This window comes from Micromonospora sp. NPDC004704, assembly GCF_053601675.1.
Window position 1 is genome coordinate 343,681 of the sequence record NZ_JBSGCD010000001.1, and the last position, 57,550, is coordinate 401,230.

Sequence of the window (57,550 nt, forward strand, 5' to 3'; positions counted from 1 at the left end):
CGTGCGGACCTGCTCACCCATGCGTTCCCGGTCCTGCTCGGCGCGCTCCGCGGTCGCCCGGGCCTGCCCCGCCGCGGCGGCGTCGCGCTGGGCCTGCTCCCCGGCGAGCGTGGCGTCACGCGTCGCCTGCGTCGCCTGCGCCCGGGCCCGGTCGGCCAGGGACTGCGCCTGCTGCGCCGCCACCCGGAACTCGTCGGCCGCCCGCGTCGCGTCGGCAGCGGAAGCCTCGGCGCGGGCCGCGTCGGCGCGGGCGGTGTCCCGCTCACGGGTCAGATCGGTGATCGAGCGCCGGTCCGACTCCGCCTGCGTCCGCAGCGACCGCAGGTCGGCGCGGGCCGCGTCCCGGTCGGACTCCGCCTGCTCCCGCAGCGCCTGCGCGGCGCTCGCCACCCGTTGCGCCTCGTCGCGTTCGGTGGCCGCACCGGTCGCCCGCCGCCCGGCCGCCTCGGCCAACTCCTCGGCCTGCCGGGCCCGGTCGACCGCGGTGGCCCGGTCCGCGACCGCCGTCGCCGTCGCCTGTTGCGCGACCGTCAACGCCGCCGTGGCCGCCTCGGCTTCCCGACGGGCGTCGTCGCGTTCGGTCTGCGCCGCCGCGACCTCGGTCGCGGCGTCCGCGCGTGCCTGGGCCAACTGGCGTTCCACCCCGACCGGCGACAACTCGGCGTGCAGCGCCTCGGTCAGGGTCTCCACCACCTGGTCCAACCGGTCGACCGCCTCCCAGGTCCTGGCCACCTGACCGGCCAGCCCGGGCGCGTTACGGTGGCGCATCCTGCTGTTACGGGAGGCCCGCTGGCAGGCGCCGTCGTTGTCCCGGCAGTAGCGGAACGGTCGACCCGCGGCGGTGCGCTGGGGGACCGGCCGGCCACAGTGGGCACAGGGGCGGGTGTCGGCCAGGGCATCCCCGGCGGTCTCATGCTCGTTCATCGCCGGGCAAGTCTAGGCGGATCACCGCTCCCGGACGTCGGTCGTGGTCGGCGCAGCGAAAGCGGACCAGAACTGACGCGGGGCGAATCCGTCGCGACGCAGCCAGTGCTCGGTGTAGACGACTCGCCGCGCCTCGATCCGCAGCAGCGGACCTCGGGGCGCCTCCGACACCGAACGACCGCGCTCGACGGCGTCGGACTGCCACCGGTACACCGCCATCCCGTCGTCGAAACCGTCGTCGCCGGGCAGCAGCACCCGGGCGGTCCCGAACAGCTGCGCACCCCGCGAACTCGCCTGACCCACCAGCGGGGCGAACACCCCCACCGACACCCGCGGATCACCGGCGATGTTGCGCAGCTTCGGCGTACCGGCCTGGGCGGTCACGTACAACGTCAGCTCGTGGTGGTAGTAGCGGACCGGGGTCGCCAACGGGCCGTCCGGGCCAGTGGTGGCCAGCACACACATGTTCTGCGACGAGAGCAGGTTCAGGATTCGTTCCCGCAGCCGTTCGCGGGGCAGCTCGGCGGTCGGTGCCGGCCCGGCCAACCAGGAATCGGTGATCATGGCGGACCCTACCCCGGCAGCCGACAGCAACCCGCTGTGGGGATAGGGTCGGCGGATGCAAACCCAGCTCTACGGCTGACCCGACGCGAGGACGATGTCCTCGCCCGAGTGCGCGTCCCGCCAACGGCCCCGCCGTCGCGGCGACCCGGCGCACCGGCCTAGTCGTGTCCGTCTCCGTCGTAGACCTGAAACGAGGAAACCTCCATGTCCCGTCGCCGTGCCCACATCGCGATGGTCGGCATCCCCGCCGTCAGCCACACCCTGCCCAGCGTCGAGATCATCCGTGAGCTGGTCGACCGAGGCCACCGGGTCACGTACGCCAACGATCCCGCGGTCGCGGACCTGGTCACCGGCACCGGCGCCGAACTCGTCCGCTACACCTCCACCCTCCCGGTCGGCGACCACGACTGGCCCGACGACCCGATCGCCGCGATGGAAGTCTTCCTCGACGACTCCATCCAGGCGCTCCCGCAACTGCGCGCCCACTACGACCACGACCCGGCCGACCTGTACCTGTACGACATCGGCACCTTCGCCGCCCGCGCCATCGCCGAGGCACACCAGCGGCCCATCGTGCAGCTCTCACCGACGTACGTCGCCTGGGCCGGGTACGAGCAGGAGGTCGGCACGCACCTGTGGGCGCTGCCCGGCGCGGACGCGTACCGGGCGAAGTTCGCCGCCTGGCTCGCCGGCAACGGTGCCACCACCACCGACGTCGACACGTTCAGCGGCCGGCCGACGCGTGCCCTGGCACTGATCCCCCGGGCGATGCAGCCGTACGCCGACCGGGTCGACAGCGACGTCGTCACGTTCGTCGGCCCCTGCCTCGGTCAGCGCACCGACCAGGGCACCTGGACCCGACCGGCCGGCGCCGCGAGAATCCTGCTGATCTCGCTCGGTACGGCCTTCACCCGGCAGCCGGAGTTCTACCGCCGATGCCTGGCCGCGTACGGCAACCTGCCCGGGTGGCACGTGGTGCTCCAGGTCGGGAAACACACCGACCCGGCCGAACTCGGCGACATCCCCGACAACGTCGAGATCCACCCGTGGGTGCCACAACTGGCGATCCTCGAACGGGCCGACGCGTTCGTCACCCACGCCGGCATGGGCGGCAGCAGCGAGGGGCTGTTCACCGGCACTCCGATGGTCGCCGTACCGCAGGCGGTCGACCAGTTCACCAACGCCGACCGGCTGGTCGAACTCGGTGTGGCCCGGCGCATCGACACCGCCGACGCCACCGCCGAGTCCCTGCGAACCGCCCTGCTCGACCTGACCACCGATCCGGACGTCGCCCGGCGCAGCGCCGCGCTGCGCGCCGACGCCCGAGCCGAGGGCGGCACCAGCCGGGCCGCCGACATCATCGAGAGCCTGCTCCGCTGACGCACCGGTATCCGTGACCGGCGAACCCGTGCCGGGCGCCGGTCACGGATACCGGTCACGCCATGCCCGCGGAGACCTTCGGGTTCGGTACGGGGAAACGGCGCACACCCACTTGCCGTGGTAGCCGCTCTCCCCATCCTGGTGGCAAACTTCGATCATGACTTCGGAGGAGATCACCGCGGCGTCGGCGGGTACCTGGCAACTCGGTGACCTCACCGTCAACCGGATCGGTTTCGGTGCGATGCGCCTGACCCAGAACGGCGCGGCGCTCACCACCGACGCCGTCGCGAGCGACCGTGACCGGGCGGTACGCGTACTGCGACGCGCGGTCGAACTCGGCGTGAACCACATCGACACCGCCGCGTTCTACTTCTCGGCACTGCGTTCCGCCAACGAACTGATCAACCGCGCGCTGGCTCCGTACCCGGACGATCTGGTCATCACCACGAAGGTCGGACCGGGACGGGACCCGTCGGGGGAGTGGTTGCCGCTGGCGCGTCCGGATCAGCTGCGCGGGCAGGTGGAGGAGAACCTGCGTCAGCTCGGTCGGGACCATCTCGACGTGGTCAACCTGCGGGTTCATGGCACCGACTCGATCGCCGAACGGTTCGGTGCCCTGGCGCGGTTGCGCGACGAGGGCCTGATCCGCCACCTCGGCATCTCCAACGTCCGCCCCGAACACCTGACCGAGGCCGAGGCCATCGCACCGGTCGTCTGCGTGCAGAACCGGTACGGGATCGGCGCCCCGCCCGACGCCGACGAGTTCCTGCGTACCTGCGGTGAACGGGGCGTCGCGTTCGTGCCGTTCTTCGCGATCGCCGGTGCCGGCCGGGAAGCGGGCGCATCCCACACCGACCACGACGAGGTCCAGGCCGTGGCGGACGCGCACGGTGCGTCGGCGGCCCAGGTCCGGCTGGCGTGGACACTGCACCGGGGGCCGCACGTGCTGGCCATTCCGGGCACCGGCGACCCGGACCACCTGGTCGCCAACGTCGCCGCCGGCGCGCTGCGGCTCACCCCGGACGAACTGGCCCGCCTCGACGCCGTACACCGACGCGTCTGACCGGCGGCGCCACCGCCGCCCACCTCACCGTGACCGCCGGGGCACGGCGTCCGCCGACAGCCGGGCCTGCAGGTGTACGTCGGGATGCCGTAGGCGCAGGCACCGTCAGACCGTCGCGTACCGCACCCCGGCCAGCCGCTCGGAGACGTCCCAGAGCCGCGCCGCGTCGGCGACGTCGCGGGCGGGTTTGTAGACGGCCAACTCGGTCGGTCCACCGGTGAACTGGCCGAATCCGTCCGGCCCGTAGAAGCGGCCGCCGTGCGCCTGCGGGCTGGTCGCGGCGTACAGCGCGGGGAGCAGCCCGGCGTCCACGGTCTGCACCATGACACCCAGGCCCGCCAACCGCCTCATGATCCACTCGTAGGGTGAGGGACGTTTGCGGCCGAGGTTCGGGCCGGAGGCGTACAGGTTGGTCAGGGTGGTGCCCGGGTGCGCGACGTTGCTGACGACGCCCCACCCCGCCGCCCGGCTGCGCCGGTCCAACTCCAGCCCGAACATCAGGTTCGCGAGCTTCGACATCCCGTACGCGCGCAGCGCCGAATACCCCTGCTCGGCCTGCAGGTCCGCCCACTCGATCCTGCCCGAGCGAGCGGCGCTGCTCGACATCGTGGTGACCCGCGCCCGGCCGGCGCGCAGCAGCGGCAGCAGCCGCCCGGTGAGCGCGACGTGACCGATGTGGTTCGTACCGAACTGCAGCTCCAGCCCCTCGGCAGTGCTGTGCCGGACCGCCGGCATCATCAGCCCGGCGTTGTTGACCAGGATGTTGACCGGCCGGCCCTCGCGGTTCAGGGTCTCCGCGAGCGCCGTGACCGAGTCCAGCGAGGCCAGGTCGAGTTCTCGGGTGGAGACCGTTGCCCCCGGCACAGCCGCCTGGATCCGCTCGACCGCCGCCGCTCCCTTCGCCGGGTTCCGGACCGGCAGCACCACCTCGGCGCCCGCACCGGCCAGACGTACGGCCAGGCCGAGACCGATGCCGTCGCTGCCGCCGGTCACCACGGCAAGCTTTCCGCTCAGGTCGGGTACGGACACGTCTTTCACGACAACTCCCTGGTCAGTGATGCGTTCTCGGACTTGCGTCAACGGTCGCACCGACCACGGGGGAGATCCATGGCGCGCCTATCCAGGGATCGACAGTGCCTGGATAACCGGCGGCCGGTCACGGAGCGCGTGTCCCGTTCGTGCCCGGACATCCGGGCCAGGCTCGTGATCGCGCCGGCCACGAACACACCGCCCGGCCCGCTGCGGCACCGGGCAATGTCGGTGTCCGGCTATCGTGCCGGGGTGCGGCAGCTCGCGTTGTTCGACCTGGACGACACCCTCGTCGACCGGGCCTCGGCGTTCAACGCCTGGGCCGAGGAGTTTGTCGTCACCCACCGGCTCGACGACGAGGCGCTCACCTTCCTCCTCATGGCCGACGCGCACCACTCCGGGCCGATGGACAGCTTCTTTGTCACCGTCAATGAAACGTTCGACCTGGGCGAGGCGCCCGAGCGACTGTGGGCGCAGTACCGCCGACGCATGCCCGAGCTAGCGTCCTGCGGCGCGCGGGACGTCGACGCCCTGCGTCGCCTGCGTCGGGCCGGGTGGCGGATCGGGATCGTCACCAACGGCATGACCGACAACCAGCTCGGGAAGATCCGCAACACCGGGCTCGACGGCCTGGTCGACGGGTGGTGCATCTCTGACGAGATCGGCGTACGCAAGCCCGATCCCGCGATCTTCCGGCTCGCCGCGGACCCGTGCGGTACCAGCCTCGACCGGGGCGGATGGATGATCGGCGACAACCTGGTCCATGACGTGGCCGGCGGTCATGCGGCCGGGATGCGGACGATCTGGTTGCCGCCTCGACGTCGGCCCGGACAGTGGTCGTTCGTCGGCCCGGCACCCGACTTCATGGTCGACTCGGTTACCGAGGCTGTCGAGGTGCTCCTCCGATCGCGGTGACCCGGGATCGTCAGCTACCGACCGGCTTGGCCACGACCAAGTTCACCCACTCGCCCGGAATCGGAAGTTCTGTGACGTTCGGACCTGGTCGCGCGGGTCAGCCCGGGGGACCGGCCCTCGTGGGTATGATCCGGGTATGACGAAGCGCGTGACCGTGAGCCTCCCGGACGACGTCGCGGCGTACCTCGACCGTGAGGAGAACGCCTCCGCCGCCGTGGCGGACGCGCTCCGTGCACGGATGGACCGGGCGGCCGCGACCGTGGAGATGCTCCGGGCGGTCGGTATCGAGGTCACCGAGGAAGGCCGGAACCGGGTACGGGGTTCTCTGCCCCGGCTGACCGCCGGGCAGCGGGCCGAGAACAAACGACGACGCGACATGGTACGCGCGGGAACGTGGCCGGCAGACGACACCGCTTCCGCCTGATGCCGTACGACGACGAGATCGAGATCCGCGCCGTACTGGACACCTCCGCGATGCTGTCCTACGCCCGTGGACACGTCCACGTCGGCGAACTGCTCGTCGACATCGCCGACGAGGGCGCGTACGCGGGCCTGCCGGCGGTGGCGCTGCTGGACGCGTACACCCGGGTTGATGACGCACCCGCCCGAGCCCGCCTCGGCGTCCTGGCCGCCCTGCCGAGCGTCGCTGTCCTCCCCCTCGGATCCGGCGAGGCGGCCGACACGGCCGCCTTCGTCCGCCTGGTCAAGGGCGACCTCGCCCGCGCCCACGCGGTGTGGGCGGCCCTGCAACACGACGCCTACTACCTCACCAGCGAGCCCTACCTGACCCCGTCGGCCATCCCCGCCGACCAGGTGCACCACATCCCGGCCGACGACGTCTGACACCCCTCCCGGCTCAGTGCACGGCCGCCCCGAACCACTCCGGCAGCCGGCCGAGCAGATCCTGCTGATCGTCACCGACCCAGGCCACGTGGCCGTCCGGCCGCAGCAGCACCGCCGGTACGTCCAGTTCCTCGCTGACGTCCACGACGTGGTCTACCCGATCTGCCCAGCCCGCCACCGAGAGCCGGCCGGTCTGGTCGAGCAGCAGCCCACGGCCGCCGTGCATCAGGTCGTACAGGTGCCCCCGCTTCAGCTTCACATCCCGCAGCCGGCGGCCGAGCAGCTCATGCCCATCGCCGAAGTCGTAGCGGACCCCGATCGCGATGATCTTTTCGATCAGGTACCGGTTCACGTCCTCGAAGTCCATCAGCTCCGACAGCAGCCGACGCACCGCCTGGGGACCCGGATCGAGGGACATCAGCTCCGTCTGCGCCCGGGTGTTGTCCAACACCGCGGCGGCCACCGGGTGCCGCTCGGCCTGGTAACTGTCCAGCAGCCCGTTCGGCGCCCAGCCGTCGACCTCGGCGGCCAGCTTCCAGCCCAGGTTGAACGCGTCCTGGATGCCGAGGTTGAGCCCCTGCCCGCCCAGCGGCGGATGGACGTGCGCGGCGTCACCGGCCAGCAGCACCCGGCCGACCCGGTAGCGCTCGGCCAGCCGGGTGGCGTCGCTGAAGCGGGACAGCCAGCGCGGTGAGTGGACGCCGAAGTCGGTCCCGGCCGTCGCTCGCAACTGCTGCTTGAAGTCCTCCAGGGTCGGCGGGACCGTACGGCTCTCGGACACCCCGTCGGCAGGTACGACAACGCGGTACAGCCCGTCGCCGAGCGGTCCGACCCCGAACCGGAGCTGGATTTTGCGGACCTCGGTCATCACGGCGGCCACTTCTTCCGGCGGCGCGGTCAGCTCCATCTCGCCCAGCAGCGTGTCGACCCTGGCGGGCTCGCCGGGAAAGCCGACGCCCAGTAGCCGGCGCACCGTGCTGCGGCCACCGTCGCAGCCGACGAGGTAGCGCGAGCGCAGCTGCGTGCCGTCGGCGAGTTCGGCGGTCACCCCGTGGTCGTCCTGTCTCAGCCCGACCAGTTCACGACCACGCCGGATCTCGACGCCGACCTCGATGGCGTGCTCGGTCAGCAGCCGGTCGGTGACGGGCTGCGGGATGCCGAGGACATACCCGTGTGCGGTATCCAACCGGTCGGGCCACGGCTTGGTGATGCCGGCGAAGTAACCGCCGATCTTGTATTGCTTGCCCAGCTCGAGGAATCGTTCCAACAGGCCGCGCTGGTCCAGCACTTCGATACTGCGGGCGTGCAGGCCGAGGGAGCGGACAACCCTGGTCGGTTCCGTATCCCGCTCCAGCACGACCACGTGTACGCCGTGCAGGCGCAACTCGCAGGCCAGCATCAGGCCGGTCGGCCCGCCCCCGGCAACAATCACATCGATCATGAGACTCCCCGTTCGAAACAAGGTGAACTTTCGGCCAGTGGCCCGGCGCGAACCGCATCTGCCCGCCGAGTGCCCCGCAACCGCACCTCGACCCCACCGGTAGAGCAACCTTCCGCGTGCCCCTCGCCCCGAGGCGAGCACAGGTGATTCGCGAAGCCCTGGTTTCCGCAGGTCCTGGCCCCGGCTGGAGATTGTGGGGCACGACCCGGGTCTTGCCGCAAGCCCCCCGGTGCGGTATACGTTAAGAGTGGCGAGGGAGTAATCGTTTCCCTTGCCAATATTTTTGTCGTCCGCCGCGGACGGACAGACTCCTCTCGCGACGGCGACGCGCCGAACACACCTGAGACCTCATCCAATGCCGGGATCGCTTGGCAGATGAGGCAAGGTCTGCGCGCAGGCAGCCCGTACGTTCGTCGGGCCGTGGTGTCCGTCCTCGGCCGGCCGTCTCGGCCCGTTCCGCGACCGCGTACCCGCTGGCGGCGCCCGACAGGTCGAGGCACTGCTGCGGGGCGCCGTCACCGACCCGACGCCCCACGTACGCGCCAACGCCGTGAGCGCACCCGGGGCCTGGGCGCGTTCGGAGGACGTACCACTGTCGACGCGCCCGTCTGGTCCGCTCGAGGAGCACACCATAACTGTCATTATGGTGTAGCGCGTTTCGTCCCGTTTTGTCGAGGGGTTCCTCTTGGGTCAATTATTGGATTGCATTAGCAGGTAATTCGATAATTCGGGAGGTGGGCGCTGGTCCGCCCGTACGTCTCGGGTCCTCGTTGTCGCTTCGCGGCCGAGGCGGGTGGCGCGTACCCGTGCGTCGGCCTGGACCGCTGGGCCGGCGCCGTCGGAGGCTCATGGTCCTGACCGGCAAGGGTTCACATGCGTGGCGGTGGATACAGGCGGATACGGTGGCTTGGTGGCGGACGACAAGTGGGCGCAGTGGTTGCTGACCAGACGAGATGGCAACAGTGCGGCCCTGCGGGCCCGCAGCGACCGGGACCTCGCGGTGGTCCGCGACGGCGTCCTTGACGGAGCAGGACTGCTGCCCGAGGACGTCGTCCTTGATGTTGGCTGTGGAACCGGACTGATCGCCTTCGGCGCACTCGACCGGCTCGGCCCCCAGGGACACGTCATCTTCAGCGACGTCTCACGGGATCTTCTCGACGAGTGTCGGCGGACTGCCGGCGGCGATGAACGGTGCAGCTTCGTTCTCGCGGCGGCCGAGGACCTGACCGGCATCCCGGATGCGTCCGTGGATGTCGTCACCACCCGGTCGGTCCTCATCTACTCCGCTCGCAAGGCGGCCGCGTTCGTGGAGTTCTTCCGGGTACTGAGGCCGGGCGGGCGGGTGTCCCTCTTCGAGCCCATCAATCGCTTCGCGCGTCAGCGCCGTCCCGACGACCTGTTCGGCCTGGGCGCCTCATCGGTGGACGACCTGCTCGCCAAGGTTCGCGACGTCTACCGGAGCGTCACGGCGGAAGGCGAGCGGCCGATGATCGACTTCGACGAGCGTGACCTCGTGGAGTGGGCGGTAGCGGCGGGCTTCGAGGCGGTGGAGCTGGACTATCGCGCCCAGGTAGATGTGCCTGGCGAGCCGATTGTCGACTGGGAAGCGCTCAAGCAGGTGGCACCCAACCCCTTGGTCCCCACGTACGGCGAAGCGATTGCCACGGCACTGACCGGTGCGGAACGCGAGCGTCTCGACGCGCACATGACCGCCCAGGCAGCGCTCGGCACGCCCACCCGACGCACGGTGGCCATCGCGTTTTTGCGTGCGCTGCGTCCCTGAGCTGCGCAGGACGCCGGCCCCGGCCTGTTGAGGGCGACCCGATGCGACAGCGGCGCGGCCCAGTGGGCGGGGACCTCGACGGAGAGGCGCCGGCCACCAGGTGCTGGCGCAGCGCGGACCACCACCCACCGGCAGCCGGGGACGACCCGACTCCCGTGAGAGCGTGACCCGTACGTCTGATCAGCCTGTCCAATGCACGACCCCGGATGTGTCATTTCCCGACGGATATGGGCATCGGCGCACATCCGGGTGGCCTGAGTGGACGAATGGCGCTACCTTCGGGTCGCGAGACACGGCGCATGAGCTTTCATGCGACCCAAGGGGAGGCTCCCCTGGGCGGGGGGCGTTACAGAGGAGCGGGGTGAATCCACCTTGACGGATACTCCAGGCGTTGGCCAAGTGCACGCTACGCAGGACCAACTCAACGCGATGGCGCAGCGGTGCCAGGACACCGGGGAGCGGCTTGCCACGGGAATGGCGCAGTTGCTCGACCGCATCACGTCGCTGAGTGGTACCGGCATGGCCGGTTCGGCCAACAACGCACTGCAACTGGTCTCGGGTGACCTCAACGAAGGCCTGACGAAGATCCTGAACGCGCTGGACGGCCTGTCCGGCAAGATCAGCGACGCCTCGACGCAGTTCGGGGTTCAGGACGAGGATGCGGCGACGGAGATCCGGGCCGCCGCCGAGGGGACCGGAAACAGCGCCGTCATCAGCGCGCTGCGCGGCTGACCTCGGCGACTGAGGTCCCTACTGGTGGTCGAGAACAGTCGAAAGGTGACACACCAATGAGTATTACCTACAACTTCGGCGCGATCGGCGATGTGGCGACCGCGATCGGCACCTACCAAGGCAACCTGGACGTCGAGCTGGGGGAGCTATACAACGCCTTCCAGCAACTCTTCGCCAACGACTGGTCGGGCTCCGCCGGCCAGGCGTGCGACCAGGCGCAGGCACAGTGGAACCAGGGCGCCACCGAAATCAAAGAGGCGTTGGCCCGCCTCGGCATGAAGCTCGGCGCGTCCGCCGAGCGCATGCAGGAGGTGGACAGCAGGATCTCGGCCAACTTCTGAGGCGCCCGCTGACCGGACGACTCATGAGAGATGTCCCGGCGAGGTGGTACGCCTCCTCGCCGGGATCGTCGGCTGCGGCGGCTGGCCGACGGGTAATACGCTGTTCCGTGCCCCCGCAGTCGTGACGCAGGGCGGTCGGGCACATCGCGGTTCTCGGGGGAGGCACGATGGGGGTTCCAAGGGAAGACCAGGTCGGTGGGACGCCTTCGGACTACAGGTCGTTCGGTGACAAGGTCAACGTCGAGGTCACCGATCTGGTCAGCTACTTCGAGGAGCTGAGTTCGCTCTCCGGGCAGGCCAGCGGGGCGGCCGCTACGGCGATGTCCCAGATGAACATGCTGATCATGACCGGGTTGGCGACCTCGGACGACGGGGAGGCGTTCCCCGAGGGACTGCAGGCCGCCCGTTTCATGAACCACCGGCTCAGCGACTTCCAACACTTCAGCGCCGACGTGACCGAGGGAGTCCGCAACATCGGCTCCGCGGCGGCCGTCGTGGCCGAACTGTACGAGAACTCCGACAGCGAGAACGCGGCCAACGTCGCCGATATCGGCTTTGTCTTCTCCGAACCGGGAGCGAACCCGCCGCGCGGCTTCCGCAAGGTCGAGAGCTGGTCGGAGTACGAGCAGCGGCTGGCCGACGAAGCCGGCCCGGTGCCGATGGCGTCGATGGGCGACGGTGTTCCCGTCAGCTTCACGCAGACCGTCGCCGCCGGCCTCACCTATTACTACTACTCGGACGGCTCCTACCGGGTCGTGCAGTATCGGACCGAACCCGGTACCTCGGCCTGGACGAGCGAGTCGCAGGTGTTGACGACCACCGTCTACGGGGCCGACCGGCAGGTCATCTCGACCGTCACCGAGCAGAGCTACGCCGTACGCGGCACCCCGGTGAACAGCGTCACCACCAGCCGCGGGAACGACCAGAACGGCAGCACGTCGACCACGACGACGACCAACAACCCCGACGGCAGCATCACGGTGACCAACGAGAGCAGCAGCACGGTCGAGGGCCAGCGGCGCGAATCGGAACCCACCACGACGACTGTCGAACGGGACCAGCACCGCGAGGGCGGCACGCAGGGACCGGTGGAGAACGTCTCCGAGCAGCTCGATTCCCACGGCATGGACCACACCGTCCGCGAGTACGGCGCCGGGTACTGAGGAGGAACCGTGGCGGGCGAAGAGGAGTACTTCGGCTACACGTCGGCGCAGAACGAGCAGCTGCAGCTCAACCGGCAGATGGCCCGCCGGATGGGCGAGGACATCCGGCACTACCCGCCCCCGCCCAGTGGCGAGTACATCGAGCCCACACGCAACTGGGACACCGAGGAGGGCAGGGTCCTCTCCTCGAACGAGGAGAAGCAGGCCTTCTACGCGGACAGCATCGAGAAGATCCGCAAACGGATCATGGCGCAGGACGCCACGGTGGTACGTCAGCTGGCGGACCAGTGGTACGAGGTCAGCCGGGTCCTCGACGACCTGCGAACCCGGGTGCTCGACGCCTCCACGAAGCTCAAGGACGGCACCAACGGCAGGAACGGCTGGACCGGCCAGGGCGCCGACGCCTTCCTGGCCCGCGGGCCGGGTGCGACCCTGATGTCCCTCGACGCGTGGGAGGACGCCGCCATCACCAACTGGCTCGGCACGCTCTCCCTCGCCGGTGTGATCGTCAGCCGCCAGGCGGAGATGACCCAGCTCTGGCAGCGGTACGAGCAGGGCATGGAGGACATGAGCTCACGGTGGCTGCAGTCCAAGGGGTACGACTCGGTGGACGACCTCATCCCGGGCACGCCGTACGCGGACCAGTACGTCACCTTCATGCGCGACAACCAGCTCCGCTGGAACTGGGAGGCGCAACGGGTCCAGTACGGGATGGCCCGGGACTACTGGTCGGTGATGAACGAGGACCTGGCCGGCGGCAGGGCCACCGTCTACGAGGGACCCACGGACGCCGTTCGGTTCAACCCGGACTTCATCGCCCGCCACAAGCTGGGCGAGTTGGGCCTGCCGAACATCAATCCGCCGCGCGTGAATCCGAACATCACCGGCCCGAACATCACCGAGACGAGGGTCGTCCGTCCGGACGTGACGCCGCCGGCGGTGACGCCACCGAAGCTGACCGACCCGAACATCACGGCCCCGAACGTCGTCCCGGACCTCACCGCTCCGAACGTGACCCGCCCCGACCTCACCGCCCCGAACATCACGGCGCCGGTGGCTGCTCTGCCCGTACCACCGCCAGTGGTGGCGCCCGTGCCGCCCGTCGTTCCGAGGACGCTGCCGTCGGGCCCCACAGCCGCTGGTGCACCGGCGTTGCGGCCGGGCGGTCTGCCGTCGGCCCTCGGTCGGGGCCTGCTGAGCAACCTGCCCGGCGGCGGAGTGTCGAGTGTGCTGCGCGGATCCGGCGGCCCGACACCCGTTTCCGGGGAGGGCCTGCCGCCGTCGATGCCGCAGTCACGCGCCGGCCAGCCTCCGCCGCCACAGGTCAGGGGGCGTGGGCCAGCCGAGGGCAGCCCGGCCTCGCCGGCCAACCCGCAAGGGAACAAGCGAGGTCCTGAGGCGCCGACCCCGGCCGTTCCGGGCGGCCCGAACCCCACGAACCAGTTCGGTGCCCCTCCGGCAGCGCCGTCCTCCCCGGTGCTGCGCAACCCGCGTGCCACACCGCCACCGCCCGGCGTACGGGCCGGCGGTCCCCGTCGCGGCGGTCCCGCCGTACCGGGGATGCCACCGACTCCGCAGGTTCCCGGCGCCGCCGCGCGTCGGTCTGATGCGGCACCACCGGTGTTGGCCCGGTCCCGGCCGAACCGCCCGCAGGGAGCCGAGCCCGTCCTTCCCCCGGTTCCCTCCGCCGGGTCGGACGCCCCCGCCAATCCCCTGGCCCCGCCACCGCCGCGCACGACCCCGGTCGTCGGTCGAGCCACCCGTCCCACCCCGGGCCAGCGGCAGCCGTCCGACCCGACCTCGGGTGTGGTGCGCGGCCAACGGCGGGCCGCGTTCACCGGCCAGCCCGGTGAGATAACGTCGCGCAAGATGGCAACCGAGCAGCCGCCGGTCGGCCCCGTGGAACGCGAAATCGACAAGATTCGCAAGATCCTTGACCAGGAGGGCGTGTGGACCGTCGAAACCCCGGGCGGTGGCGTCCTGGACGGCGTCCGGCCGACCACCCCGTCGGTGGAACCCAAACCGACCCTCGGCACGTGACCGCTCGGAGAGTCCGCCCGTGGACGACCGTGCTCGCGCTGGCGGCGGCGGTACTGGTCGCGGCCGGCGGTTGCGGGGACGCGGATCCGTCGACGGGCAGCGGGCCCGACGGGGTGCTGACCCTGCCGCCGCTGCCGTCGCAGACGACGGCAGCGCGTACCTCCTCGGCCGATCAGGGGCCGGTCTACGTACCGAGCGGCGAACTTTGCGAACGGGCCGATCTGGCACCGATCGCGGAGCTGTTCCCCAAGGCAGACACCCCGCTCGCCAACACCGCGCGGCTCTGCGACACCTCCCGGTCATCGGACGCCATGGTCGTGACCCTCTCGGTCGACGCGGAACTGCTCAAGGACGGGCGGTGGGCGAAGGAGTACTTCGACACCGCGCGTCGGCGGGCGAAGACCACACCCACGGACGTACCCGCGGCGGGCGCGGGCGCGTTCTGGACCGGCGACGAGCGCACCGTCGAGCTGTTCAGCTATCACGGCAATCTGGTGTTGCAGATCCGCCTGCACGCCCTGCGCGACCAGGACCGGCTACCGGCGGACACCGCCGACCGGCTCGCCCGCGTCGCCGCCGGCACCTTCGCCCGCCTGGCTCCATGACTGTCCCCGATCCGGGCGACCAGCCGCCGGGCGCCCGGTTCGCGATGAGTGTCATCCACCCCGGGTCACCGGTCCTACGAGTCCGTTACCGGCAGGGTGTACTGGTCACGCCGCACGGCTACCCGGACTGGGCGCTCTGCGCCCGGGCGGTGGTGGAGCTGCCGCCCCCCGTGCCCGGACTGACTCGCGACGAGGTACGGGTGGTCGACGTGCTCGCGGCCAATGCGGCGATGGCCCGCACCGCGGCCGGACCCGACGGCGACCCGCTCTGGGTGACGTCACGTGAGCCGACGGGCCGGGCCGTGGCGACCCCGGTCGGCTGGTGCTGGGCACATGTGGCACTGACCCGGCAGCTCGCGCTCGTCCCGATCGAACTGCACGGCTCGTTCCGGCACGGGGGCGGGCTGAGCACGTTACCGGTCGCCGGGCGCGGGCTACGACTCGACGAGCGGCCGGTGCCCGTGGCCGCCGGTGCGTCCGAGAACGTTCCCGAGGAGATGGTCGCCCTGTTGGAAACGGCGTTGGGTTGGCCGCTGCCGGAGGCGTACCGGCGGTTCCTGGCCGCGACCAACGGCGCCGGACCGGCGGGCCCCGGGGTGCTGCCCGGCCATGGTTTCGTCGCCGACCAGCCGCTGTTCGGCATCGCCCGCGAGGACCGGCATCAGGACCTGTCCTACCTGGTGCAGTGGATTCGTGACCGGTTGACCGTCGACTTCCTACCCGTCGGGTACGTGCAGGGCGGACTGCTCGCGGTCCGGGTGTCCGGCGGCGACCTCGACTCGGTCTGGTACCTGGACGACGACGACCCGCGCGACCGTGACGGCTACGACGCGGAATACATCTGCGCGAACCTCCTGCGGCGGTGCGCCGACAGCATCGACGACTTCTGGGCGCGGCTCGTCCAGCCGGCCCGGGCCCTGCTCGCGATAGCCGAGTCCTGGGTTGACGCCGATCAGGTGATCGAGGTCCGCTCCGACCCGGTCGGAGCGGGGTTACCGTCGCGGATGAAGGCGCCGTGGCAGCCGCCGGTGGAAACGGGGCGGGACACGTTGGTTGCGCTGTTCGAGGCCCGATGACCACGGAAAGTCGATGACGATGGGAACTGGGTGACAGTGGAGCCCGGCATGGACCGGCCGACGGCCCCCTGGGCGCCGGCGAACGAGGTGGAACGCCGGTTACGCGATGCCGCCGACGCGGGCGACATACCCGAGCTGATGGGCATCCTCGCCGGTGCGCCGCTGTACCTGCCCGGGTTTCGCGACGACGCTGGGCCGGCGGACGGGGCGCGGCAGCGCCTGCTGACCCGGGACCGCGACGGGGTTCCCTACCTGCCGGTCTTCACCTCACCCGAGGCACTGCACCGTACGGTCACCGCCGACGGGTGGCGCCCGACCAGCCTCTCGGAACTGGCCCGGACCATGCCGTCGGGTTGGGGGCTGGCGGTCAACCCGGTCAGCCCGATCGGCGTCCTGGTCGCGCCGGAGGACGTACCGACGCTGGTGCCGGACGCGGCGGCGCTGGCCGCCTTCGTCCCCGCCACGGAACTGGAAGGGTTGCTGCGCGACGCGCTCGCCGCCCTCGACGGTGAGGTACTGCTCGATCTGCTGGTCACCGCGCGGGTGACCGTGCCGACCCAGGCCGTGGACGTGGACGGCGTACCGACGATTCCGGTGTTCACCAGCTCGGAGCGGTATCACGATTTCTTCGCCGGACACGGCTTGGACCTACCGACGGTCGACCTCGACCTGGTGGCGGTGGTGCGGCAGTGGCCCGAAGGGGACTTCCGGCTCGCCGTCAACCCGGGCTCGCCGATCGCCTTCTCACTGGGCGGCGACCGGGTCCGGGGACTGCTGACGTACGCGGCCGAGCTGGCCCACCGTCGTACCAACAACCCGCCACCGGCACCGCCGGCCACCGGGACCGGGGCGCCCGAGCCCGAGCCGCCGATTCCTCAGCAGCGGGTCGGTGGTGTCGCCGACCTGCTGCGAGGCGGGGACGGCTGAGCACCGGATCGGGCGGACGTCATCTATTGTCGAAACAGGTCGTCGTCGGTGGAGGGAATCGGTGCGACCGATACGGGGAGGTGCGCGCGTGGAACGAGAACGTCCGCAGTGGTCGGCGATACGCGGCGTCATCGATGGTCTTCAGCGCACACTCGAAGACGCGACGCAGACCCGCCAGCAGGTCATGGAGATCACGGGAACCGCATGGTCCGACGATCGCATGATCAAGGCCGTGGTCGGCCCGCGTGGCCAGCTCATCGAGCTCGAGATCGATCCCCGGATCTACCGCACCCCCAATTCCAAGGCACTGTCCGCGTCGATCCTCTCCACCGTCCGCGCAGCCGTCGAGGATGCCAATCGGAAGACCCGCGAGGTCATGGACCGGGTGATGCCGAAAACCGACGGGTTTCTCCCCAAGACGGACTTCGACGTGATGCTGGACAACCACGACGCCGACCTGCCAAAGGCGATGCGCAAGCGGGAGGAGGAGGGGCATGGGTACGTTTCTTAACGTCGACGGGGATCCCAACGAGGTGGCCGGCACCGGCGCGGTGCTCAGGTCGATCGCCGAGTCCTTCAAGACCGAGACCCAGGCGATACTCGGCGACATCAACGCCGTGCACGCCGAGCGCCCGTGGGGTTCGGACGAATACGGTAACGCCTTCGAGACGACCTACTACGCCGTCCCGGCGGGCGCCGAGGAGCCGTTGCCGGACATGGTGCAGACCGGCCTGTCCCGAGCGGGAGAGGGCCTGTCCCGCGTCGGGGACGGCACGATCCTCGCCATGACGGAATACCAGGGCACCGACACCGACAACGCCACCCGGATCAACGAGACGAACGTGTAGTGGGCTGCTGATGGGCGACACCGTCGAGATCTACCTGAGCTATTCGGGTCCCGGGCAGCGCCTGGCTCACCGGGTGGCCGAGACCCTGGACCTGACCGGTTACTTCCACTCCGGCGAGGGCTATGTGTTCCCGGTCGACGCCCGGCCGCTGATCGGGGTCGACGGTTGGGGGCAGTTGACCCTCGATGCGGTTGACCGGGACCCGGATGCCGGGTTCGGTGACGGCGCCGGGCCCGACGAGGAAGTGACGGCGTACGCGCCCTACGGCTTCGAGTTGTCGCTCGACTTCCGGGGGCCGCAGGAGCAGCTCGGCCGGGCGATCTTCGATCGGCTGACCGGCCTGGATCTGTCGATGGCCTACGGCGACTACCTGCGGATCTTCGCCGACTTCCGGCCGGGGCGGGGTACCAGGGAGTTCCCACCCGACACCCCGGCCGACGGGACGGGCCAACGGGTCTGGTCGGACCTGACGCCAGCCGCCGCGCCGAGCGGCGATCCGCTGGTGTCCGGCGGCCCCACGACCGGTGGCCGGGTCGCCGTCTTCGACACCGGCACGCTGCTCCAGATTGTCCCGATGGCTGACGACGGGCGGTGGCGTTGGTCCGGGCCGGTCGCCTCGGTCCTCCGTACGCTCGGGGACGACGGTCTCGGTGTCGTCCTGGACGCCGCGCTACATCCGCGGGTCGTCTCGGGGCACGTGGGGCGGATGGTCATCGAGTCGGCCGCGTTGACCAGCCGACTGTCCGTCGAGGACCTGCTCCGGGGCCGGGGATCGATCGAAGTCCGGGTCGAGTCCGGGGAATGGGTCGCGGTCGCGTGCGGGCCGAGTCCGGTTGTCGGCGACGCGCCCGGCCCGGTGATCGACGGCTTGGTCGGAGGTCACTCCGCCGACGCACCGCCGGAGGCGCTCGGCGGCCTGGTGCGTGACCTGCTCGACCAGCTGGCTGCCCGGCTCGGTGCGACGGGCCGATCCTAGGACCCGGTCCGCCGGCGAATCGTCGGTGAACGCGTGTGACGATGAGCGCCATTGTCAGGTGGCTGCAGTGACAGGGAGGTGTCTGGTGGATGGGGACCGGCTGACCGCTGCCGTGGAGCGCTACATCCTGACCCCGCACGAGAATGTCGTCAACCGGCGGGACTGGCCGGACAGCGTGGCCATCAAGACCAACCGGGGCTGGTACGACGCCCAGCCCGCCGACTGGCTCATTGCCCGGGAGCCCTGGGTCGACCAGGCATTCCGTCTGGTCCTGGACGATGCCGTCGAGGACGCCGCGTCGCGTACCTTCGGTCTGATCCTGCAGCGCGACGGCGGGGTGCTGCACGTCAACGACCAGGCCACCATGCGCGGGTTGGGGAGCCGGTTGGGCGACGACCTGGACCCGCTCGCCTACGCGGAACTGCTGGCCGAGTTCTACTCCGGCCCCGACATCGACCGCCCCGTGGTCGCCGCCCAGGCCGCGAGCGCGTTCACGAAGGCCGGTTGGTTGGTCCACAGCGTCGACCAGATCCTGGCGGAGTTTCCGTTCCTGGACCCGGAGCTGTTGAGCCCGCCGAGCGTGCGCCAGGTCGCAGGACGGGTCGAAATCACCTTCCACTCCTGTCATTACCACCTGGACGTCAAGGGCGAGGTTGACGTCCTGCGCTGGAACGTGGCCGGTGGACCCGGCCATGAAGTCGGTTGGCTGCGGGAGTACGTCGCGAGAGACGTCAGCCGTCCGTAAGTGACAGCAGGGCGGTCACGCACTGGGGGACCCGGGACATCGAGGGGAGGTTCACTTGGGCGACAACGTCGCGGAGGACGGAGCAGACGCCGCCCTGGAGGCCGTACGCCAGTGCATGATCCAGATCAACGAGTGGATCCCCGTACTCGGTGACTTCCTCGACATGATCACGCAGTGGCCGGAGGCGCGGCACAGCCGCCTGTTCGACCTCGCCGACTCCTACCTGCAGGCCGCTGAGCTCTACGGCGCCCACCTTGAGGAGTTGCAGGACTACCTGGGCGACTTCGACGCGTGGCAGGGCGACGGGGCGGCCCAGGTCGCCCGCGAGCAGTTCCAGGCGTACTTCGCCGAGACCGCAGGCATGGCCGAGTTGCTCGGCGCGGTGCAGCAGACGGTGCACGCCAAGGCGCTCGAGATCGAGACCATGAAGTGGATGGCCGTCGTCACGCTGGTGATGATGGCGGTTGCGCTGATCCAGGCCATCCTCACGATCTGGACGGGCATCGGCGGCGTGGCCGGGTTGGTCGCGATCGTCACCGCCAGGCAGTCCATCGTGCAACTGGCCCGTCAGTTGGTCACGAAGCTCTGGCAGGAGACGGTGAAGGCCGGCGTACGGCAGTTCACCCAGAATCTCGCGAGGAACGCCGGGCGGGCCGCGCTGCGTGGCGGGATCATGTACGCCGGTGTGATGGGCGGGATCAAGGGCGGGATCCTGCTCATACAGGCCGCCGAGGGCCACGATCCGTTCACCGAGGGCTGGGCGACCAGGTTCGGCGTCGAGCTGGTCGACAGCTTCATCGCCGGCGCGATCGGGGGTCCGCTGACCCTCGGGATCCACAGCCGGGTCATGGAGGCTGTCGCGTTCGGCCTCGGCCAGACCGTCGACAACGTCCTGCAGTACGGCCGGGACCGCATCCTGGACGCGGCCGGCCTGGCCGACTGGGCGCAGCGCAACCACCTCTACAGTGGGATGACGCTGGACAACCTGCTCAGCGCCGTCACCCCGGCGGCGCTGATCGGTGAGATCGTCAGTGAGGGCCGGCGCCCCGGTGCTCGGCCGGATATCACCCCCACGGTCGGGCAGGGCGCCCGGAACCTGTTCGGCAACACGAACGCGCCCACGCCGGCGCCGAGCAATCTCGCTCCGCCTGCGGTTCTGCCCACTCAAGCGGTCCTGCCCACTCCGGCGGGCATCCCGTCGGGACCGGCGACGAACACACCCGCCTCGGCAGCGACGGGCGTCTCCAACACCGGCGCGGGCGCGGCGACTGCCACGACCGGGGCACGGACGACGCCCGCCGTACCCGCCGGAGCACCCGTGTCGACTGGAGCACCCGCCCCCGCGGGTAGCACCACAACGACATCGTCCGGTTCGAGCACTTCGACAACCTCGACGACCAGCGGATCGACCTCGACCGGCCGCGACTCCACGGTCAACTCCACAGCCACACCCACCCCGTCGGCTACCGGCACCGATCCCGGGCAGGCGAGTCCACCGCCTGGCGAACGATCCGTCGTGACGCCGACCCCGGCCACGCCGACCCCCAGCGCGCCTACCACGCCGACGCCGGACGCCAACCCCCCGGTCTCACCCGAGGCGGGCAGCCGGCCGGACCTGACCGTCGCAGGCCCGACCACCGGCACCGGCGACCCTATCCAGACGCCCGCCGGCACCGACGCACCCGCGACCCCTGACTCGACCACGTCCCCGACAGTGGACCACACGGTCGCGGACGGCGACCGCACCCGCGACCCGGACGTGCCGGCGCAGACCGGCCCGGTGACGACAGCCGATGGCCCGCCATCCCAATCGGATTCCACCACCGACGGCGTCATGTCCACTTCGGAGAGGTCGGCCGGGTCACCGCCACCGGACTCGGTGGATGGCGGCCACCGCACGGATGGATCTGACCAGCGCAGCGTCGACGGGCAACCACCCGGTTCGACCACACCGTCGGCCCCCGACGGCGCCCGAACCGACTCGGCCCGCAGCGAGCCGCCGGCCTCGACGTCCCAAGCCAATGGAGACGGGGGTACGGGACGCGCTGAATCGCGTTGGCAGGAGTGGAAACAGCGGATCGAAACGCGGATCGAAACGCAGTACGCGCACGGCGTCGCCGAGCACTTCGGCCGGTCGCCCGACGGCGCGGACCCGACGACCGGGTCGGCGCCACCGCTGACACCCGACCTGGTACAGCAGGCACTGAACACCCGCCCGGAAAACCTCAACCGGTACGGCGAACGCCTGCGTGGCTTCATCGAGCAGAACTTCACCCGAGTCGACGAAACCGGCACCCGTCGCCCGCTCAACGCGACCGAGATCGACGCCCGGCTCGAACAGATGCGCGGCGAGGGACACAGTCCCAACCCTCCGGCTACCCCCACCGACACACCTGAGCCCGACAGCACCACCCGGACCGATCCTGCGGAGGGTGTCGACCGGACGGATCCTTCCGAGGGCGCGGCTCGGCCCGATCGCGAGACCGCAGGCCAGCAACCGAACGGTACGCCCCGACCCGAGGTCGAGGCCGGCCCCGTTCCCGAGGGTGGAAGCAGGTCCGAGCCAGCGCCTCAACCGGACGGAGCGGCGCGGCCCGAAGCTGAGACGGGACCGCGGCCCGAATCCGATGCCCGGCCGGACGGAGCGGCCCGGCCCGAAGCCGAGACGGCATCGCGGCCCGAAGCCGATGCCCGGCCCGACGAAGCAGCTCGGCCCGAGGCCGAGACGGGACCGCGACCCGACGCGACGCACGCAACCGAATCCGAGCTGCGTCCGACCGACAACCTCGGCCCCAACTTCCCGTCGCCGGACGGACGGACCGGCGCGGACCTGCCCCGGCAGGTCCGCGACCTGGTCGACCAGGCCCGGCAGCGGTTGCTCGACAACTATCCGGAGCATGCGGTCGCCGGCCGTCTCCGCGACCTCGACGACATCGCGAGGGTCGCCGATCGCCTGCAGGACAGCGCCGCCCGGGCCCGGGTCACCGGCGACACCCGCGACCTGGTTCGTCAGGTGCGCGAACTCAGTTCTTCGGTCAACCAGTACTCCGACCGATACCGGAACTGGCACCACCCCACCCGACCGGACCTGCCGGCTGATCCGGGTTGGCGGGACCTCGACGGCGTCGACCCCCTCAACTCGGTGGAGATGGCCAACCGGTCCGCGTCCATCGACCCCGAGACCCACCGGTTCCACGTTATCGACCAGGCCATCGCGATCGCGAAGATCGGTGATGTGCTGGGTCCGGAGTTCGAGGTCCACGCCAGGCGTACTTTCGAGCGGACCGTACCGATGGACATGCGTCACGCCGCGGAGGTCCTGTCCCCCGCAGACGCGTCGCATCTCGCGGAGAGCATCAACGGCAACAGTCGCGGTTTCTACGACTCACGCCTCGGCATCACCTTCGTCAACCCGACGGGTGCGGCAAGACATCCGGTGACCGGTGAGTCGATCACCGTACCTCGGCCGATCAGCGCCATCGCTGCGACTGTCGTGCACGAGGGTATGCATGCGATGCAGCCCAACATGGCCCTGGTCTCCGACCTGGTCAGGGACAGTATGTCGGGCGCCGAGGCACGTCGGCTGGTGCAGCAGCTCAGGTTGGAGCGGGAGTTCCAGGCGTTCTCGGTGCAGCAACGGTTCATGCACGGGCTGACCGGTTTCCGGTCTTCGGATCCGCAGGTCGATCCCCGTATCCCGAGTACGGACGGGTACCGGGACACGGCCGCTCTCACCCCTCGGCAACTGGTGGACGACCTCATTGTCCGCTACCGGATCGACCCGAGCGCGGTGCCGGAGAGTCTGGTCTCGCAGCTGCGGGAACTCACTCCGGAACAGGTGACCGAGCAGGCCCGTACGGCCATCGCCGAATCCACCCACCCCCAGCCCGACCAGCGCCGGCAGGGAGGTCTGCACGGCCCGATCACCGCCCACGTCTTCGACTCGCAGGGTTGGGACCTGGAGCGGGTCCAGAGCAGCCAGGGGGGGATGGCATTCGCGCCGCTCGCCGACGGAACCACCGGAGTCGGCAGCCAAGATCCCACCCAGTCGCCCACCGGGGACAACGGCCCTGGCGGGGAGCACCGATCCGGCGGTGACAACCGGCCCGACCAGGAGAACCCGGTCGGTGGCGACGGCAGGGTCGAGGGCGAGAACGGCCCGGAAACCTCACGGCGTCTGCATCTCGCACCCGAACGGTTCGGACCACTGGACCCGCAGCAGCCCGGACCCATGGGCGAGTCTTACACCCCGGGGGTTCACGACCGACACGACGGCACTGCGCAGGGCTTCGATGCCCGCGAACGCGAGACGGCCGCGCTCCGGGCCGAAGAGGGCAGGCTCGTCACCAGGCTGCCCGTACACTCGCTCAACCACGCCGGGTACCGATCGCTGGAGGCGTTGGAGCGAACCGGACCCGACGACCCGGGCCGGGGGGTGGAGTACAAGGACGTCGGCCGGGACACCAGGTCCGCCGTCGACGACCAGGTCCGGCGCGGGTTGGACAAGTTCAAACCGCAGCCCGACGGCACCCGTCTCGCCGGTGACATCGTCGTTGACGGACGCGCAGCCGGCCTCGGCCGGGACAACGCGGTGAACTCTCTCCGTTCCCGACTGGGCCGGATGCTCGCCGACGGCGACCAACGGCTCGGGCAGGTCGGTCGGATCGACGTCTACCTCGGTGACGGCAGCCGCGTCAGCCACGCCGACGGTCGGATCACCCACCACACCGACGGCGGTGAGCGGGTGATCGGCGAGTGGGACGCCGACGCCCGGAGATTCGTGGAACCGCCGGGACGGATGCCGGAGGGCGGCAACGACCCGGACCCGGCAATCGAACGCGAGGACTCCGGAGTCCCCGGGGACGGGACCACCGAGCAAGGCGGAGGTCCGACGGATCGGGTACCGGACCACGCCGCACCGCCACCGGACCCGACCACGGACCCTCCTTCAGATCCCACGGCGCCCGTCGACCCCGGCCACCGTCCGGGCAATTCCCCGCTCGGGGGCGGCAGGCCACCGTTGGCATCGACCCGGACGGTCGGTCCGGCGAATCTCGGGCCGATCGAGGACGTTCAGCACCAGCGGGACGTGGCCGACAGCCTTCGGACCGACAACGGCTACACCGTGCTCGCGAACCCGTCGAACCATCCGTACGGGCAGCTGGTCAACGACGGGGGACCGGAGGTGCCCGGCCGGAGCAACAACTGTCTCGACTGCTCGCTGTCGGCGCTGTCCAGCTTCTACGGACATCCCGAGGTCTCCGCGCCCCGCTGGCCCGACCGACTCGCGGACGGTTCGATCGACCGGATCACCGGCGAGGCGGACGGGCCCAGACGTGCTGTCGACTGGCTGGGGGCGAACTGGACCGGCCCGGACAGCACCATGCCCGTCGACCCCGCCGGCCGAGCCGTCGCCATCGCCGACCAGTACCGGGTCCTGCACCAACAGGTCGCCGACGCCGGTCCGGGAGCGTCGGCCGTGGTCGTCATGGACTGGTTGCACGTCGACTCCTCCACCGGCCAACCCGCCACGGACGCAAACGGGGCCGTGCAGAGTCGGGGCGGGCACGCCATGGTGCTGGTCTACCCGGACGGCGCGGACGGCCCGGTCTGGTGGGACCCGCAGAACGGCCGCACGTGGACCGAGCCGCCGCCCAGTTACGTCGCCGCCACCCACACCCTGTGGTCGATCCGCGGCGATGGCCTGGGCAGCAGTTCACTGCCCGATACGTCAGGCGTGGTCGGGCAACCCGACGGCGGTGTCAACAACAGCGAGGGAACAGATCATGGATCAGCGTCCGGAGATAACCGAGGATCAGGCGAGGGAGTTGATGACCCGACTGGTCGGGGCCGGCACGCAGATAGCGCTTCACCCGTTCGAGTTCGGTTGGCTGGCACAGGAGATCCTGTCGGAACAGGAGCGTGGCCGGGGGATGCACATCGGCCAGGGGAACTACATCATCGACCGGACGGGCGTGATCACAGTCCATCCGAGTCTGCCGATACCGGTGGTGATCGAGCAGTACGTCGAGGCCCGGAGGCGAGGGCAGCCGACTGGCCAGCAGATCTGGCCAGAGACGGATGGGACACCTCCGCACCGGTAACCGCATCCGACGGCACCCGGACGGCGTACTCCGGACCCGAAGGGTGGCCGGACCAGACGCCCGACGCGACTCCGGAGTCGTCGAGGGACGCCACCCGGGGCTGGCAGGATGACCGTGGCGCGACCGCCTGGGACAGCTGGCGCCACGACCCCGATCCGGTCCGGGCCGACCAGCGTGTCGCACCGGACCCGGTCGCACGGGCCGAGCAGCCGGGCGTGCTGCGGCGGATGCTCGACGGTCTCCGCCAGCTCTTCGGATTCGGCGACCCGCCGGCCCGCATCGCCGTACCGGACACAGCCGCGAATCCGTGGTCGGCGCCCCGCCCGGAGCCGTACGCGACGGACTCGGGCGTGCTCCGGCACGATCAGGGATGGCCCGACAGTACGTCGACCAACGTGCTCTGGCCGGAACAGCCTGCGCCCGACCTGGCCCCCGTACCGGATGCGAGCCAGCCCACCGCGGAGCCGGCGCCCCCGCCGGAAAGCTCCCACGACGAGATCTGGAATGACCCGCCGTGGCACCGGGAGGGGCGTCCGCCGTCACTGGATGAACTCATCCCGTCCACCGACGCCGAGATCGCCCGGTGGGGGGACGCGATCCGGGAGGAGTTCGCACGCCACCTCGGCGGCCTGGAGTTCGCCGGCATGCGGCTCCGGCTCGACCTGAGCGAACCGCACACCTTCAGCGTCTACCGCAACAGCGTGATCGTTCGTGCCGAGATCATCGACCCGGAACGCGGCAATGTCGGCCGGGCGGTCCGCGAGTTCCGCCGTGACCATGACGGAAAGCTGATCGCCGAGCACGCCTCGTTGAAGGTCTCCTCGACGGTTCACGGCAAGGGAGTCGCCGAAGAGTTCAACCGGGCGATGCGGGACTGGTACAGCTATTCCGGAGTTGACCACATCAGCCTCCGCGCCGCATCCACGGTCGGCGGCTACGCCTGGGCGAGGGCCGGATTCGACTGGCAGCCGGAGACCGGACACCACGCGCGGAATGTCATGCAGCGCCTCGGGATGCAGGTCCGCAGCGCGAACACGGACGCGACCGCGGTGGCCCGGTGGGCGGCCGGTGACACCACGGTCGACATCGACGCCCTGCGCGCCCTCTACCGTGCGACCGACCCGGACGCGATCGTGGCGGAGATCCGCCGACAGCAGGCAGGCGCCCGGGACATACTCGACCGGGCCGCCCGGCACGCGTTCGGCACCCCCGGCTACCCCAGCCCGTACGAGGTCAGCAGGGCTGGCTGGAACGGGGAGCGTGGGCCGGAGGCGAGCTGGCTCGGCAAGCGGGCGCTGCTCGGTGCCGACTGGCGGGCGTACCAGCGGGTCAGCGACGGCGGACCCTTCCACCCGCGCAGTGCCCACAGCGCACCCGCGCCGACACCGCCCGCCGCCACCGACCGGCACCAGACGGACCGCGGCGTCGGTGAACCTGCTCCCGAGTCGCGCGCCCCGGCCGCACCGGGGAGGACGGTGGACACCGCCCACCCCACGCGCGACGAGCCGACCGATGCACAGCCCGCCCCGGACGAGTCGACCGGGGCGCGAGTCAGGCCACGAGACGACACCCGGGCGATGGAGTGGGCAGCAGAGGCCTACGACCGGTTCCGCGCCGACAACTCCGACGTCCCCGACATCGCCCGTCACCTGGCCGACGTTCAACGGTCGGACGGCCAGGTCGGGTTCACCCGCGCGGAGATCGACCAGATCAAGCAACATCTGATGGTCGAGGAACACCTCCTGGACGACTACGAGGGCGGGCATGTCAGCCAGCGGTTCGCGCCGGACGAGGACATCGCCGAGGCATGGATCCGGTTGCGCGAGGGACGGCACGTGGACGCCGATCTCGTGTTGCTGGAGCACGAACTCGCCGAGTCCAACTACCTACAGGCCCATCCGGGGGCCACGTACCGTGAGGCGCATACTCACGCCAACCGGTCGCATGACTGGGCGAACGTGGCGCCGGGACGGGCCGGCGAGGATCTAGACAGGTCGTGGGGGGAAGGACGTCCGGATGGCGATTCTCGTGGACTTCCAGAAGGTCGGGGAGGACAGTCAGGAGGTCGAATACGCCTTTGGCTTTCCGGAGATGGATCGCCTGATGGTGATCGAGAAGGAAACGCAGCTGGGCAGACCGCTGGACGGAGTGGAGAACCTCCTCTACCGGAAGGCGTACCAGAAGATCGTGCGGACCCGGCTGGCCGACGGGACCTGGCCGACGAAGGGCGGGTACGCGGCGTAACGGAGGAGGCCGGGGGGACACCGACCGCGCCTCTGCCGGAGCAGCGCGACGGATTGACCGATACCGCGAGTGATCAGGCGGTCCGGGTTCCCTTCGACTTCGAGCGGTTCTTCAACGATCCCCGCTGGGCGGATGAGGCGGCCCGCTTCGAGCATCGGGTGGGGGAGTACTACTTCAACGACCCCGCCACCCTCGACATCGCTCGCGAGGCGGTCGGGAGGTTGCGGGACGTACTTCTGGAACTCACCCCGCGGCGGGCCGACGAGAGCGCGTCCGCGCATGCGCAGCGGGTGGAGGGTGCGTTCTTCCGCGATGACGATGAGGGAAGCGCCGGCCAGGTCGGCACCGGTGTCACCCTTGACGAGCTGCTCGCGGAAGGCAACGTCCGGGAGACCGTGACGGCGTTCTACAACGCCGCCTATTACAACCGGGCTTCGCCCACGCTGGCGAGCGCCGTGCTCCACGTGATCGACAACGGGCGGTGGAGCGTCGCTCGGGAGCTGGGACTGGACGTCGACCAGCTCGCCACCATGAGGCGGCAACTTGACGAGCGACTGCACCGGGCGATCCTGGGCCGGATTGAGGCGCGGTTCGACCCCCACAATTTCCGGTTTGCCCGTGACCCGTTCGGCACCGGCAACGTCGTCATGGTCTCCGAGCGCGGCGTGTGGGATCTCGCAGAGTTGTTCCAGAGCCAGTGGACGCGGGACAACCGCAAAGATACGGATCTGGAACGGCTTGGCCTCATCAGGACCCCCGACTCCTACGACGCCGTGGGCGCGCCGCTCGGCCGGTTCGAGCGGGCGTACGTGGAATCGGTGGTGGATGGGCCGCTGACCCCGGACACCCCGCTGCCGTGGCGGGAGGGGGTGACCGCGCACGATACGACCGGGAGCCGGTGGGCCAGACAGGTCGCCGGTGACGGGTTTCCTGTGATCGACGGCATCTCCGCCTCCACCACCCGCATGCTGACTGCGGCGAAATTCCTCGGTCTCGACCCGGCGAAGCTGCAGGGGTTCCTCGGCGCACTGATGGGCTGGATGCTGCCCTGCCGTGACCATTCGCTGTTTGAGATCGCCAGAGGTGCCCAGATCGCCGGCGTCGGACGCCAGGCGCTCGAGCCGAGCGCCCGTACCAACGCAGTGAACTTCTACCGGAACCTGACCGGTCTCGACCTGCACACGCTGCGGACCCGGATCCTGCCGGACGGTCTGTTCCCGCACGAATCCCTCTACCTCCAACATGCCACCGACCCGGACGGGTTCACCGAGACCCAGCACCCCAAGGTGCGGGACACGGCCGCCCGGCTCTGGCCGCAACTACGTGACGGTCACGTCACCGATCCGGACCTCGCCGACTGGCTGAGCCGTAACGGAATCGACCCGGGCGACGTGGCGGCGGTCCGCTCGTTGGGTGAACGACTCTCGGAACCGCACGTGATGGCGCTGACCGTGTACACCCGGCACAGCCACTACCTGATCAACAACGTCATCCGGACCCAACTCTGGACCGCCGGCGTATCCGAGCCGATAGTCCGGGGGAGGATGAAGGACAAGGTCCTCGAACTCGTCTCGAACTACCTGAAGAATCTGCGGGCGGGCCAGAAGGCACTGCCCTTGCCGATGGCGCTCCGCCCGGTCCTGCACCTTGGCGAAGGACACCTGGACTCCCGCTCGCCACTGAGCCCGCTCGCTCAAGACTGGGCGGATGCCGCCCGCCGATTCGACATTGCAGATCAACTCTTGATCGAGCATCGAACCGCCGGCCGTACGGCAGAGGCAGACCGTGCCCGAGCCGATCGTGCGCAGGCGAAACTGGATCGGAGCATCGCGTGGCAACAGATCCGGGCGTCTCTCATTGCGCCGACCGCCCGCCTCTTCGACGAGATGCGCTGGCACTCTGACATGGTGCACGACGCCGCGTCGCGCCTACCTAGGCTCGGTTCGGCGGCTGCCCCAGTGCTCGCTTACCGTGGCGACTGGATGACGCCGGTGCATTCGCCTATTTATGGGTCGCGGATCTGGTCGACTGGTACAGCACGTGAGTTTCTGAGCGTCAGCAGTCGGCTAGACGTTGCTGTTCGATTCATGGCAGAGAACCCGGCAAGTGGCCGCAAGATACTCGTCGTCTACCGTCTTACCGGCGGGCAGGCCCGGGACATATCAGTCTTCTCGTCCTTCGCGGAGGACCAAGAGGCGGTTCTTCCGCCTTGGTCGCGGGCTCGCCGGGTGGATGTGCCGGAACTCGTCGAACGGATCCGTACCGAACTCGACGGAACCGTGAGCGAGATGGTTGCTGGCGGTGTGATCCCGGAGGCCCCGCAGGACTACGACGTCATCATCATGGAAGAGGAATAACGTGTCTGATTGGTCGGAGTTGGACGATGCGGGTCGGCGGGTCTACGGGGGTCTGCATCGGTTGTTGTTTCGGTTTGCTGGTCGGGTGCCTGATGAGTGGTTGACTCATACCCGCCGCATGCTGGGCAGTGGTGATTTGAATTATTTGCCGGATACGGTTTCGGGTTCGATGTTGGAGCTTGGTTTGCCGTTGCGGGCCGCCGAGGCAGAGTTGCTGCGCTACACGCTGGTGGCGCTGGGAATCGAGGGGGACCCTCCGGCAGGGCTGCATCTGGTGCGGATCTCGGAGGAACCCACACCCCCGACCGACCACCGCTTCTATCCGGCCCCGCCGAAGGTGCTGCTCTCAGCAGGAGACCGTATCCCACCGAGTCTGGACCTGACCGGAGGGGATCCGCTTGCTCTTGCTGAGCTGCCGGCTGACCTGGCCCACCTGGACGACCTCGCTCGTGACCTGACGGACCTGAAAGACGACGGGGTCGTGGCCGTCAGCATCGCTGGCGAGGACGAGACGATTGCCCTCTGGAGGTCTTGGCGGTTTGGACCCGACGGTCCGCCCGTCGACGGGCAACGGGTCTACCTCGTAGAGGTAGACCCTGACACCCACTCATCACGTATTACCCATGAGTTGCAGGACGGACTCTTGGAGGATGGGGAGAAGAATCCGCAGGTGGAGGTGTTCTGGACCGGGGACGAGTTGACGCCGTACCACCGGGCTGCGTTGGCGGGTGCGGCACGACTCTGGGTCAGACCCGACTCGGTGGTCTAGCGTGCGTCGTTGGTCGGAGTCTCCCGACGTGGTTCGGACGGTCTTCGGAGGGTTGCATCGGTTGCTGTTCCGGTTTGCTGGTCGGGTCCCCGACGAGTGGCTGACCCACACCCGCGACATGCTGGGCGGCGGCGACGTGAACTATCTCCCGGATACGATTTCGGGTTCGATGTTGGAGCTTGGTTTGCCGTTGCGGGCTGCCGAGGCGGAGTTGCTGCGTCACACGATGGTGGCGCTCGGAATCGACGAGGAGGAGCCGGCGGGGCTGCATCTGGTGCGGATTACGGAGGAACTCACACCCCCCACCGATCACCGCTTTTATCCGGCTCCACCCGAGGTACTGGTCTCAGCGGGGGAGCGTATACCGGCGAGCCTGGATCTGACCGGCGGAGATCCGGAAGACCTCGTCGCCTTGCCGGCTGACCTGGCGCACCTGGACGACCTTGCTGACGACCTTACAGATTCCAGGGACGACAGGGTGGTAGGGAATATCTCGCGGCACGTCGGCGCCGTGTCTGTCTGGCGTGCCTGGCGATTCGGGGCCGAGGGCCCGCCGGGGGCCGGTCAGCGGGTTTACCTCGCCGAGGTTGCTCCTGGCGTGAGTGCGTGGGAACTCGCCCACGAGGCGCAGCGTGAGCTCAAATGGAAAGGGGAGGAGACGCCGCAGGTGGAGGTGTTCTGGACCGGGGACGAGTTGACGCCGTACCACCGGGCTGCTTTGGCGGGTGCGGCACGACTCTGGGTCAGACCTGAGCCGGTGAACGGAACCCAGGTCCCAGCATGAGTGAATGGTCCGAGTTGGACGATGCGACTCGACGCGTCTTCGGTGGTTTGCATCGGTTGTTGTTTCGGTTTGCTGGTCGGGTGCCTGATGAGTGGTTGACTCATACCCGCCGCATGCTGGGTGGTGGTGATTTGAATTATTTGCCGGATACGGTTTCGGGTTCGATGTTGGAGCTTGGTTTGCCGTTGCGGGCTGCCGAGGCGGAGTTGCTTCGGTACACGCTGGTGGCGCTGGGAATCGAGGGGGACCCTCCGGCAGGGCTGCATCTGGTATGGATCTCGGAGGATCCCACGCCCCCGACCGACCACCGCTTCTATCCGGCTCCGCCGGAAGTGCTGGTCTCAGCGGGGGAGCGTATCCCGCCCAGTCTGGACCTTACCGGTGGAGATCCACTCGCCCTCTCCGACCTGCCGGCTGACCTGGCCCACCTGGACGACCTCGCTCTCGACCTGACGGATCGGCAGGACGACGTAGCTCTCGGCAACGTCTATGGAAGACAAGACGTCATCGCCCTATGGCGGGCTTGGCGATTCGGGCCCGATGGTCCGCCCGTCGGCGGGCATCGAATCTATTTCCTAGAGGTCGATCCGGACACACGTTCGTCACGTATCACCCACGAGTTACAGCGCGCACTCATCCGGCGCGGAGAGACGAATCCGCAGGTGGAGACGTTCTGGACCGGGGACGAGTTGACGCCGTATCACCGGGCTGCGTTGGCGGGTGCGGCACGACTCTGGGTCAGGCCCGAGCCGGGGAACGGAACCTAGGCCCGGCGTACCGCTGCAACGCGGCGATGACCTGCTCCGGCGTTTCCACCAGCTCACCCAGCTCGACCACGACGTACCCCTTTCGACCGCCACTGGGAAAGCGCGGCCGGCGTCGCATCGCCACCCGGTCGGGTACCCAGAGCACGAGCTGGTTCAGGGTCCCGTTGGGCAGCACGACCGCTTCGATGCTGATCGCGTCCACCTGGTCCCACGAACCTTCGAAGTCACATCCACCCGCGTGGACGACCAGTCCGGACTCGGTCAGGACAATCTGGAACCGGCGCAGCGGGGCGAGGAGTAGCACCATGCCCGCCAGGAAAATGAACGCGCCCGATGCCCAGACGAGCACCGAGATGAAGCCGGGCCGCCCGCCGACCAAGGCGAAGAGCCCGCCGACGAGCAGGGCGACCATCGCGTATCCCATGGCGATCAGCGCCAGCTTGCGACTACCACGATCGTCGCGGTGGAGTTCCATGCCACCTCTCGCCTTCGCTGGTTGGTCACAGTGAGCCGGGCAGCACCAATCGCCAACAGCGTGCTGTCCGGCGTGGACGCCGTACCTCTTGGATCGGACGGCGCTGCTACATTGTCGAACGGACATCGGTCGGGCCGACGGGGAGGTACGCATGGCGTTGCCGGTCGCCCGTAGCGAGGACGAAGCGCAGCTGTACCTCGACCTGCACCCGTGCGAGCGTTGCCAGGTCGCCGACGTCGACTGGCGGACCGCGCCCGGCCAGGACGAAGGGGCTCCCTCGCGTCGGTACTACGGCGTCTGCCGGCGGTGCCAAGCGAGCCGCGAGTTCGCCTTCCGGCTGCCGGCGCGGCCGACGCCGCCCGGTCCCGACGATCTTGTCTTCTTCGGTGGCCCGGAGCCCTCACAACTCTTCGACGCCGGTGAGTGGCGACTGATCTCCGACGCCGGCATCCACGAAGGTGGAGCGCCGCCGGACACCGGTTCGTACGCGGAGCGCAAGCACGCCTTCGCACTGGGCGTGGCCGCCTTGGCCGAGGTTCTCAAGTTCATCCCGGACGGCGCCGACGCCGTGCCGGAGACCGCGTTCTGGACGTCGCACGGCCGTGCGGCGTACGACCAGAAACCCGACCGGTTCACCCGTGAATACCTGGAACGGTGGCTGGACGGCTTCCAGGAGGAGTTGGAAGCACGTTTCCGCGACTGAGCGGTGCGGGGGAGGGAGTCACACATGCGCCGGCCCGTCCGTACGGTGACCATGGCCGTGGCCTGTCTGGGTGCGCTGCTGGCCGGTGTGGTGGGTCCGGGTGCGACGGGGCACGCCGCCGTCCGGTCCGCCCAGGAATGCGCGGACCCCGGCCAGCCGATCAACCCGATGCCGTGGCCGCAGCAGATGCTCGGCCCGGAGCGCGCCTGGTCTTTCAGCCAGGGTGGTGGCGTGACGGTCGCGGTCCTGGACTCCGGCGTCGACGGCAGCCACCCGCAGCTCGCGGGGCGGGTCGCCGCAGGGTTCGACGCGGTGGCCGGCGGCGGCTCCGCCAACGATGACTGTGTGGGCACCGGCACCCAGGTCGCGGGCGTGATTGCCGCGGGGCAGGCGCCGTCGGTCGGGTTCGTCGGGCTGGCGCCCGGGGTACGGATTCTGCCCATCCGCGTCCTCGATGACCGCGGTGGCGGCCGTGGAATCGCCGAACCCGACGTACTCGCGCGGGGTATCGACGCGGCGGCGAACCGGGAGGCCGACGTGTTGGCGGTCTCCGCGGTCAGTTACACCGACAGCCCGTCGCTGCGGGGCGCGGTGGCCCGCGCCGTGGCGCGAGGGATCGTCGTCGTGGCGGCGGTCGGCGACCGGGGCGACGAGGACGGGGCGAGCGTCATCCCGTACCCCGCGGCCTACCCGGGGGTGGTCGGGGTGGGCGCGATCGACCAGGCCGGTGAACGCTGGCGAGGCTCGCAGCAGGGTACTTTCGTCGACCTGGTCGCACCGGGTGGTGCCGTCCCGACACTGCAACGTGGCGCCGGGATGATCCAGGTGGACGGAACGGGGGTGGCCTGTGCCTTCGTCGCCGCTTCGGTCGCGCTCGTGCACGCCCGACGCGGGAACCCCACGGTGGATGAGGTGGTGGGGCAGTTGCTGGCGACCACGATTCCGGCGGCCGGCGGCGCCGCCTACGGCCACGGCATCGTGAATCCGTACGGCGCGGTAACCGACCGCGTGGCCGGGGCCGGCCCGGTCCCGTTGCCCGCTATGGTCCGGCCGCCGACGGAGACGTCCCCTGCCTTGGCACGCAGCCGGAACCTGGCGATTGCCGGCAGCGTCGTGGCGTTGCTGGTGGTGCTGACGGTGTTGGTGACCGCGGTCGCGCTGCCGCGCGGGAGGCGGCGACTCTGGCGTTCCGCTTCGGCGGCCGCTCCGGTCGGCCGGGCCGAGCCGGAGGAACCGGGGCCGCCGGTGCCGCTCTTCCCTGCTGGGTGACCCACCACCGCTTCGTCCCGGCCGACGCCCGGTTCCCGGTGCTCCGGGCGGGCTGACCGACGCGGGCGGCAGGGTGGCCGAGCGACTAACTGCCGTTGACGGCTGCTGGTTGAAGCGCGGCGGCCGGGTCGAGAGTCGGGCCGGTCGGGATCCGGCTCACCAGGCTCGCCGGCACGTCGACGGCCTGGGCCGGCTGGTAACCGAGCATCGGCAGGACCGCCGCCTGCGGCACGGGGTACTTGATGCCCAGGTCGGTGATGACGTAGTACGGCCCGGCCTGGGCGGTCGGTGAGCCCAGCACCCGTACGGTGGTGACCCGGCCGGCTGGCACGAGCACCAGGTCGGCGAACGGTACGCCGTCGGCCGAGACCGCGGAGGTGGGCACCGCGGCTTCGATCCCGGGCAGGTTGCCGCCCACCCGAAGGGTCGGCGGGGTGGCAGCGTCCGTGGTGACAGCGCAGAGGGAGTCACTACCGCCGGGCCGGGTCAGCGTCGGCGTCGCCGCAGGTGGCTGCACCTCGCCGGCCGGCGCCTGCAGTTGGCCGCTGCGGGGCGCCGCGTTGGCCTCGGCGACGCTCACCGGGATCGCCTCGGCCGACGACGCGGCGCGCAGGATGTCCCGCTGCAGGGCGGTGATCGGAGCCAGCCCGTCGCCGAAGACGAGGTGGTACTGCTTTCCCGAACCGGTCTCCGTGCTCAGGACGTCGCCGATCGAACGACCCGGCATCGCCGGTGACGGCTCGCCCCGGCCGCCGACATTGATGGGTTGGATGTCGCCGCCGGCCGGCAGGGCATTGAGCCAAGCGGTACCGACGGGCACCTGGGTGGCCGCACCGAACAGTGCGGGCACCAGGGCTTCCGGAGCGTGCACCTGGTGGCGACGGCCGTGCCAGATCAGGAACTGGGAGCCCAGTCGGGCGTCCCGGACCAGGACCGCGTCGTCGGCCAGCGTCTGGCCGCCTTGCGGCGCGGTGGCGATCGCCACCGCAACCCCGCTGACGCCCTTCCCTGCCTCGTTCGTGCCGGGAATGGCGCACATCGTCCAGGGCAGACCGACGTGCCGTTTGACGGAGGGAAGCGAGTTGGGGGCGCCGGCAATGCCGACCGTGGTGCCACGCGGCGCCGCGCTCAGCGAGTTGGCCGCCACCCGGAACACGGGTGGGTTGGGCCGACCGGCGGCAAGCACCGCCGACGCGTAGTTCAGCGTCGGGTGCAGGGTGCCCGCGAAGTAGACGAAGCTGGCCCCGGTCTCCTTCTCGATGACGACCGCGCCGTCGGCCTGCCAACGATCGGCGCCGACCTTGGTGATCAGGCCGTAGATGCCGAACCCGGCCGCCACCAGGATTGCGACCATCAGCCCACCGAACAGCGCGCCGATACCCCGTCGCAGCGGTGACTGCTGCGGGTCGGTCTCGCGCATGACGAAGGCGGAGATGACCCGCTGGGTCATGAACTGGTACGAGTGCAGTTGGTCCCGTCGGGTCGCCATCAGATCCTCACCCGCCGATCGACGCGAAGAGCCCCTGGATCGCGCCGAAGACACCCAGTACCGCGCAGGCCAGCGGGATCAACGCCATGATGGCGAGGACGTCGAGGATGTCGGCGGTGCGGCCGATGTACGGCGACGGGCTCCGCCGGCTGTAGACCAGCCCTGCGGCGAGCACCACGCCGGCCACCACGACGAACAGGATCAGCAACAGCAGTCGGCCGCCCTGGTCGGCGCCGAACACGTACCCGAACAGCAGTAGCGCGAGACTGGCGACCCCGCTTGTCAGCAGGGGAACCCGCTGCTGGGGCATGGCGAACAGCCGCGCCCGCAGCAGCAGCGCCGCTGCTGCGGCCAACGAGAGCAGCTCACCGGCGAGCGTGCCGTCGACGAAGATCAGGAACGCGATGGCGATGGCTCCGGTCACCGCGGCGGCGAGCAGCATGCCGGAGAGCAGTTCCGTGGCGCGCGCCACGGCCGCGAAGACATCGGACCGCCGGGGCACCGGACGGTCCTCCAGGATGTCCTCCGGCCGGTCCGGTAGTTCCGGCACCGGCAGCCGGCCGAGGGAACTCGCGATCAGCGGATAGCCGGGCAGTAGGCCGATGACGGTGGTCAGGGCCACCGCCGCGGCACCGACCGGTGTGGCACCGGCGAGGCAGAGCAGCGCGGCGAGCAGACCGGTCAGGCTCGCGGCGAGACCGGCCATGAAGAGTCGCTGGACGGCGGCGACGCCCGTGTACCCGATGACGCTGAACACCAGCAGCAGCGCGGATCCGAGCAACAGACTGGACGCACCGAGGTCGGTCAGCGCCACGTCACCGGGCGCGGCGAGCAGGGCACCGCCGACAAAGGCGTACGGCAGGCCGGAGGCGGCGACCACGGCGCCCACCGACGCGTCCCCGAACGCCCGGGACAGCAGGACGCCGAGCACCGCCAGCACGGCGGCCAGGCCGAGCGCGGCGGCGGTGGGCAGCGGCCACGCTGGTCCGGCGGAGAGCAGCACGATCAGGCCCAGACCGAGTACGGCGGCGGTGACCACCAGTCCACAGCGGCGGGTCGCCTCGTTGCCCCAGGACCGGCCGGCCCGTCGGGCACCGCCGGCGATCACCTCGACCACGTCGTCGTAGGCCAACTCCGGCCAGTCGTCGCGGCGTGGCGCGAGGTGCAGCAGTTCGCCGTCACGAACGCCCTGCACCGATAGGTTGCGATTCGGCTCGAGCACCGCACCGGTGGCGCGGCGCAGCACCCACCCACCGTGTCGCTCGCCGGTGTCTCCGAGATCGTCGCCAGCGTGCCGCAGCAGGTGCGGAAGCAGTTCGGCGACGATGAGATTGTCGGGCAACGCGACATCCATCCGTCGCTTCGGCGCCGCGACCGTGACCCTGGCCAGACTCAGGCTCCCGGGGACCGCCATGCTGGTCACCTCCCCGCCCCCATGCGATAGCAGCGCCCAACCTAGCATGTCGGTTCCGGCCCGTTCGCATCTCGTTGCGCTCCACGGGGCGATCCGCGACGAAGCTCCACTGTCTATAGGATTGGCCCGCCGGGTCCGGTCGAACGGGGAGGTCGAACGGTGACGTCGGTCATTGTCAAACGCCTACCGCGCCGGGTCGCGCCGGCGCTGCCGTCGGGCGAGGTCGTACTCGACCCGCCGCCGGAGGTGCCGCCACCGGCGGGCAAGGGCTGGACCCGCATGCTGACGATCCTGCCGATGGTGGCGGGCGGGGCGGCGATGGGCCTGATGATGGCCGGTCAGCGGGGCGGTGGCGGGCCACTGACCTATGTGGCCGGCGGAATGTTCGGCATCTCCATCCTCGGCATGATGGGGATGATGATGATGAATCAGTCCGGGCCGGGCAAAAAGGAAATGATCGAGGCCCGCCGGCAGTACATGCGTCGGCTGGCACAACTGCGGTCCCAACTGCGGGTCACCATTCGCCAGCAGCGCGAGGCGATCCACTATCGGCACCCCGAGCCGGCGGCGTTGTGGTCCACCGCGACCGGGGGCCGGCTCTGGGAGCGCCGACGTGCCGACGCCGACTTCAGCGTCGTACGGATCGGGCTCGGTTCGCAGGAGGTCGCCACCCCGCTGATCCCGCCGCAGACCCGGCCGGTCGACGAACTGGAACCACTCTGTGCCGTGGCGCTGCGGAAGTTCGTCGCCACCTACGCGGTGGTGCCCGACCTCCCGGTGGCCATCGCGTTGCGGGATTTCTCGCACGTGTACCTGCGTGGCCCGCAGGGGCCCACCCGCGACCTGGCGCGCGCACTGCTGGCCCAGGTGGCCACCTTCCACGCCCCCGACGACCTGCTGATCGGCCTGTGCGTCGCGAACGACCAGCGGTCGCAATGGGAGTGGGCGAAGTGGCTGCCGCACGCGCAGCACCCGGCCAAGCTCGACGCCGTCGGTCCGATCCGGCTGTTCGCACCGTCGGTGGCCGCACTGGAGGCGATGCTAGACGACGTGCTGGCCAACCGGCCCCGGTTCGATCCGACCGTCGCGCAGACCGTCGGGGGGCCGCACGTCGTGGCCGTCATCGACGGGGGGTCGACGGCCGGTTCCGACCACCTGATGACCGACGGCGGGGTGGCCGGGGTGACCATCCTCGACCTGTCCAATCCACCGCCCCGGCTGCTCGACGACACCTCCGTCATACTCGACCTCGCCGACGACGGCAGGATCTCCGGCACGACCATGGACGGCGCCACCGAGGTCGGAGTCGCGGACGCCCTGGCCCCGGCCGAGGCCGAGGTGCTGGCCCGCGAGCTGGCGCCGCTGCGGCTCTCCGCCACCTCGTACGCGGACCAGTCGTCTCCGGTGACCATTGACCTCGGCCTCGCCGAGCTGCTCGAACTCGGCCCGCCGCACGACCTCGACCTGACCCGCGCCTGGGCCGGCCGACCCAACCGTGACCGGCTGCGGGTGCCGATCGGGGTGGGCCAGGACGGGCGACCCATCGAGCTCGATCTGAAAGAGTCCGCGCAGGACGGCATGGGCCCGCACGGGCTACTGGTCGGCGCGACCGGCTCCGGCAAGAGCGAACTGCTGCGCACACTCGTCCTGGCGCTCGCCGTCACGCACAGTTCCGAGATCCTCAACTTCGTGCTCGTCGACTTCAAGGGTGGCGCGACGTTCACGGCGCTGGACCGGCTTCCGCACACCAGCGCGGTGATCACCAACCTGGCCAACGAACTCTCCCTGGTCGACCGGATGCTCGGCGCGATGCAGGGTGAGCTGGTCCGCCGCCAGGAACTGCTACGGCAGGCCGGCAACTACGCGTCCCAGCGTGACTACGAGCGGGCTCGGGCCGCCGGCGTACCGCTGGCGCCGCTGCCGAGCCTGCTGGTCATCGTCGACGAGTTCAGCGAGCTGCTGACCGCGCGGCCCGACTTCATCGACATGTTCGTCCAGATCGGCCGGCTCGGCCGGTCACTCGGCATCCACCTGCTCCTCGCCTCCCAGCGGTTGGAGGAGGGCCGGCTGCGCGGGCTCGAGACCCACCTGTCGTACCGGGTCGGGTTGCGGACCTTTTCCTCGATGGACAGCCGGGCGGTGCTCGGTGTCTCGGACGCCTACGAGCTGCCGCGCGCACCCGGTCACGGTTACCTGCGCACCGGCACCGAGGGGCTGATCCGGTTCAAGGCCGCCTACGTGTCCGGCATGGTCCGTCAGGACGGCTACCGGGCGACGGTTGACGGTCGGCCGGTCGATGCCGTTCGCGACTTCACCACCTACTACGTGGCGCCGCCGCGCGCGGACCAGCCCGGCGAGCCGGCAGCGAGCCCCGAGGAGCCCGAAGACACCGCGGTCGGCGACACGCTGCTCGACGTGCTGGTCCAGCGGATGGAGGGGCAGGGTCCACCAGCCCACCCGGTCTGGCTGGACCCGCTGGACGCACCGCCGACCCTCGGCCAGATGCTCGCGCCGGTCGTACACTCGCCGGAGCGCGGGCTGACCACCCAGTCGCTGGACCCGGAGCGCGCGGTGCACGGCCTGGTCGGGATCATCGACAAACCGTTCGAGCAGCTCCGCGAGCCGATGTGGCTCGACATGTCCGGCAGTGCCGGCAACGTGATCGTGGTCGGCGGGCCCCAGACCGGCAAGAGCACCTTCCTGCGTACGCTGATCGGCAGCCTGGTCCTGCGGCACACGCCACGGGAGGTCCAGTTCTACGGTCTCGACTTCGGCGGCGGCGGGCTGACCGCGATGGCGGGTCTGCCTCATGTCGGCGGCGTGGCCAACCGGCGCGACGTGGACAAGGTCCGCCGGACGATCGCCGAGATGTACGGCCTCATGCAGGAGCGGGAGGCGTTGTTCGCCACGCACGGCGTGGAGGGGATCGCCGCCTACCGGCGCGCCAAGCGGCAGGGCCGGTTCGGCGACGACCGTTTCGGCGACATCTTTCTGGTCGTGGACGGCTGGGCGACCCTGCGTGCCGAGTTCGACGACCTGGAACCCATCATCAACGAACTGGCCAGCCGGGGACTGGGCTACGGCGTACACATCCTGGCCGCCACGAACCGGTGGATGGACGTGCGGGCGGCGGTCCGGGACATGTTCGGGACGAAGATCGAGCTGCGACTCGGGGAGCCGAGCGATTCGGTGATCAACCGGCGGGCGGCGGTCAACGTGCCGGAGCGTACGCCGGGACGTGGCCTCACCCCGGACGGTTTCCACTTCCTGGCCGGGCTGCCCCAACTGGATGCCGAGCCTCGGGTGGACGACCTGGCCGACGCCGTGGCCGAGTTCGTCAAGCTCGCCCAGGCACAGTGGACCGGGGGCCGGGCGCCATCGGTCCGTCTGCTGCCCGCCGAGCTTCCGTACGCGGCGCTGCCCGCCCCGCGGGCCGGTCAGCTGCCCATCGGTATAGCCGAGGCCGACCTGCAACCGGTCCACCTCGACTTCGACGCCGAACCGCACGCCCTGCTCTTCGGCGACATCGAGAGTGGCAAGAGCTCGTTCCTGCGCAGCCTGGCGAAGATGATCACGACCAGCTACGAGCCGAGCCAGGCCCGGATGATCCTGGTCGACTACCGCCGGAGTCTGCTCGGCTGCGTCGACAGCGCGCATTTGATCGGCTTCGGCACCGCCCAGCAGTCGACGACCGACCTCATCAAGCAGGTCACGACCGTGATGCGGGAGCGGCTACCCGGGCCCGATGTCACGCCGGAGCAGCTTCGCAACCGTAGCTGGTGGAAGGGCCCCGACCTCTTCCTGCTGGTCGACGACTACGACCTGGTGGCCAGCGGGACGGTCAACCCGTTGGCGCCACTGCTGGAATTCCTGCCCCAGGCCCGGGACATCGGCCTGCACGTGGTGATAACCCGGCGGATAGGCGGCGCCTCCCGGGCCATGTTCGATCCGGTGATCGGCCGGATCCGGGAGCTGGCCTCGCCGGGCCTGATGATGTCCGGACCACGGGAGGAAGGCGCGCTGTTCGGCAACGTCAAGCCGCAGTTCCTTCCGCCCGGCCGCGCCTGGCTCTTCACCCGACGGCACGGCGCGCGCCTGGTCCAGCTCGCCTGGTCGCCACCGGCGCACTGACCAGGCGGCTGGACGGTGGCCATGGTGGAGGGGCCGCACCGCCTGCCCGGCAACGACACCACCCGCAGGGCGGATCAGCGGCGAGGGCCACCCGCCTGCTCCCGCTCGACCTCGGTCTGCGCGAACCAGACGTAGCGCTCGGTTCCGCCGCCGACCAACGCGATCATGTCGTCGGCCATCACCTGAAGGAACTGGGCGCTGGAACGGGGCAGCCGTAGCGCCTCGGCAGCCAGCGGCGCCTCGACACTCGACAGCCGCTGCAGGATCACCAGGTCGCACTCCTGGATGGAGGGCACGCCGGATTGACCGAGCTGGCGCAGGACGGTGAGCTGCGTCTGCCACGGGCCGAGCGGTGGCGGCGCGGCGCCCCCGGCGAAGCCCAGGTCGTAGATGACCAGGATGGGTTGGTGCGCGGATCCGGTCAGTGCCAGCGGCTGCTCGGCGTTGAGCACAGCGACCCGGTCGCCGTGCCCGGTCGCCCGCTCCCCGAAGCCGTGCCAGGCGTACGGGTCGGTGGTCACCACGGCCACCCGGGCACCGAGCGCAAGCGCCCGGAAGGTGACGAGCTGTCCGGCCCAAACCCCGCCGACCAGGGCGACCCGAGTCGGATCGGGCCGGAACATCCGCACCGAGACCGGCAGTTGCTGCCGGTCGGCGCCAAGGATCATCCCGGAGCCGGCAGCGGTGATCCTCAGTTGGGTGAGCGCGGCGCGGGACGCCGTGTGGGAACCGATGCGCAGTCGGGTCAACCGACCGGACAGCGTGGCCCGTCGACGGTGGTCCGGGGGCCGGCGGTCATCGTCAAGGTCCGGAGGACCAGAGTGGCCGGCGTCGGGGATGGCAATCCCGTGCGCCGACAGCTGGGCGCCCGTGGCCCTGCTGGACGTATCGGCGGCTGCGGCCGCCTGGCTGTCGGCGCGGGCCAGGGTGGTGCCGCCGGGGAGAGCGGTGACCGCCGGTGGGGCCGTACTTTCGGGCGGTGCTGACGCCACCGGCCCGGCCTGTGGTGTGGGCACCGCCTGGGCCGGTGCCCACGGGTTCGACGGCGGTTCGGGGATGGCTTCCGCCGGGCGCCAAGCCTGGGCAGCAGCCTGTCCCTGGGCTGCCGCCTGGACCTGGCTCGGCGCCGGAGGCGGCGGTGGTGCCCACTGCGCCGGAGCCGCCGGCTGGGTCGGCTGCGCCCATGCCGTCGGCGGCGCCGGCTGGCGGGGATATGTCGTCGGGTTCGACGGCGGGGCGGCTTCCGGTGACGGTGGGGGGATTGCCGGCCACGCCCCCGACTGGCTGCCGGGCCGGCCGATGACCGTGCCGCCGGCGACCGCGGCGACCTGCGAGAGCGGTGGGGGCGGTGGTAAGGGGCGGGACGGCGCGGCCTCGTCCCCGGCCGGCGGGTCGGTTGCCGGCGGGCGCGCCCTCGGCGGTCCGACAACGGCCCGGCCGGTGGCTCGTGGCGGGGGCGCCTGCACCGGGGTCTCCCGCGCGGCCTCGTCGTCTCCCGGCCTGGTCATCGGGCACCACCTCCCGTCGGTGCCGACGCGTACACCGCCGGTCCTTGTTCGCCGTCAAGTGGGAAGAGGTCGGCGCCCGCCCTCTCCGCGCCTCGGATGAGTGCCTGGCAGACCGATGCGAGTTCGTTGGCGGGCGCCGCGATCCGGATCAGCGCTCTGAGGTCCACCGTACGGGCGTTGTCGTCCGGCGCCAGGATCAGGGACACGCTGGTCATCGCCGCCGCGGCGGTGGACACCTGGGTGAGCAGCGCGGACGCCTCCCCCAGAGCGGGCCAGCCACGAATCCAGAACGATCGGTGGGCCAGCCGCGACGAGTGCCACTGCGCCCAGTCCTCGCGCGGCTGCACCGGCTCCGCGCTGTGCCCGGGCTCGAGGTCGCAGGAGTGTGTGAGCAGAACCAGCAGTTCCTCGGCGTCGAGTAGTCGATGCGGGATGCCGACCCACCGCAGTGACTTGGCAACCCGGTGCACGAGCGTGGCCACCACGGCGGGAGCGGCGTCGAGTTCGGAGTCGCCGGACGCGCCGGCCTCGGCCACCGCGCGTGCGTCCAACCGGACGGCGATCCAGGTCTCCTGGTTCGCCGGTACGTCGCCGAAGCGACCCAGCAGCTCCTGGTACGACTGGCGGGCCTTCGACGCGGGAGACAGGGCGACGGTGGGTGCGGGCACCGTCTGGGTCACCACCTGCAGCACCGCGCCAGGCTGTTCGGTATCGGCGAGGGCCGACACGAGCAACTCCACCGGAAGGCCACCCGGCTCACCGCGTGCCGGCGCCTTCGGAGTGACCTCGGCTACCGCGTACCAACCCGCGTCGTCACGGGCGACACCGACCGGGGTGCCGCCGGCCACCGTCACGTTCTCCACGGTCAGCCCCGGTGCCAGTACGCGCAGCGCCGCCAGGCGGGGATCGTCGGCCGCCGGTACGCCGCCGGTGTCCCGCTGCCGACGCCGGTACCGCCACATCATCAGCCGCTTCTCCAGCCACCACCGGCCGCGATCGCGACCCAGCGCCAGCAGGAGCAGTCCTGCCCCGACCACCCCAATCACGACCGCCGGCAGCACGCCGCCGGTGAACGCGGCGAGGATCGCGATGACCACCGCCTCGGCGATCAGAAGCTGGGAGACGTGGAGGGGCCCCAGCCGGCCGGGACGACGGCGGGGCAGCAGGTAAGCCGGTTCGGATCGCTCCGGCGTGTCCGGGCTCGATGGTGTGCCGCCGCCGACCGGGGCGCCGGTAGCCGTCCGTTGCGGAGATCCGGCCCGCGGCTCGCGGGTGCCCGGCGGCTGGGTCTGCGGCGACGCGCTCATGCGATTCAGCTCCCCCTGACTGGTTCGCCGCCCGCGTAGGGCGTCCCACCATCATAGGATCGACGTGCGTGCCGCCATCCCCGCCGTTGGTCCCGTACCGGTGCCCGGTGTGGATGTTCCTACCACGTCGCCCCCGGCGCGTGCCGGTGCACGTGATCCCGCCAGGGCCCCGGGACCACAGCCCGTTGCGGGAATCGACGCTCGGGTCGGTACGATCCATCGAGGCGGACGGGGAGGCCGGCAGGCCAGGACCAGCACGTCCACCCTGATCGAGGTGTAGGGGAGCCATGGCCCGGATACTGACCGTTTCGTCACAGCGATCGGGGGCCTATCCGACCATCCAGGACGCCCTCGAGGTCGCGACCGACGGCACGGTGATCTCCATCGAACCGGGCGTCTATCCGGAAAGCGTGCGGCTGGCCGGACGGCGGCTGAGTCTGGTGGTGGCGAAGGAGACCGGCTCGGTGACCATCGACGCCACCGGCGCCGACGGATCTGCGGTCGACTGTCAGGGCGGCGAGGTGACCCTGCGCGGCCTGGTCCTGAAGTCCGCCGACTATCCGACGGTGCGGGCGTCGGGCGGCCGGCTGACGGTGGAGAGGTGCGAGGTCAGTGCCGGCTACGCGGCCGCCGTCAGCGCCGGCGACGGCGTCGATCTGACGGCCACCGACGTGAAGGTCTCCGGCGGCCAGTACGGCTTCGTGATCGAGGATGCCGGCGGGGTTCTCGACAAGTGCGAGATCCGGGACATCGCCGACGACGCAATCATCGTCCGACTGGGAGCGAACCCGACGATCCGTAACTCGACCGTGGCCGGCTGCGGCTTCCGCGGCGTCTACGTCTACCAGGCCGGTCGGCCGACGATCGAGCGGTGCGACATCTCCGGGGCAGGGGATGTCGGTATCTCGGTGGCGCACCAGAGTTCACCCAGCATCATGGACAGTTGGGTGCACGACACACAGGGCGTCGGAATCAGGTTCGACCGGGGCTGCGGGGGCGTGGTCGAGGGCACCCGGGTGGAGAACACCGCGGCCCCCGGCATCCAGGTCGAGGAGGGCGCCACGCCGACGATCCGGCCGGTCGACGATGGCCTGCACCGGCCGAAGGTCGGGATCGGGGCGATCGAGGGCGCTACCCAGCAGGACACCGCGGAGGTCGACAAGCTCCTCGCCGAACTCGACTCGATGATCGGGCTGGCCGGCGTCAAGGGTGAGGTTCGCGCCCTGATCGACGAGATCCAGGTGAACGAATGGCGGCGCAGCGCCGGGCTGGCGGTCGGCGCGGCAAGCCACCACCTGGTCTTCACCGGCGCTCCCGGGACCGGCAAGACCACTATTGCCCGGCTCTACGGGCAACTGCTGAAGGCGCTCGGGGTGCTGCCGAACGGCCAGTTCAGAGAGGTCTCCCGGCGTGACCTGGTGGGTCAGTACATCGGACACACCGCGGAGAAGACGACCTCGGTGTTCGAGGAGGCGCTCGGTGGGGTGCTCTTCATCGACGAGGCGTACACCCTCTCCCGGTCCGCGGGTGCGAGCGCGGACTTCGGCCAGGAGGCCATCGACACGATCGTGAAGTTGATGGAGGACCGCCGCGACGAGGTCGCGGTCATCGTGGCCGGCTACACCGACGAGATGCGGGACTTCCTGAACGCCAACGCCGGCCTCGGCTCCCGGTTCGCCAAGACTCTGGAGTTCGAGAACTACGATCCCGACGAGCTGGTGCTGATCGTCAACCGGATCACCCGCAACGACGACTACGTGCTGGGGCCGGGGCTCAGCGACGCCCTGCTGGAGTGGTTCGGGCAGATTGAACGCGATCGCAACTTCGGCAACGCCCGGGAGGCACGCAAACTGCTGGAGGGCATGCGAAAGGCCCAGTCGGGGCGGTTGCGGGCGCTCGGTCGGATGCCGTCCCGCGACGACCTGCGCACGCTGGTCCTGGACGACCTCCTGGTGGCGACCAGGTAGCGCGCCGCGGTGCGGAACGGACCCCGGCCGGGGCCCTACTCGGCCGGTAACAGCGGGAGGGGGCGTGCCTCGTAGTGGTCGAGGTAGCGGCCCGGATCAGCTCGCAGCACCGAGGCGATGACCGTACCGAAGACGTCCCGGAAGTCGACGGTCGCCTTGAGGTCGCCGTCGTCGAGGTCGGTCAGCGGCGGCTGCTCACCGTAGAACCCGCCCGCCACCCGTGGGCCCAGTACGAAGACCGGACCGGCGGTGCCGTGGTCGGTGCCGTCGGAGGCGTTCGCCCGGACCCGACGCCCGAACTCGCTGTAGACCACCACCGTCACCCGCTGGCCAGCCTCGGTCCTCGACATCCGGGTCACGAACGTGGTGAGCGCGGCGTCGAGTTGGCGCAGCAGCCTCTCGTGCCCGGCCCGTTCCTCTGCGTGTGTGTCGAAACCGCCGAGACTGACCGAGTAGACCCGGGTGGGTACCCGGGCCTCGACGCACGTGGCGACCAGGGAGAGCTGCGCGTCGAGCGAGTTGTCGCCACCGGTGCCGGTGGCGGTGACGCCCGGTCCGGGATCAGCGCCAGCCGTGTTCGCCGCCCGCTCGGCCTCCCGGGTCAGTTGATCGATCTTGAGCAGATCGGCGTACGCGCCGGCGACCCGCGCCTGCGCCACGGACTCGCCCGGCGCACCGCGCCCCAGCGCGGCGACCATCTCGGGAGTGATCCCGGCCGGCAGCCGCAGCCCGCCGGTGCTCACACACGAGCCCGCCCGGGTCTTGCCGACGAGCAGGGGCGGGAGTACGGATTCGAAGCTGACGGCGGTCTCCGGCGCGGCGTTCACGCTGTCCAGCCAGCGACCGATCCAACCGGTCTCGACCGGTCCGGCCGGGGCGGCGGTCTGCCAGATGTCCATCGACTGGAAGTGGCTGCGGTCCGGGTTCGGGTAGCCGACGCCGAGGACGACGGCGAGCCGCCTCTCGTCCCAGAGTCCACGCAGCCCCGCCAGCATGGGATTGAGCCCCAGCGCGTCGTCGAGGTGGAGTACCTTGTCCGCCGGATACGCCAGCTCGGGTCGCAGCGAGTGGTACGCCGGGTCCGCGTACGGGACGACCGTGTTCAGGCCGTCGTTGCCGCCGTACAGCGTGACCATGACCAGTGTGCCGGCGGCGTCGTCCTGCGGGGCGGCGTCCGGGGCCGTGGCGAGCAGTTCCGCGAGGCCGAGACCGGTCGCGCCGGCGGCGATCGCGCCCGCGCCGACCACTCCGGAGGCGAGCAGGAATTTTCGTCGAGTCACCGGGTCCATGTCAGGTCACCAGGTACTCCGGGCTGGCCAACCCGAGGGTCAGCAGGTGGCGCGGGTCGGACGTCTCCGTCAGTGCGGAGTAGGTCCGGTTGGTCCAGGTGTCGATGGCGAGCAGCTGCGCCAACCCCTCCACGGTGATCGGTCCGACCTCGACCAACTGGGTGAGTTTGCCGGCGAGGCTGAGCCGTACGTGCGCGGCACCGGCTGTCAGCCAGGACGATCCGGCGGGCCAGCCGGCGACGCTCGGCGGTGCGAACGGCACCTGGCCCAGTCGCTCCATCCCGTAGATGACCTGCTCCATAACCGCCGGCGGGAGGCTCCCCGGTCGCAGCCCCAGTTGGCGGGTCGCACCGACGAGCCACTCCACCGGCTGCTTCACCAGGTTGCCACGGGTGCCGGGGAAGGCCTCGTCCGTCAGGAGTGTCCGGAGCATGGCCACCGAGTCGGGGAAGGCTGCGGCCATGCGGTCCTGCGTCGGGCCCGGAATCGGCTCGGTCGAGGAGGCGTACCGGTGCCAGAGCCGGGCGGCGACGAAGCGGCGGCACTGCGGGTGCGACAGCAGGAAGTCCACCAGGGAGTGCGCGTCGAAGTTCCTGGCGACGCCGAGGATGGTCTTCTCTCCGGCGTCGTGCGACGGCGGGTTGAAGTACGTCCGGGCGGCGTCGTAGTCGATTTTCCAGCCGGTCAGCGCACGGCCGGCCTCCTTCACGTCCCGCTCGCTGTAGTTCCCGATGCCGAGGGTGAAGAGCTCCATCAGCTCGCGACCGAGGTTCTCGTTCGGCGCCGACCTCGTGTTGAGCTGGCCGTCAAGCCAGTAGATCAGCGCCGGGTCGGTCACCATCCGGTGCGCCATCAGTGAGAAGTCGAGCGAGGTGCGCAGCGTCCGGTGCTGCGTCAGCATCAACTGGGCACGGATGACCTTCTTGACGGACGTGGCCCAGTGGCCGTGCCAGAAGAAAATCAGCTTCTCTGTCGCCTGGTGATCGGCGACGGCGAGCCGGTCCAGCCACCACTGTGTGATCGCCAGCGTCTGCTGCCGGCGTCGCTCGTCGGCGGTGACCCGCTGCGCCGACGTCGGGTCGGTCAGGTTGGCGTACGGGTCCGGGCCCAGGTCGGGAATCGGCGCACTGGTCGCACCGAGGTCCGGTCCGGTCGGCGACGTCAGCGCGTTGACAGTGGCCTGGTAACCGGCCTTGCGCGCCGCATCCAGTTCCGCCGCCGACGGACCGAAACCGGCCCGTCGCAGCAGCAACGCGACGTCGTCGGGCATGGCTGCCAATATATGCGACGGCCGGCGCCGCCACCGAGGCGGTCGTGGTGGGCGGAGCCGGCCACCGACGTGACTCAGCGTCTGGTGAACCGCTCGCCCGCCACCGCGGCGTACGCGACGTCGAGCTGCCGCCGTACGGCCGCCCAACTGTGGTGCGCCACCGCCCACTCCCGACCCTCGGCGGCCAACTGTTCCGTACCGGGCTCCCGGTTCAGCAGGCTGGTCGTCGCGTCCACCCAGCCCTGCCGGTCGTCCGCGACCCGGACGTGCACGCCGTCGCGTACTCCGGCCCGGTCGGCCACCGTTACGGTCGTGACCGTCGGCACACCCGCCGCCAGGGACTGGATCAGTTTCATCTGGACCCCGGTTCCCCGGAAGATCGGCGCGATCGCCACCGAGGCCGCCGCGTAGTGCGGCTCGATCTCGGGGGCGTCCGGGTAGAGCTCGATCCCGTCCCCGACCAGTGAGCGCACCACTCGGGGCGGCTCCGAACCGACGATCCTGAGTCGGGCGTCCGGGACCTGCTGCCGGATACCGTCCCAGCACTCGTGCACGAACCACAGCAGGCCGGACACGTTGGCCTCGTAGCTGAGCCGCCCGACGAACAGCACGACCGGCGCCTTCCGCGCGTCGCTCGCCGACGCAGGCTGGGCCGCGGTTCCCGACGGTGACACGTCAGCCGGATAGTCGTACGGACTGCGGACGAGGTAGGTGTTGGGCCGCTGCTCCCCGTACTCCGGTGGGGCCGAGAGCATCATCGGTACGCCCATCCGCACCAGGTCGTCCTCGCGGGCCCGCATTCGCCGGGACTCCACCAGGCCGAGCGTCCGCCAGGGGATGTTCGGGCCGTGGGAGGCGAGTTGTTCGTAGTATTCGCTGCGGAACTCGTCCAGGTCGACGATGACCGGCGTACGGCCACACGCCTCGACAAGGTGGACGGTCCGGAAGACGTTGAGGTGGACCACGTCGGGCCGCCAGTCGGCGATGATCTCCTCGAGTGCGACGGTCAGGGCTCGCGGGCTCGCATATCCGTGTTGCAGCGACCGCCCGGTGGCCAGGGCGTGCAGGCTCCGGCCAATGGCACCCTGCCGGGGGTTGGGGACGAGGGTTCGATCGAGGACCGGTAGGTCGTCCGCGAGCCGGGCCTCCGCCTCGTCGTGCACCAGGGACAGGAAGCGCACCTCGTGGTCCGCCGCGAGCATCTGCAGCAGGGCGAGGCTACGCGGTCGCAGTTGCGACGGCACCCAGGGCGCCACGAACAGGATCTTCATATTGGAAGCCTCCCCAGGGCTCGCGCAAGCAACCGCTGGCGCCATGTGCCGTGCTTGGAAAAATAGACGTTCATGCCCGACCGGTACAGTCGTCGTTTACCGACCGCGGCCGTGCTGGTGCTCTCCTTGTGGTCGGCGACGCTCGTCCCGACCGAGGCGACCTGCCAACCGCGCCCGCGCAGGCGCCGGCAGATGTCGACATCCTCGAAGTAGAGGAAGAAGTCGGGGTCGAAGCCTCCGACGTCCCGGAACGCCTCGGCCCGTACGAGCATGCAGAATCCCGACACCCAGGCGGCGGGGCGGGTTTCCGGTGTCGGCCCGACGGCCAGGTAGCCGAGCATCGGCACCTTCGACCGGAGCAGTGCCGAGCGGGCCAGGAAACTCTTGAGCCGGCCGGGCACCAGGTGGTCGGCCCGCAGCGCCGCGAGCCACTCCTTGGCGATGCTCGGCTCCGGTCCGGAGGAGATGCCGTACCGCCCGTTCGGATAACGCATCAGCGGCGCGACCGCGCCCAGCCGTGGGTTGTCGCCGAGCGCGTCGACCAGGGCCGCGAAGTCCGGCCCGGACAGACGGCAGTCCGGATTGAGCAGAAAGTACGCGTCGACATCCGGCGCGGTCCCGGCGGCGACGTTGATCGACGCGCCGAACCCCGCGTTCGGCATCGCCAGGACGTGCGGAGTGTACCGCGCGGCGACCTCCGCGCTGTCGTCCGTGGACGAGTTGTCCGCCACGACGATCCGTGCGAGCGGGAGCGCCGCCAGGCAACCGAGGCTTTCCGGCAGCTCACGGGCCGAGTTGTACGCGACGACAATCGCGGCGACCCTCATCGGGCGCTCGCGATCTCGTACGCGTCCAGGTAGCGGAGAACCGTGTCGTCCCACTTGAAGAGCCGGGCGATGTGCGCCCGCGCCCGGTGCCCGCGCGCCACCGCCTCGTCCGGTGATCCGACGGCTGTGGCGACGGCGGCGGCGATCTGCTCGGGGGTAGAGGCGACGAACAGGTTGGTCGCGTCCCCCCGGACCGACGCCGCCGGTCCGGGTGACGTGATCACCGGGCAGCCCAGGGCCATCGCGTGCACCACCTTCATCAACACCCCGCCGCCGACGATCGACGGCACGACAACCGCGTGCGCGGCCAACATTTCCGTGCGGAGGTCCGGCACGGTGCCGGTGACGACGAACCGGCTGTCCCGGTCGGCGAGGGCGAGCACGTCCGGTGGCGGCTGCGCCCCGACGATCCTGAGCTCGGCGGCGGGCAGGGTCTGCCAGACGATCGGCATCACCTCCCGTGCCAGGTGCTGCGCCACGAGCACGTTCGCCCGTCGCCACATCGCCCCCGCGAAGACCAGCCGCGGCCGCCGGAGGTCCGTCGGCGGCGCCCAGCACACCGAGCCGAGATCGACACCGGGACGGGCGAGGACCACGTTCGGGTTGTACCGGGACGCGACCGCGAAGTCGGCGTCGGCGAGGGTCAGGACCGCGCCGGCGCGGCGAATCGCCGCGCGTTCGAACAGGCTGGTACGACGCAGCTCCGCCAGCCGGTACGCGCGTTCGACCCCGCCAGCGGCGGCCCGGTAGGACTCCCGCATCACGTTCTCGGTGATGTCGTGCAGTCCGAGTACCGAGTTCCGCCGGTCGGCGAGCGCCTCCGCGCTCTGCAGGTACTCCGCATGCACGACGTCGGGCCGCAGCCGGCCGATCAGCTCCACGGCCTCCTGGGTCGCCCGCAGCGGCCAGGCCTGCCGCAGCCAACCCGGCCGCCGACCGAATCGGTCCAGCCGACCCGGTCCGGCCTGGACCGTCGACTCCACCAGCGTGTAGTTGCGTTCCCCGGCCGACGCCGCTGCTGTCGCAGACCGGTGCTGCGGTGAGTACACGAAAAGATCGGTCTTCTCGGCCAGTCGGGGGACCAGCCTCGCGATCGTGTCCGCCGCCGCGTGCGGCTGGCTCAGGTCCGGTGCGTACGGGGTCAGCAGCAGGACCCGCATCAACCCAGCCCTTTCAGGGTGGCGGTGACGAACTCCCGTGCGATCCTGCCCTGGCGTGCGACCCGGCCGGCCGCCTCCCGGAACTCGGCGGGTGCCCCGGCGGCCGCCGTCGCCGTTCGGTGCAGGGTTTCGGCATCGACGTCCGGCCCGACCACGAACCGCCCGAGCCCGAGATCGACGAACGCGTCGTGCACCTTCCGTTCGTACGCGATCGCCACCGTGGGCACCCCGAGCGCCACGGCCATCACCGCGGCGTGCAGCCGGGTGCCGATGACGAGCCGGTATCCGGCGAGCGCGGTCAGCCACCCGTCGAGCGCCCCGGCGAGCGTGGTCCCGTCCCGGTCGTTCAGCGGGTTGCCGGCCAGGCCGAGTACGTTGTCGAAGGCGCGGTGGTAGATGTCCCGGTCGTCCTCTCCCTGGGCGTCCTGGCCGAACGCCATCGGTAGGAAGTCGCCGGTCCAGCCGTCGGCGTGGAGCCGATCCAGGCAGCCGCCGATGGACAGCAGCAGCCCGGTCTCGGTGTCCGGGGCGAGCGGCCGCATCGACAGCGCGAAGGTGGGTCGCGCGGAACCGGCCGCCTCCTCAACGGCTGCCGCTGGCTGCGTGTCGGGTATCGGCAGCGCGTAGGCCACGTCACCGATCACCTGCGCCCTGGCGCCGAAGTAGGATCCGCTGCGCTGGTCACGTACGCCTATCGCCACGGACGCGGCACCGATCACCCGCAGCAACCGCCGGCCGGCTGGCGTGCCTCCCTCCCGGACGCCCACCCCGACCGGGGCCACCGGCGTGCGGGCCAGCCGGGCCATTCCCACGATCCGGGCGAACAGCGGCAGAGTGCCTGGCCACGGCAGGTTGGGCGACCGCTCCTGGAACACCGTCCCCGGGCCGAGGAAGAGAATGTCGCAGTCCCGGATCGCCCGCTGGGCCGTGCCCTGGCGTCCCACGGCACCACGGGCGCGCAGCGTCGGCATCTTTTCGGCGTCGACGCGGTGCAGTGCGGCTACCCGGTCCGGGTTGGGGGAGAAGACCACGAACGACGCGCTCTCGTCCACCGAACACACACAGGATACGAGCGTGTGCAGGAGAATCTCGTCGCCGAGGTTGTCGGAGCCGAACCATCCCGCGATTCCAATTCTCACCTGGCTGTCGCCCTTCGTTGCGGGTCCGCGGTGTGCTGTTCGTCGTTCTCCACGCCGGCCGGATCCACTGTCCGTCGGGCGGCCCGTCGCTGACGGAGAAGCCCCAGCGCGGCCAGGGCCAGCAGGAAGCCGCCGGGGACCATCGTGGCCAGCGCCGGCTCCACCGCGGCCCGGGTGCCGATCAGCGCCGCCGCGGCAACCGCCACACCGGCGGCCGAGACCAGGACTGGCCGTACCAGGGCCCGGATCCGGAGGAACCAGAGCAGCGATCCCGCCACGATCAACTCGGTCAACACCGTCGCCCAGGCCGCACCGTGTGCGCCGTACCTGCCGTCCAGGGCGAGGTTCAGCACGACGTTGCCGCCGAGGCTCACCACCAGCACCAGCAGGCGACTGGTGGCCCGACCGTGCGCGAGCAGCATGGCGGAGAGCCCGAAGTTGGCGAACCGTAGCGCCAGGAACAGGGTGAGGATCGTCGCGAGCGCGAGGATGTCGTCACCGTCCCCGCCGAACAGCACCACCACCCCGATCGGCAGGGCAAGGCAGATCAGGCCGGCTGCGGTCTGCCCGGAGATCCGGAAGAACCGGAAGATGGCGACCGGGTCGTCCGACGGCGAACGATCGGACAGCAGGCGCGGCGCCGCGTACGCGACCGCGCCGAGCCCCATCGATGCTGCGACCTGCACAGCGGGGCCGATGATGGCCGCCGCTGAGACGTACTCGCCGACCTCGCTCGCTGCGACGAACATCGCCAGGATGAACACGTCACCGCGGAAGTAGAGAAGACCGAGCAGGTCGGATGCGAAGTAGGGCAGCGACCGCCGGAGTTGGGTCATCGGGTCGACCCGGCCGGGCGACCGGACCTTGCGCCACATACCGACGACGATGAACGCCATCGCGGACCGGAGCACGGCGGCCGCGACGAAGTAGCCGGCCGCCTCGTTGAATGCGAGGCCGTCGCCCAACCACGTCTCGGCCGAGCAGGCGACGATGAGCAGCACGCCGGTGGCGGAGTTCGTGAGTGGTTCCAGCCAGGCGGAACGGGTGCCGCGGACCAGGACCCAGGCCGTTTCGTTCCACTGTTCCAGGAGGCTGGCGGCAAAGAAGAGGAAGAAGCCGAGCTGGATCAGGCCGGGCAGGAGGCCGCCGGCGACGGGATAGGCCACGGCGGCGGCCAGTAGCAGGGTGACGAGTCGACCGCAGTGGATCCGGGCGACCTGCGGCGCCGAGACCAGTCCGGCCGCGAAGTCCCGGGTCAGGTACGTCGGGAGCCCGACGGAGAGCACGGCGGCGGTGAACGAGGCGATCAGGGTCGCGAGTCCGTAGTAGCCCACCGCCTCGGTGCCGGCGCCCCTGGCCAGCAGCGCCATTGCCACCAGGGTGGTCAACCGGCTGGCGATGGTGGAGACGCCGAGCAGACCGGAGGCCACCGTCAGGGATGTACGCCGCCGCTGCGGCGCGTCGACCTCAGCCGCGGCCATCGGCACCGTTGGCATGCGGGTCACCGATGCGGGCACCGAAATACCCCATGACCAGTGCGAAGGTCAGGAAGTAGGGACCCTGGAGCAGGCCCCAGCCGGTCATGCCCATGAGCACGATGCCGGGGAGCGCGCTGACGAGGACACGGGCGGTCTGCTCCGATCCCCGGCTGCGCCGGACGTGCCGGATCGCCCGGACGGCCACCGCCGCGAACGGCAGCCAGAGCAGAAGAGCGCCCAGGATGCCGAGTTCGGCGGTACTCAACAGGAAGATGTTGTGCACCGGTACGCCGGTCTCGGTGAGCCGGTCGGTGGCGCCGACCACGGCGACGTACCCGTTGGGACCGACGCCCGCCCATGGGTGATCCCGGATGGTCGACAGGGCAACCTGGGTGATCTGTGGCCGGGCTCCGCCGGTCGGGTCCGCCATGAAGCGGTCGATCAGCCATGGCAGTGACGCCAGGCCGAGGGCGAGGGTGATCCCGATGATCACGAAGTGCTTCCGCTGCCACTTTCCGGCGGCGAGTTCCAGGAGTACGGAGATGAGGATCATCGCCATGATGGCGACGAGAACGGAGCGGCTCTGGGTGAGGGAGACCCCGATGAGTACGGCACCCAGCGTGAGCCACACCGCCCACCGTTCCCGGGCGGTTCGTTGGGGCAGCGTGAGCACACAGAGCCCGCAGAAGAAGAGCAGCTTCGACAGTTCGCCCGGGTGGCTGGTCAGTCCGGTCGCACGACCGAGCACGTCCAGTGCCTGGGCTCCGGTGACCTCCCGGAGGGGAAAGCCGAGGATGGCCGCCAGGATCGCGCCGAGCTGGATCCAGGCGACGCCCGCGAACACCCAGGGCAGTGCGGATCCGCCCCGGTCCTGGCGTTGGGCTGCGACGCCGATGGCGAACACGACCGCCCCCAGGCACAGGTGCAGCAGCCCGGACCCGGTCCGAGGCGACCAGTCCCAGGTGGTGAGAGTGAGCGTGAGCAGCCAGAGTAGGAAGGGTGCCCAGGGCAGCAGCCCGGTACGCAGAGAGCGGCCTGCAAGCAGGGCCATCAGCAGGCAGGACAGGGCGATCGTGAGCGTGAAGGTGTACACGGTCGGCGTCGCGTTCGCGATTCCGGAGTAGATCGGGCTCTCGGCCGGAAGCAGCGCGACCGGCACCAGGCCGAGCGTGACCACCAGCAGGGCGGTGGTGACGTTCTGCCTCGGGTCGGACAGCACCAGGGCGAGCAGAGCCCGGCCTGCCGCGAGCCGGGACCTTTGAGGACGCCCGGTGTCGACCGGGTCGGCCACCGTGTCGTTCGACATCACGGACTCCATGCGTTGGATCAGGGGCTGACCGGATGTTGGTCCGGGACGGCTGACGACGGTTACGGTTGGGGACGCCGTCGCACCACACCGGAGCGGTGGCGGGGGCGGCGCCCATCATAGGCATTCACGGTCGGCTGTGCGGCGATCAGTCGGGTTTAGATGGCCGCAGCCGTCCGTACACCGTTTGCTACCCGGCGCACCTCGTCCACCCAGTCCTTCGGCGCGGCCATCCGAAGTACGAGCTGCCGGTCGACGGTCCCACCCGGCGCGCTTCGCCAGTAGCCGATCACGGCGAGGCCGTAACGCTGCTCGTTGTTGAGATTCAGTGTCTCGGCCAGCGTGGTGTATTCGCCGCCGTAGCGCCACTGCTGGCCCCACGCCTCCTCGGCCTGACGCATCGTGGTCCGACGTGCCTCGTCGCAGGGCTTGGGGCAGTCGCGCACGATCAGCTCGCCGCCGATCTGTCCGCCATCGACGTGGGTGGTGCCGCAGTTGTACCTGACGAATCCCTGAGCGCTGCTGTCCGGGACGCAGTCCCAGGTCGACGGCACGGTCAGGTCGAAGCCGAGCCCGTCGAGCTTGAGCGTCTGGACCCGGCTCGTCTGGTCGAACTGCGGCCATCCCGCAGGCCAGTTTCCCGGTCTCGGTGGTTCCAGACCCGGCCGAATGGGCGGTGATGCCAGCACCGGCGTCGATGGGGGAGCACTGGTCGGCTGGCTGACCGGTGCTTTGCTTTCTGGCCAGGTCTGCACGGCGATGAAGGTGCCGGCAAGGACGGCGACGGTGACGGCGACGATCGCGAGCAGCCGGAAGTTGCGGCGACGCGTCGGCGGGGGAGCGTCGGACGCCGCGATGCGGCGCCCGTCCGCGTGAACGGGCCCGTAGGAATAGGGACCGGCCGGCGGCAGCGGGCCGGCCGGTGGCATGGGCCCGGGCGACGTCGGCTGCGGCGGTCCCGAGACCGGGTACGGCTGTCCGGACGTCGGCTGTGGTGGTCCTGACACCGGATATGGCTGCCCGGATGTCGGCTGTGGTGGTCCTGACACCGGGTACGGCTGTGCGGACGTTGGCTGTGGTGGTCCTGACACCGGGTACGGCTGTGCGGACGTTGGCTGTGGTGGTCC

43 protein-coding genes (1 of these 43 cut by a window edge) are annotated in these 57,550 nt (G+C 70.3%); 25 read left to right on the forward strand and 18 right to left on the reverse strand.

The window, feature by feature from the left end:
• Together ACWEFB_RS01450 and ACWEFB_RS01455 are read right to left on the reverse strand one after the other, a co-directional pair.
• Positions 1-924: the 5' portion of a hypothetical protein gene (locus ACWEFB_RS01450; RefSeq protein WP_452281133.1), read on the reverse strand. Its footprint begins 207 nt before the window's first position; the window shows 924 of its 1,131 coding nt (coding positions 1-924); its start codon is at positions 922-924; the stop codon falls past the left edge of the window.
• 21 nt (positions 925-945) lie between these two features.
• Complete coding sequence (locus tag ACWEFB_RS01455; RefSeq protein WP_452281135.1) at positions 946-1,488, reverse strand: pyridoxamine 5'-phosphate oxidase family protein; 543 nt, start codon at positions 1,486-1,488, stop codon at positions 946-948.
• Between the two features lie 204 nt (positions 1,489-1,692).
• Between ACWEFB_RS01455 and ACWEFB_RS01460 the strand changes: the two genes are divergently transcribed.
• Positions 1,693-2,868: a macrolide family glycosyltransferase gene (locus ACWEFB_RS01460; RefSeq protein WP_452281137.1), complete on the forward strand. Its 1,176-nt coding sequence runs from the start codon at positions 1,693-1,695 to the stop codon at positions 2,866-2,868.
• A 157-nt stretch (positions 2,869-3,025) separates the two neighbouring features.
• Positions 3,026-3,931, forward strand: a complete 906-nt coding sequence (locus ACWEFB_RS01465) for an aldo/keto reductase (protein ID WP_452281139.1) — start codon at positions 3,026-3,028, stop codon at positions 3,929-3,931.
• Positions 3,932-4,036: 105 nt separating this feature from the next.
• On the opposite strand, the gene ACWEFB_RS01470 is transcribed toward ACWEFB_RS01465, so the two are convergent.
• Positions 4,037-4,969, reverse strand: coding sequence for an SDR family oxidoreductase (locus ACWEFB_RS01470; protein WP_452281141.1), 933 nt, complete (start codon positions 4,967-4,969; stop codon positions 4,037-4,039).
• A gap of 243 nt (positions 4,970-5,212) precedes the next feature.
• Here ACWEFB_RS01470 and ACWEFB_RS01475 point away from each other — a divergent pair, with 243 nt between their 5' ends.
• The 3 genes from ACWEFB_RS01475 to ACWEFB_RS01485 all read left to right on the forward strand — a co-directional run bounded on the left by ACWEFB_RS01475 (position 5,213) and on the right by ACWEFB_RS01485 (position 6,718).
• On the forward strand, positions 5,213-5,875 hold the full coding sequence (locus ACWEFB_RS01475; RefSeq protein ID WP_452281143.1) for an HAD family hydrolase: 663 nt from the start codon (positions 5,213-5,215) through the stop codon (positions 5,873-5,875).
• Between the two features lie 136 nt (positions 5,876-6,011).
• A complete protein-coding gene (locus tag ACWEFB_RS01480; protein ID WP_452281145.1) occupies positions 6,012-6,299 on the forward strand; it encodes a hypothetical protein in 288 nt (95 codons plus the stop codon).
• A complete protein-coding gene (locus ACWEFB_RS01485; RefSeq protein WP_452281147.1) occupies positions 6,269-6,718 on the forward strand; it encodes a hypothetical protein in 450 nt (149 codons plus the stop codon). Before ACWEFB_RS01480 ends, ACWEFB_RS01485 begins: the two co-directional genes overlap by 31 nt.
• A 13-nt stretch (positions 6,719-6,731) precedes the next feature.
• Here the strand turns inward: ACWEFB_RS01485 and rox are convergent, their stop codons facing one another.
• Positions 6,732-8,159, reverse strand: coding sequence for a rifampin monooxygenase (gene rox, locus ACWEFB_RS01490; protein WP_452281149.1), 1,428 nt, complete (start codon positions 8,157-8,159; stop codon positions 6,732-6,734).
• Between the two features lie 910 nt (positions 8,160-9,069).
• Here rox and ACWEFB_RS01495 point away from each other — a divergent pair.
• From ACWEFB_RS01495 to ACWEFB_RS01570, 16 genes are all read left to right on the forward strand, one after another.
• Positions 9,070-9,942: a class I SAM-dependent methyltransferase gene (locus ACWEFB_RS01495; RefSeq protein WP_452281151.1), complete on the forward strand. Its 873-nt coding sequence runs from the start codon at positions 9,070-9,072 to the stop codon at positions 9,940-9,942.
• 399 nt (positions 9,943-10,341) lie between these two features.
• Positions 10,342-10,674 carry a WXG100 family type VII secretion target gene (locus ACWEFB_RS01500; protein WP_326558412.1) on the forward strand — a complete coding sequence of 111 codons (333 nt, stop codon included), beginning with the start codon at positions 10,342-10,344 and terminating at the stop codon, positions 10,672-10,674.
• Positions 10,675-10,730: 56 nt separating this feature from the next.
• On the forward strand, positions 10,731-11,015 hold the full coding sequence (locus tag ACWEFB_RS01505; protein ID WP_326558411.1) for a WXG100 family type VII secretion target: 285 nt from the start codon (positions 10,731-10,733) through the stop codon (positions 11,013-11,015).
• 167 nt (positions 11,016-11,182) lie between these two features.
• Positions 11,183-12,178, forward strand: a complete 996-nt coding sequence (locus tag ACWEFB_RS01510) for a hypothetical protein (protein ID WP_326558410.1) — start codon at positions 11,183-11,185, stop codon at positions 12,176-12,178.
• 9 nt (positions 12,179-12,187) lie between these two features.
• Positions 12,188-14,218: a hypothetical protein gene (locus ACWEFB_RS01515; protein WP_452281154.1), complete on the forward strand. Its 2,031-nt coding sequence runs from the start codon at positions 12,188-12,190 to the stop codon at positions 14,216-14,218.
• Complete coding sequence (locus ACWEFB_RS01520) at positions 14,215-14,823, forward strand: hypothetical protein (RefSeq protein ID WP_452281156.1); 609 nt, start codon at positions 14,215-14,217, stop codon at positions 14,821-14,823. Before ACWEFB_RS01515 ends, ACWEFB_RS01520 begins: the two co-directional genes overlap by 4 nt.
• Complete coding sequence (locus ACWEFB_RS01525; protein WP_452281158.1) at positions 14,820-15,899, forward strand: SMI1/KNR4 family protein; 1,080 nt, start codon at positions 14,820-14,822, stop codon at positions 15,897-15,899. Before ACWEFB_RS01520 ends, ACWEFB_RS01525 begins: the two co-directional genes overlap by 4 nt.
• Positions 15,900-15,947: 48 nt before the next feature.
• Positions 15,948-16,826 carry an SseB family protein gene (locus ACWEFB_RS01530; protein WP_452281160.1) on the forward strand — a complete coding sequence of 293 codons (879 nt, stop codon included), beginning with the start codon at positions 15,948-15,950 and terminating at the stop codon, positions 16,824-16,826.
• 88 nt (positions 16,827-16,914) lie between these two features.
• Positions 16,915-17,337, forward strand: a complete 423-nt coding sequence (locus ACWEFB_RS01535) for a YbaB/EbfC family nucleoid-associated protein (RefSeq protein ID WP_452281162.1) — start codon at positions 16,915-16,917, stop codon at positions 17,335-17,337.
• Entirely contained in the window at positions 17,321-17,674 is a 354-nt protein-coding gene (locus tag ACWEFB_RS01540) for a hypothetical protein (protein ID WP_452281164.1), read from the forward strand. Before ACWEFB_RS01535 ends, ACWEFB_RS01540 begins: the two co-directional genes overlap by 17 nt.
• 10 nt (positions 17,675-17,684) lie before the next feature.
• On the forward strand, positions 17,685-18,650 hold the full coding sequence (locus ACWEFB_RS01545; protein WP_452281166.1) for a hypothetical protein: 966 nt from the start codon (positions 17,685-17,687) through the stop codon (positions 18,648-18,650).
• Between the two features lie 85 nt (positions 18,651-18,735).
• The gene (locus ACWEFB_RS01550; RefSeq protein WP_452281168.1) at positions 18,736-19,395 is read left to right on the forward strand and encodes a hypothetical protein; all 660 of its coding nucleotides are present in this window, start codon (positions 18,736-18,738) and stop codon (positions 19,393-19,395) included.
• Between the two features lie 55 nt (positions 19,396-19,450).
• Positions 19,451-30,100 (forward strand): toxin glutamine deamidase domain-containing protein, encoded by a 10,650-nt coding sequence (locus ACWEFB_RS01555; protein WP_452281170.1) that lies wholly within the window; start codon positions 19,451-19,453, stop codon positions 30,098-30,100.
• An 85-nt stretch (positions 30,101-30,185) separates the two neighbouring features.
• A complete protein-coding gene (locus ACWEFB_RS01560; protein WP_452281172.1) occupies positions 30,186-30,869 on the forward strand; it encodes a hypothetical protein in 684 nt (227 codons plus the stop codon).
• A gap of 61 nt (positions 30,870-30,930) precedes the next feature.
• Positions 30,931-31,653 (forward strand): hypothetical protein, encoded by a 723-nt coding sequence (locus ACWEFB_RS01565; RefSeq protein WP_452281174.1) that lies wholly within the window; start codon positions 30,931-30,933, stop codon positions 31,651-31,653.
• A complete protein-coding gene (locus ACWEFB_RS01570; RefSeq protein WP_452281176.1) occupies positions 31,650-32,420 on the forward strand; it encodes a hypothetical protein in 771 nt (256 codons plus the stop codon). The genes ACWEFB_RS01565 and ACWEFB_RS01570 overlap by 4 nt, the downstream gene beginning before the upstream one ends.
• Here the strand turns inward: ACWEFB_RS01570 and ACWEFB_RS01575 are convergent.
• The gene (locus ACWEFB_RS01575) at positions 32,392-32,895 is read right to left on the reverse strand and encodes a hypothetical protein (RefSeq protein WP_452281178.1); all 504 of its coding nucleotides are present in this window, start codon (positions 32,893-32,895) and stop codon (positions 32,392-32,394) included. The genes ACWEFB_RS01570 and ACWEFB_RS01575 overlap by 29 nt on opposite strands.
• 151 nt (positions 32,896-33,046) lie before the next feature.
• Here ACWEFB_RS01575 and ACWEFB_RS01580 point away from each other — a divergent pair, with 151 nt between their 5' ends.
• Together ACWEFB_RS01580 and ACWEFB_RS01585 are read left to right on the forward strand one after the other, a co-directional pair.
• Positions 33,047-33,598, forward strand: coding sequence for a hypothetical protein (locus ACWEFB_RS01580; protein WP_452281180.1), 552 nt, complete (start codon positions 33,047-33,049; stop codon positions 33,596-33,598).
• A 24-nt stretch (positions 33,599-33,622) separates the two neighbouring features.
• Positions 33,623-34,867 (forward strand): S8 family serine peptidase, encoded by a 1,245-nt coding sequence (locus tag ACWEFB_RS01585; RefSeq protein WP_452281182.1) that lies wholly within the window; start codon positions 33,623-33,625, stop codon positions 34,865-34,867.
• Between the two features lie 85 nt (positions 34,868-34,952).
• Here the strand turns inward: ACWEFB_RS01585 and eccB are convergent, their stop codons facing one another.
• The gene (gene eccB / locus ACWEFB_RS01590; protein ID WP_452281184.1) at positions 34,953-36,356 is read right to left on the reverse strand and encodes a type VII secretion protein EccB; all 1,404 of its coding nucleotides are present in this window, start codon (positions 36,354-36,356) and stop codon (positions 34,953-34,955) included.
• 7 nt (positions 36,357-36,363) lie between these two features.
• On the reverse strand, positions 36,364-37,770 hold the full coding sequence (gene eccD, locus ACWEFB_RS01595) for a type VII secretion integral membrane protein EccD (RefSeq protein ID WP_452281186.1): 1,407 nt from the start codon (positions 37,768-37,770) through the stop codon (positions 36,364-36,366).
• A 159-nt stretch (positions 37,771-37,929) separates the two neighbouring features.
• Between eccD and eccCa the strand changes: the two genes are divergently transcribed.
• Positions 37,930-41,901, forward strand: coding sequence for a type VII secretion protein EccCa (gene eccCa / locus ACWEFB_RS01600; protein ID WP_452281188.1), 3,972 nt, complete (start codon positions 37,930-37,932; stop codon positions 41,899-41,901).
• Positions 41,902-41,975: 74 nt separating this feature from the next.
• Here the strand turns inward: eccCa and ACWEFB_RS01605 are convergent, their stop codons facing one another.
• Positions 41,976-43,409, reverse strand: a complete 1,434-nt coding sequence (locus tag ACWEFB_RS01605; RefSeq protein ID WP_452281190.1) for a hypothetical protein — start codon at positions 43,407-43,409, stop codon at positions 41,976-41,978.
• Complete coding sequence (locus ACWEFB_RS01610; protein ID WP_452281192.1) at positions 43,406-44,716, reverse strand: type VII secretion protein EccE; 1,311 nt, start codon at positions 44,714-44,716, stop codon at positions 43,406-43,408. Before ACWEFB_RS01610 ends, ACWEFB_RS01605 begins: the two co-directional genes overlap by 4 nt.
• 287 nt (positions 44,717-45,003) lie before the next feature.
• On the opposite strand from ACWEFB_RS01610, the gene ACWEFB_RS01615 reads away from it, so the two are divergent.
• Positions 45,004-46,683 carry a right-handed parallel beta-helix repeat-containing protein gene (locus ACWEFB_RS01615; RefSeq protein WP_326558389.1) on the forward strand — a complete coding sequence of 560 codons (1,680 nt, stop codon included), beginning with the start codon at positions 45,004-45,006 and terminating at the stop codon, positions 46,681-46,683.
• 35 nt (positions 46,684-46,718) lie between these two features.
• Here the strand turns inward: ACWEFB_RS01615 and ACWEFB_RS01620 are convergent, their stop codons facing one another.
• The 9 genes from ACWEFB_RS01620 to ACWEFB_RS01660 form a co-directional block, all read right to left on the reverse strand.
• Positions 46,719-47,972, reverse strand: coding sequence for a DUF1501 domain-containing protein (locus ACWEFB_RS01620; RefSeq protein WP_326558388.1), 1,254 nt, complete (start codon positions 47,970-47,972; stop codon positions 46,719-46,721).
• A 1-nt stretch (position 47,973) separates the two neighbouring features.
• Positions 47,974-49,242 carry a DUF1800 domain-containing protein gene (locus ACWEFB_RS01625; RefSeq protein WP_452281195.1) on the reverse strand — a complete coding sequence of 423 codons (1,269 nt, stop codon included), beginning with the start codon at positions 49,240-49,242 and terminating at the stop codon, positions 47,974-47,976.
• A gap of 74 nt (positions 49,243-49,316) precedes the next feature.
• On the reverse strand, positions 49,317-50,513 hold the full coding sequence (locus ACWEFB_RS01630) for a glycosyltransferase (protein ID WP_452281197.1): 1,197 nt from the start codon (positions 50,511-50,513) through the stop codon (positions 49,317-49,319).
• Positions 50,510-51,340, reverse strand: coding sequence for a glycosyltransferase (locus tag ACWEFB_RS01635; protein ID WP_452281199.1), 831 nt, complete (start codon positions 51,338-51,340; stop codon positions 50,510-50,512). The genes ACWEFB_RS01630 and ACWEFB_RS01635 overlap by 4 nt, the downstream gene beginning before the upstream one ends.
• The gene (locus tag ACWEFB_RS01640) at positions 51,337-52,500 is read right to left on the reverse strand and encodes a glycosyltransferase family 4 protein (protein ID WP_452281201.1); all 1,164 of its coding nucleotides are present in this window, start codon (positions 52,498-52,500) and stop codon (positions 51,337-51,339) included. The genes ACWEFB_RS01635 and ACWEFB_RS01640 overlap by 4 nt, the downstream gene beginning before the upstream one ends.
• Complete coding sequence (locus tag ACWEFB_RS01645) at positions 52,500-53,639, reverse strand: polysaccharide pyruvyl transferase family protein (RefSeq protein WP_452281203.1); 1,140 nt, start codon at positions 53,637-53,639, stop codon at positions 52,500-52,502. Before ACWEFB_RS01645 ends, ACWEFB_RS01640 begins: the two co-directional genes overlap by 1 nt.
• Positions 53,636-55,135 (reverse strand): oligosaccharide flippase family protein, encoded by a 1,500-nt coding sequence (locus ACWEFB_RS01650; RefSeq protein ID WP_452281205.1) that lies wholly within the window; start codon positions 55,133-55,135, stop codon positions 53,636-53,638. The genes ACWEFB_RS01645 and ACWEFB_RS01650 overlap by 4 nt, the downstream gene beginning before the upstream one ends.
• Positions 55,107-56,423, reverse strand: a complete 1,317-nt coding sequence (locus ACWEFB_RS01655) for an O-antigen ligase family protein (RefSeq protein WP_452281207.1) — start codon at positions 56,421-56,423, stop codon at positions 55,107-55,109. Before ACWEFB_RS01655 ends, ACWEFB_RS01650 begins: the two co-directional genes overlap by 29 nt.
• A gap of 158 nt (positions 56,424-56,581) precedes the next feature.
• Positions 56,582-57,352, reverse strand: coding sequence for a hypothetical protein (locus ACWEFB_RS01660; protein ID WP_452281209.1), 771 nt, complete (start codon positions 57,350-57,352; stop codon positions 56,582-56,584).
• Between the last annotated feature and the right edge of the window lie 198 nt (positions 57,353-57,550).

Coding starts and splice junctions, on each gene's coding strand:
- ACWEFB_RS01455 (WP_452281135.1), bottom strand. CDS start 1,488: ATGATCACCGATTCCTGGTTGGCCGGGCCGGCACCGACCGCCGAGCTG.
- ACWEFB_RS01460 (WP_452281137.1), top strand. CDS start 1,693: ATGTCCCGTCGCCGTGCCCACATCGCGATGGTCGGCATCCCCGCCGTC.
- ACWEFB_RS01465 (WP_452281139.1), top strand. CDS start 3,026: ATGACTTCGGAGGAGATCACCGCGGCGTCGGCGGGTACCTGGCAACTC.
- ACWEFB_RS01480 (WP_452281145.1), top strand. CDS start 6,012: ATGACGAAGCGCGTGACCGTGAGCCTCCCGGACGACGTCGCGGCGTAC.
- rox (WP_452281149.1), bottom strand. CDS start 8,159: ATGATCGATGTGATTGTTGCCGGGGGCGGGCCGACCGGCCTGATGCTG.
- ACWEFB_RS01505 (WP_326558411.1), top strand. CDS start 10,731: ATGAGTATTACCTACAACTTCGGCGCGATCGGCGATGTGGCGACCGCG.
- ACWEFB_RS01510 (WP_326558410.1), top strand. CDS start 11,183: ATGGGGGTTCCAAGGGAAGACCAGGTCGGTGGGACGCCTTCGGACTAC.
- ACWEFB_RS01525 (WP_452281158.1), top strand. CDS start 14,820: ATGACTGTCCCCGATCCGGGCGACCAGCCGCCGGGCGCCCGGTTCGCG.
- ACWEFB_RS01530 (WP_452281160.1), top strand. CDS start 15,948: ATGGACCGGCCGACGGCCCCCTGGGCGCCGGCGAACGAGGTGGAACGC.
- ACWEFB_RS01540 (WP_452281164.1), top strand. CDS start 17,321: ATGGGTACGTTTCTTAACGTCGACGGGGATCCCAACGAGGTGGCCGGC.
- ACWEFB_RS01545 (WP_452281166.1), top strand. CDS start 17,685: ATGGGCGACACCGTCGAGATCTACCTGAGCTATTCGGGTCCCGGGCAG.
- ACWEFB_RS01570 (WP_452281176.1), top strand. CDS start 31,650: ATGAGTGAATGGTCCGAGTTGGACGATGCGACTCGACGCGTCTTCGGT.
- ACWEFB_RS01575 (WP_452281178.1), bottom strand. CDS start 32,895: ATGGAACTCCACCGCGACGATCGTGGTAGTCGCAAGCTGGCGCTGATC.
- ACWEFB_RS01580 (WP_452281180.1), top strand. CDS start 33,047: ATGGCGTTGCCGGTCGCCCGTAGCGAGGACGAAGCGCAGCTGTACCTC.
- ACWEFB_RS01585 (WP_452281182.1), top strand. CDS start 33,623: ATGCGCCGGCCCGTCCGTACGGTGACCATGGCCGTGGCCTGTCTGGGT.
- eccB (WP_452281184.1), bottom strand. CDS start 36,356: ATGGCGACCCGACGGGACCAACTGCACTCGTACCAGTTCATGACCCAG.
- eccD (WP_452281186.1), bottom strand. CDS start 37,770: ATGGCGGTCCCCGGGAGCCTGAGTCTGGCCAGGGTCACGGTCGCGGCG.
- ACWEFB_RS01605 (WP_452281190.1), bottom strand. CDS start 43,409: ATGACCAGGCCGGGAGACGACGAGGCCGCGCGGGAGACCCCGGTGCAG.
- ACWEFB_RS01610 (WP_452281192.1), bottom strand. CDS start 44,716: ATGAGCGCGTCGCCGCAGACCCAGCCGCCGGGCACCCGCGAGCCGCGG.
- ACWEFB_RS01615 (WP_326558389.1), top strand. CDS start 45,004: ATGGCCCGGATACTGACCGTTTCGTCACAGCGATCGGGGGCCTATCCG.
- ACWEFB_RS01620 (WP_326558388.1), bottom strand. CDS start 47,972: ATGGACCCGGTGACTCGACGAAAATTCCTGCTCGCCTCCGGAGTGGTC.
- ACWEFB_RS01625 (WP_452281195.1), bottom strand. CDS start 49,242: ATGCCCGACGACGTCGCGTTGCTGCTGCGACGGGCCGGTTTCGGTCCG.
- ACWEFB_RS01630 (WP_452281197.1), bottom strand. CDS start 50,513: ATGAAGATCCTGTTCGTGGCGCCCTGGGTGCCGTCGCAACTGCGACCG.
- ACWEFB_RS01635 (WP_452281199.1), bottom strand. CDS start 51,340: ATGAGGGTCGCCGCGATTGTCGTCGCGTACAACTCGGCCCGTGAGCTG.
- ACWEFB_RS01640 (WP_452281201.1), bottom strand. CDS start 52,500: ATGCGGGTCCTGCTGCTGACCCCGTACGCACCGGACCTGAGCCAGCCG.
- ACWEFB_RS01650 (WP_452281205.1), bottom strand. CDS start 55,135: ATGCCAACGGTGCCGATGGCCGCGGCTGAGGTCGACGCGCCGCAGCGG.
- ACWEFB_RS01655 (WP_452281207.1), bottom strand. CDS start 56,423: ATGTCGAACGACACGGTGGCCGACCCGGTCGACACCGGGCGTCCTCAA.
- ACWEFB_RS01660 (WP_452281209.1), bottom strand. CDS start 57,352: ATGCCACCGGCCGGCCCGCTGCCGCCGGCCGGTCCCTATTCCTACGGG.